Here is a 57671-nt window from a genome sequence, read left to right as displayed (position 1 = left end):
GATAACAAGCCTGATCAGGTATTTTATGCGGCTTCGCGTATGATAAAATCCATCTATCATAAGATATATGAATAATGGCCAAACAAATCGTGTGATCAGAGATATCCAACTCGGCAAAAGGGGCCAATTTAAATTATCATGTGCCGCATAACTCAAAATTGAATTAAAATGATCCAGTATCATAAAAGGTATTGCAATTAATTTTAATTTATAAGCGTCTAATCCTCTTTCCATTTTTTCTCCTTTTAGCGTTTTTGCTTATTCATTCCTCTCTTCTTTTAATATTATTTATTTAGTTCACTTATTCGCAAACTGTTCTACAAGCTGTATGATCTGTTCTTCATCAAATCCAAGTCTCTTCATATTGTTGAAAAAATCTTCTATTTCCATATCAATAAGTGCTGTTCTTAAATCTTTAATCATATTATCGTCCTCCGTAATAAAACGACCACTGGTTCTTTCTGAGTGGACAAGTCCTGTCTGTTCGAGGTCACTGAGCGCTTTCTGCATTGTGTTGGGATTAACTCCGGCTTCTGCAGCAAGGTCGCGAACACTTGGTAGCTTATCACCGCTGTTATATTTTCCTGTTACAATGTCGTTTTCTATGTGCTCAATAATCTGTACAAAGATGGGCCTGTCTAAATTAAGGTTCAATGGCATAATACTCAATTCCTTTCTACAGATTTTGTTTTTGTACTACTGTACTAATCACTTAGTACAATAATACAATAACTCCATCCTCCTAACTTTGTCAACACTTTTTTTCAAAAAAATTAACAAACACAAAAAAGAAGGCCTTTGAACTGCGTTCACAAGGCCTCCTTACATATTATTTATTATTGTGATCAAAGCTGAATTGCTGTCTTAAGCGCAATCTCCATCATATCCGTAAATCCTGTCTCTCTCTCTTTTGCTGTGAGCTCGCCCTCTTTGAAGAGGTGATCTGAAACAGTGAGGATAGTGAGAGCGTTCTTCTTGGCTTCGGCTGCATTCATGTAGAGTGCAACTGTCTCCATCTCTACAGCAAGAGCTCCCATGTTTTTGTAGAGCTCGCTCTCGTTGCATTTCTTGTAGAATGCATCTGAAGAAAGAACGTTTCCTACATGATATCTTACATTCTTTTCCTTGGCGATAGCTACGGCCTTCTCAAGAATATCGTAGCTTGCTGTAGGGCAGAATGTTCCGGGAAGTCCGTACTGGAATCCGTAGTTGGAATCAGTATGAGCACCCATTGCAAAGACGATGTCCATTACATTGACATCTTCCTTAAGTCCTCCTGCGCTTCCAACTCTGATGATGTTATCAACATCATAGAAATTGTAAAGCTCGTATGTATATATTCCGATTGAGGGAATTCCCATTCCATGTCCCATTACTGAAACTTCTTTTCCCTGATATTTTCCTGTAAATCCAAGCATTCCTCTTACTTCGTTAAAGCACTTTGTATCTGTGAGAAATGTCTCTGCGATAAATTTTGCTCTTAAAGGATCTCCCGGCATAAGGACGGTCTTTGCTATATCTCCTTTTTCAGCACTGTTATGAGGTGTTGCCATATCATTTTCTCCTTTCTGTTTTTATTTTGGGAAATTGATATATCCCTGCATCCAAATATTTCCTTTAAATCTTCTGCCAACAGCCGGTTCTCCGAGAAGATCCACATCATTTATGCATAGATCGAACTCAAGGTCGTTACAATTTATACGCAAAATGTGTACTGTTTCTCTTGTAAGCGAATTGACTGTCTTTCTGGCTTCGGTTATCTCGCCAAGTACGGAGTAATGATCGCACTCAACTCCGTATGGCATAAAGTAGGTATCGACAAGACTGTAAACGTCCTGCTTTCTTATCTTTCTGGAAAGAGTCGTGTACAAGTCCATATCATCAAGCGTCAATGACTCGATCGCTGTCTCGTCACCTTTTCTGGCATTATTGATAAGCCGATTTCTGTAATTTGTTTTTTTCTTGGCTACTTGCTTCTCTTCTTCCGTCTTGGCTATGGGCATAAGAATCTGCCCTTTGATCGAAAGTGCCGACAAGCTCAAGGTCGTTCCCCTTATCGGAAAATGATCTTCGTTTTCATATTTCATGTACGAGATCATATTGAGTAGATAAAAGACAAGTGAAACTCCTATTCTGTTCTCATTACAAATTCCGGCATATGAATGCTGAGCAGCATGTCTTTCGACTGAGATATCTTCTTCAGTGCTGACTCTGGACGGGATCAGATAAGGATAATAATATTCATAGACGAACTTATCTTCCTCATCAAACTCTCCACATACAGCAAGTCCCAGTCCTTCGGAGTAGTCTTTCATAAATTCCGCGATTATTACATTGTCTTTTGACGAGGCATAATTTCTGCTTGTCGGATGCTGAACGGAACTGACAATTAGCTGTGTCATTTCTTTTCTGTTTTGTATCTTAGAAAAGCCCACTGCTCTTAGGAATTTATGCAACTACTTCTTCACCTCTTTTCGGTTCTTATCTTTTCTATTGATTCTTATTTCTTTGTGGGAACAAGAACCTCTTTTCCGCCCATGTAAGGACGAAGAACTTCAGGAATCTTAACACTTCCGTCTGCCTGAAGGTTGTTCTCAAGGAATGCGATAAGCATTCTCGGAGGAGCAACTACTGTATTGTTAAGTGTATGTGCAAGGTAATTTCCGTCCTTGCCCTTAATTCTGATCTTAAGTCTTCTTGCCTGTGCATCTCCGAGGTTAGAGCAGCTTCCGACCTCAAAGTACTTCTGCTGTCTTGGTGACCATGCTTCTACGTCGCATGATTTGCATTTAAGATCCGCAAGATCTCCTGAGCAACACTCAAGTGTACGCACCGGTATATCCATAGATCTGAAAAGATCTACTGTGTTCTTCCAAAGTTTGTCGTACCATGTCTTAGATTCTTCGGGCTTACAGATTACAACCATTTCCTGCTTCTCAAACTGATGGATTCTGTAAACACCTCTCTCCTCGATTCCGTGTGCACCTTTTTCTTTTCTAAAGCAAGGTGAATAGCTTGTAAGAGCCTGAGGAACCTGCTCCTCGGGAATGATCTGGTCGATGAACTTACCGATCATTGAGTGCTCACTTGTTCCGATGAGATAAAGGTCTTCGCCTTCGATCTTGTACATCATGGCTTCCATCTCAGGGAAACTCATTACGCCTGCTACTACATTTCCGTGGATCATGAAAGGAGGAACGCAATATGTAAATCCTCTCTCTATCATGAAATCTCTTGCATAAGAAATAACTGCCGAATGAAGTCTTGCGATATCGCCCATCAAATAATAGAATCCGTTACCTGCAACTCTTCTTGCCGCATCAAGGTCGATTCCGTTGAAGCTCTCCATTATATCTGTATGATAAGGAATCTCAAAATCGGGAACAACGGGATCTCCGAATTTCTCGATCTCTACGTTCTCAGAATCATCTTTTCCCACAGGTACCGAATCATCGATTATCTGAGGAATGATCATCATCTTATTAGTAACTTCTTCATCAAGCTTACTCTGCTTCTCTTCAAGCTCGGCAAGTGTCTGGGCGTCTTTTGCAACCTGCTCCTTAAGAGCCATTGCCTCATCCTTCTTGCCCTGTGCCATAAGTCCGCCGATCTCTTTTGAAATCTTGTTTCTGTTTGCTCTAAGCTCATCAGCCTTCTGCTGATTGGTTCTTCTTTCTTCATCAAGCTTAATTACTTCATCAACAAGAGGAAGCTTTTCATCCTGAAATTTTTTCTTGATGTTCTCTCTTACTACGTCTGGGTTCTCACGTAAAAATTTAATGTCTATCATCCCGTTTTGTCCTCCACAGATTTTCTATGTTAAATAGATTTTTTACAATTTAATATTAAGCACTTTATCTGTCAGTACTTGATAATGCTTTCTCAAGTGCTGCTCTCTCATCCTCGCTGAGTTCTACATCTGCAACTCCGCCATTTATCTCTTTTGAATAGCAGTAATTGAGTCCGTCTGTGCTGTGAACTGAGTTGAGCAGATATCCGTTATCGTTCTCATCAAGCATGCAAAGAGCGAAGCTGAGCTTTCCGCCCATCTGATTAAATGCATCATACTTCTCAAGTCCGATCTTCTGGAATGTTTTCTGCATTCTCTTGTTGATGTCCTGAATATCTTTTCTGTTCTTTTCGTTCTCTGTTCTGATAAGTCTGTTGTCATGGAAAAGACCTACAATCTCATCTTCAAGGGATTCTGCTTCTTTTCCCTGCATGAATTTGTTGTATCTTTTCTCAAGCTTTTTAACTCTGGATGTCTGTACTATTGATACAATGATCATTATGAGCAGTGCTCCGATCAGTACAAAAAATAAAATTGCGGGGTCAAGATTTCCAAGACCCATTGAATTAAATATCTGGCTTTCCATATTAATTATCTCCGATTATCCTCTGCATAGTCTATCTGTAATTTTCTCTAAGTCGTCATTGCTGTAGAACTCGATCTCTATCTTTCCGGTTCCGTCTCCCTTGGAGATAATATCTACCTTTGTTCCTACTGCCTGTTTGCATTTCTCAGAAAGTGACGCATATATAGCATCAATGCTTTCGTTCTTAACTACAGGCTTCTTAGGTTTAGATGTTTTTCCAAGATTCTTTACAAGCTTTTCGGTCTCACGAACGCTAAGCTTTTCGTCAAAAACTTTCTGAGCAAGTGTGATCTGCTCTTCCTCGTTGTCTACCGGGATAAGTGCTCTGGCATGTCCTGTCGAAAGCAATCCCTCAACTACCATCTCTCTTACCTTATCGCAAAGCTTCAAAAGTCTGAGTGAGTTGGTGATAGTAACTCTGCTCTTTGATACCTTCTCAGCGACAACGTCCTGTGTGTAACCGAAATCATCAATGAGTTTTTTGTATGCGATAGCTTCTTCAATAGGATTGATGTCTTCTCTCTGAATATTGTCGATAAGTGCTATCTCTGCAATTTCCTGCTCATTGAGATCTTTTATAATAACCGGTACTTCTTTAAGTCCGGCTTTTTTAGCAGCGCGCCATCTTCTCTCACCGCCGACGATCTCATAGTGATCCTTCTTGTCGGTAACAATGATGGGATTTATAATTCCGAACTGCTTGATTGATTCTGAAAGTTCTATAAGACTGTCTTCATCAAATGTTTTTCTTGGCTGATTTCTGTTTGGTTCAACCTTGGTGATGTTGACCTTAACTACCTGTCCTTCAATGTGTTGTTCAACAATCTTTGTTTCTTTTGCTGAGGATGATACCTTCGCCGGTATTATGGAATCAAGTCCCTTACCTAATCCTCTTTTCACATTCTTAGCTGCCATGTTCCCCTCCGGTTTAATCAAACTTTCTATCTATTACCTCGCCCGCGAGAAGTCTGTATGCTTCTGCTCCCGCTGACTTGGGTTCATACACATTTATCGGCATTCCATAACTGGGCGCCTCAGCGAGACGTATGTTTCTTGGAATGATCGTCTTATAAACATTTTCCTGAATATGTTCTTTAACGTTCTCAACTACCTGAAGTGATAAGTTTGTACGAGAATCAAACATAGTAAATACTACACCTTCCATCTCGAGTTCAGGATTCAATCTGTCTTTTACAAGATTAACTGTATGAACGAGCTGACTTAATCCTTCAAGAGCATAGTACTCACACTGAATAGGAACAAGAACTGTGTTGGCTGTTGTCATAGCGTTGACAGTCAACATACTTAAAGAAGGTGGACAATCTATAACTATATAATCATAGTCATCTTTAACTTTTCCGATTGCTTCCCTTAAGATAAATTCCTTCTGCTCTGCATCGATAAGTTCTATCTCTACAGCAGCCAGGTTTACATTTGACGGAATGATATCTACTCCGTCTATTTCTTCAACGACATTTTTGACGATTGCATCATTGGTTTCACACTCACCTATCATGAGTTCATAGATGGTATTTTCTAATTCATTTTTATCAAGTCCGAATCCGCTGGTAGTATTTCCCTGTGGATCTGTATCAATGACTAGAACTTTCTTTCCTTTTTCTGCCAATGCTGCTGACAAATTAATAGAAGTAGTGGTCTTTCCGACCCCACCTTTTTGGTTTGCGATTGCAATTACTCTACCCATTACTCCTCCAAGCTATTTAAACACTAATCTGATTTTACCACATTATAATGCTAATGGTATTACAAATCGGTTTGATTGTCTGTGTTTATGATTGTAATTTCTATATATTGTGTTTGAAATTGTTTTGTTTCACCACACAATTATATTATCGAGTTGTATGTTTCACGGAGTTTTTTACTACATTTTGTGTTTCAATGTTTCACGTGAAACAATTTTTTGTATTATGAATTGTATCTGAGTTCAATGTTTCACGTGAAACATAATAATCAATAACACAATATCTATGATAAAGGTTTCTTAGAAGGAACTCCTGCCTTACGAGGATATTGTTTGGAAGTTTTTTCTTTCTTTTCAATAATACAAATGGTTCTACTGTACTCTGAATCGGGAAGAACAAACTCCGGACTGTCTATAAGCTTTCCTCCAAGAAGATGAATTGCTCCTTTTGCCTTGGATAATTCCTCCCCGGCCTTTTCACTTTTATAAGCGATAAATCTTCCACCTACTTTTACATACGGAAGACAATACTCGGATAAAGTTGAGAGATTGGCAACAGCTCTTGAAACAGCAATATCAAAAGTTTCTCTCAGAGAATCTTTATTGCCTATAGAAGAATAATCTTCCGCTCTTCCATGTAAGGTTACGATACTACCTTCATTATTAAGTCCAAGCTCATCGATCACTTCATTTAGAAAGTTAAGTCTCTTATTAAGAGAATCAAGAAGAGTGATCTTGAGTTTCGGAAAAACAATCTTAAGTGGAATACCGGGAAAGCCTGCTCCGGTTCCTACATCAATAAGTGAATAATCATCTTTGGAAAAATCAAAATACTTATAAGCGGAAATACTGTCAACAAAATGAAGCTTGCATACACTGTCGAACTCGGTGATGGCAGTGAGATTCATGACCTCATTCCACTTTATTAGAAGTTCATAGTATTTATCAAATTGAGCAAGCTGTTTATCACTTAGTTCTATACCTAAAGCCTTAAAGTCATTGATCATATCAGCATATTTAATTCTCATCGGCACTACCTCTTCTAAGTGAATCAAGGTAAATAATAAGTACTGAAATATCGGCAGGATTAACTCCACCGATTCTGGAAGCTTGTCCTATATTGGTCGGTCTGAATCTTTCAAGCTTCTGTCTTGCTTCCAATCTAAGACTTCCGACATCATCGTAATTTATATCAGCAGGGATTTTCTTCTTTTCAAGTTTCTTGAACTGCTCAACCTGTCTTTCCTGTCTGTTGATATAACCTTCATATCTGATTGTGATCTCAACCTGTTCTATTACATCATCAGGAAGAGGTTTTCTGTCCGGATCAATATCTTCAATAAGCTTATACGAGAGCTCCGGTCTGCAAATAAGTTCCGCAAGAGAAGTCGCTGTCTTAAGAGATGGCGTACCGACCTTCTCCATAAATTTCTGGATAGTTGCATTGGCTCCAACCACAGTATTTTTTAATCTGGTAACTTCTTTATCAATAAGATCCATCTTGGTACAAAGCTTATTATATTGCTCTTCGGAAATAAGTCCTATATCATATCCCTTTTTGCGAAGTCTGATATCTGCATTATCTTGTCTGAGTAACAATCTGTACTCTGCCCTTGAAGTCATCATTCTGTATGGCTCAAGATTTTCTTTAGTAACAAGGTCATCAACAAGAACACCTATGTATCCTTCAGATCTGTCTATGTATAAACTCTCTTTATTAAAGATCTGCATTGCGGCATTGATTCCGGCATAAAGTCCCTGAGCCGCAGCTTCTTCATAACCACTGCTTCCGTTAAACTGACCGGCACTGAACAAACCTCTTGTAGTTTTGATCTCAAGATTTGGATGAAGCTGACCGGGACATAAGCAGTCATACTCAATGGCATAAGCATTTTTTACAATTCGACAATTCTCAAGTCCGGGGACAGTTCTGTACATAGCGATCTGAACATCTTCAGGCATAGAAGAAGACATTCCGTCAATATACATTTCATTGGTAAAAGTTCCTTCGGGTTCAACAAAGACTTGATGCCTTTCATGATCGGGGAACTTAATAACTTTATCTTCAATAGAAGGACAATATCTCGGACCGACACCTTCTATAATTCCTGCGTAGATTGGCGATCTATCGATATTAGCCTTAATTATCTCATGTGTCTTCTCGTTAGTATATGTCAACCAGCATGAAACCTGTGGCCGCTGAACATCCTCAGGATCAGTATCAAAAGAAAACGGAACAACGGGAGTATCTCCAAACTGCTCGGACATTTTAGAATAGTCAATTGTATTTCCATCCATCCTTGCAGGTGTTCCAGTCTTAAATCTTCTAAGCTCTATTCCTGCATCAATAAGTGAAGCAGAAAGAAGGTTAGAAGGAAGAAGTCCGTTAGGTCCGCTATAAGTAATCGCTTCACCTGTAAGACAGCGGCTCTTTAAGTAAGTACCTGTACAAAGAATAACAGCCTTAGACTCATAAATAATTCCGGAGAAAATCTTTACTCCGACAATCTTATTGGTATAGCCTTCTTTTTTAAGATCATCGGAAACTTCCTCAAAAAGAATCTCAGAAACTTCGGCCTGTTTAATACAAAGATGTTCCTGAGCTTCAAGAACTTTTCTCATCTCTTTGGAATACTCCATCTTGTCCGCCTGACATCTGAGTGAATGAACGGCGGGACCTTTGGAAGTATTAAGCATCTTTGATTGCAAGAAAGTCTTATCTATATTTTTACCCATCTCTCCGCCAAGAGCATCAATCTCTCTGACAAGATGACCCTTGGAAGATCCTCCGATATGAGGATTACAAGGCATAAATGCAATATTGTCGGCGCTCATCGTAAAGACAATAGTTTCAAGACCGAGTCTTGCACAAGCAAGAGCAGCCTCGCAACCGGCATGTCCGGCACCTATAACAACAACATCAAATTTCTCTTTAACAATAGTCATAAATTATTTACCCATACAAAACTTGGAGAAGATTTCTTCTACAAGATCGTCGCCAATCTCTTCACCAAGTATTTCTCCGAGTGCTTCATATGCACCTGTCAGATCGACAGTGTAAAAATCCTCGGAAAGATTCTTAGAAATACTGTCAAGTACAAGCTCCAAACTGCCAGAAGCTTTATTCAAAAGATCTTTATGTCTTACATTGGTAATATATATTTCCTGCTTAGGAACAATATCCCCATTAAAGAATAATTCCGAGATAGCATCTTTCAACTCGGAAATGCCGTTTCCTTTTAACATAGAAGTTCTGATAATAGGCAAATGATCGTTTGAAGAGTCTGAAAAATGCATACGAATGATATCTTCTGTTATTTTAATGTTATCAGAAAGATCGTTTTTATTTAAAAGAACTATCGTCTTCTTGGACTTACATAGCTCTATAATATCTTTGTCTTCGCTATCGATCTCATTGGTAGAATCAAGAATATATAAAATAAGATCTGCTTCTTCAATCTTACTCTTTGCTTTATCGACACCTATCTTTTCAATGATGTCTTCTGTATCTCTGATACCGGCAGTGTCAATAACATGAAGAACAATATCACCGAGTCTGACTGTTTCCTCAATAACATCTCGGGTTGTTCCGGCAATATCGGTTACGATAGCTCTTTCATCACCGGTAAGAGCATTCAAAAGAGATGATTTTCCGGCGTTAGGTTTTCCGACAATAACGGTTTTTATACCTTCTTTTCTGATCTTACCTTCATCGGCCGTCTCAATCAAAGAAGCAATCTCTTTTTTCATCGGATCTACAATTGCTTTTAATTTATCGGGATAACCTGTAAGGTCATAGTTTTCCGGATCATCAAGAGCAGACTCGATAAAAGCCATCTCATAAAGAATCTTTTCACGAAGGCTTCTAATCTTTGAACTGAGCTTACCCTGGAGCTGACCTTTGGAACTTTCAAACGCAAAATTATTTTGAGCGCTGATGATATCCATTACTGCTTCAGCTTTGGTAAGATCAATCCTGCCGTTTAAAAAAGCTCTCTTTGTAAACTCACCGGGCTCGGCAAGTCTGCAGCCCTTATCCAATAAAAGATTGAGAATTCTGTTCATCACAAGCATTCCGCCGTGAGAGTTGATCTCAATCACATCTTCCATAGTGTAGCTGTGAGGAGCCTTCATATATGAGATCATTACTTCATCAATAATTTCATCTCCATCACAAATATAACCAAACTTTATCGTATTTGGTTCATGAGATAAAAGAGTATGTTCTTTTTTTGATGAAAGGTAAACAGTATCACAGATAGAAAGTGCCTGCGGTCCGCTAACTCTGATAATACCGATTCCGGCATCGGACATAGCTGTAGCAATGGCACAGATCGTATCGTTACTGAAGGTACTTAGTACACTTGGCATATCTATCCTCCGATAGAAATATCGTAAGAAAAAATAGAATCAATAAACTCAAATAATCCCCCTCAAAGCATTTGCTCAGAGGGGGATCTTATAATTATTTCTTTAAAGTAACCACTACTCTTCTGAATGGTTCTTCACCCTCACTATGAGTAGTAACATATCTATCACCCTGAAGAGCTGAATGAATTATTCTTCTCTCATAAGGATTCATAGGCTCTAAAGCAACTGACTGTCTTGACTTTCTAACCTTATAAGAAATGTTCTTTGCAAGATTTTCAAGTGTTGCTTTTCTTCTCTCTCTATAATTCTCGGTATCAACTTTTACATGAATGTAATCAGCGGATTCCTTATTAACTACCAAAGAAACAAGATACTGAAGAGAATCAAGAGTCTGTCCTCTCTTACCGATGAGGACTCCCATCTCTGCTCCGCTAAGCTCGATATCTAAAATATTGTCTTCTGCGTTGAACTTAGATTCAATAGCAACTTCCATTTTCATAGCGTCGAATACTTCCTTAAGGAAAGCATCTGCTTTAGATGTAAGCTTGCCTGCATCGATATCCGAAACCTTAGAAACCTTAGGCTCTTCGGAAACTTTCTTGGTTTCCTTCTTAGGCTCACTCTTAACTTCTTTCTTAGGTTCTGAAGTTTTAACTTCTACCTTTTCTTCAGGTTTATCTTCTTTAATTCTTGCTTTAATAACAGCGGGCTTAGCGTTGATTCCAAGGAATCCTGATGAACCGCTCGTTACAACTTCATAATCAAGTCTGTCACTGGTAACAAGTAAAGCTTCGCATGCCTCTGTAATGGCATCGTCAACGTTTTTTGCCGTAAACTCTCTATATTCCATCGTTCCCTCCCCTATAGGAATTATTATTTATTGTTTTTCTCGTTAAACTCTTTAACCATGTTTGCTTTAGCGAAAAGAGAATCCTTACGTATTTCCTTATTGGAGTAATTATCTCTTACTTTCTGAAGCTCTGCTTCTCTCTCCTCCATAGAAGCAGATGATTTAGATGCAACAGAAGAAATACTTCTGGTATTCATGTTGGCATATCTGTTCATGGAAGGTGTAGCCTTCATCTTTTCTTTTTTCTCGTTGTACTTCTCAATATTCTTGGCAATCTGAGCATCGATGTCTGAATTATCAATATGCTTGTTGATAAGAACCTGCTGAATAGCTCTTACTACCGCACTTGCAATCCAGTAAATACCCATACCTGCAGGAAGACTGAAGCAGAATACCGCAGACATAAGAGGCATCATAACATTCATAGTCTTCATTGACTGCTGCATCTGGGCAGTAGGATCGTTCTGATCAGCCTTACCATCTGCCTGTGCAGGCTGAGGCATGAGCTTAACGGATACCCACTGGGTAAATGCAGAAAGAACAGGAATAGCTATTGCTCCGAGAAGAAGTAAAAACTGCTTATTTGCAAAAGCTGTTTTTACCATAAATCCCGGTGAATCAGCTATATTAAGACCAAGAAATGAATTGTACTTGCTTAAAAGTGCATGAGTATTATCAATCGAAGAAGACAATCCTGCAAATTTCTCTTTAAAGTTCAACCAATCTGCGGAAGAAGCTCTGTTAAGAACATCAATAATAGTATTCTCCACATATTTGGTATCACCGTTTACAAAAAGATCATTCTTGAACTGTCCCTGAAAAGACTTGGCACTTGAAATTGATTCTTTTATATAATCAAGTGCTCCGTCAGTTGTGCGAATCTGCTCAACAAGAGGATAAAATGCATTTTTAACGATACCTACATATCCCGGAATAGCATAAATAACACGATAAAGTGAAATAAGTATAGGCATCTGAATTAACAGCTGCAAACAACTTCCGGTCTGAGATACTCCATACTTGGCATAGACCTCTTTGGTCTCCTGCTGCATAGCGAGCATTGAATCGTTATCTTTTTTTCCTTTATACTTCTCTTGAATAGCCTTAAGTTCCGGGCTCATCTTATACTGAAGTTTAGAAAACTTCTGCTGTTTATAAGTCAAAGGAAGTAAACAAAGATTAATTACAATAGTGAAAATAATAATTGCAAGTCCGATATTGGGAACGCCGATCATATTCAAAACATTAAAGATCGCATTCATTATCTGACCGAGTACCCATACTATGGGCTTAAGTATTTTTCCCTGATCTTGAGAAAAGAATAATGCTAACAACTTTAACCTCCTCCTAGCATTTACGGAACCGGATCATATCCACCGCTTGAAAAAGGATTACATCTTAATATCCTCCAAGCAGCCAGTAGTCCCCCTTTAAGGGCTCCGTACTTTTCTATTGCTTCTAGTCCGTACTCCGAACATGTGGGAATATACGGACATTTTGTTCTTTTTAACGGAGACAGATATTTCCTATATAATTTAATTAGATAGATCAATATCTTTTTCATTTAAATACCGCCATTTTTTATTATGCGGGCCTTCCCTGCCAAGCTTAATAGAGAATCCTTAATATCATAATAAGAAGCTTCTCTTGCACAGGCTCTGGCAACGACTACTATATCCAAACCACTATTGAACATATCTTCATGTAGCCGGTAACTTTCTCGAACAAGTCTTGCAAATCTGTGCCTTACAACACTGTTCCCAATCTTTTTACTGCATGAAATCCCAAGTTTATTGGTAGAACCGTTATTTTTCCACACATAAAGAACTATAAATTTATTGGCATAGCTCTTACCGTTACCATAAACATTGCGGAATTCACTTGTCTTTTTCATTGATTCTGAAAAAAGCATCTGTTTATCCTTTATTTTTTCGGAAGAAGAAAAAAGGCCACATCACTTGTGACCTTTACTATCAAGCAGATAATCTCTTTCTTCCCTTTGCTCTTCTGGCTGCGAGAACTTTTCTGCCGCCCTTAGTAGCCATTCTTGCTCTGAAGCCGTGTACTCTGGCTCTCTGAAGCTTATGAGGCTGGAATGTCATCTTCATAGTCGGAAACACCTCCTTCTTACACAAACTAAATAAAAACTAAGTATATATAATTACTCAGAAACCATCTAAATAATTACAGATTACATCCTGTGTGGAAAAAATCTTTATAATTATAATAAATAAAAACATAGCAGTCAACCCATAAAACCTCAGAAAATTAGGGTTGAGCATTTCAAAAAAAATCTAAAAAAAATATTTGACAATATATTGTGTCGATAAAAGTTATCCACATCAAAATGTTGATTTTGTGGAAAACCTGTTGATTAATTTTTTTAACCTCTTTTTATCCACATTTTTTCTCAATTTTGTGGAAAACCTAGGGCATAATTTGGACACAATTGATTTAAAACCGCATATTTAAGCCATTTATAACGGTAGATAGTTTTAGGTGGAAAAAGTATCATTTTTCCACAAGAAAAAAATAGGGTGTTTTGCAAAATTTTTTTTACCAAAGTTATCCACAAAGCGTCGTTGTTTGATATTTGACACTATTTAATATAAAATAGTAAAAGTCTATAATTTTGCTAGTTTGGGGAGTTTTTTCATGCAATCAACATCAGAAATCACAGAAAAATTAAAAGCGAATTGGGAATCAATCAAGCACACTATCAAGATTGAATCAGGTATAACGGAAATATCCTATAAAACCTGGATCGATCCTCTTACTGTGTACAGTATGGAAGATAATAATGTCAAAATACTTATTCCATCTGATAATTCAATGGCACTTCAATATATAATAGGCCATTACATGGATTTTATTAAAGTTGCCATCTCGGAATTTCTTGAAGATATGGTGGACGTTTCTTTCATTCTTAAAAAAGATGCTATTAATAATGAAGAAACACCTGAAAATGATCTCGTAAATGATCAGGAAAACCACTATTCAAGCAACATTAACTACGAACATTCCAATCTCAATCCTAAATATAGATTTGATACCTTTGTAGTAGGTAGCAACAATAAGTTTGCTCATTCAGCTTCACTTGCTGTTGCCGAGTCACCCGGAACATCTTACAATCCTCTTTTCTTATACGGAGGACCCGGACTTGGTAAGACTCACCTTATGCATTCTATCGGTCACTTCATTATGGAACACAATCATAAAGCCAAGGTTCTTTATGTAACTTCCGAGCAGTTTACCAATGAAGTTATCGAATCGATCAGAAGCGGTAAAACGGAAAGTATGTCCAAGCTTCGTGAGAAATACAGAACAGTTGATGTTCTCATGGTCGATGACGTTCAGTTTATTATAGGAAAAGAATCAACTCAGGAAGAGTTTTTCCACACATTCAACGAGCTTCATCAGGCAGGAAAGCAGATTATTCTTTCATCCGATAAGCCTCCTAAAGAAATGGAAACTCTGGAAGAAAGATTCAGATCCAGATTCGAGATGGGTCTTATTGCTGATATCCAGTCTCCCGATTATGAGACAAGGATGGCTATCCTTCGTAAAAATGCTGAGAACTACGGCAAAAACATTGATGATGAAGTAATCGATTATATCGCTACAAACATCAAGTCCAACATCAGAGAACTTGAAGGTGCATATAACAAGATCATCGCTTATTCAAGACTTAACAACGTTGATGTTACTTTGGAAAATGCAATGGAAGCTCTTAAGGATATTATTTATCCCGATAAATCCAAAGTCATCACACCTCAGCTCATCATTGATACTGTTTGTGAACAGTACGGAACCAAGAAAGACGATATTATCTCCAAAAAGAGAAATTCCGAGATAGTTCTTCCAAGACAGATCATTATGTATCTTTGCAGAGAATATACAGATGCTTCTCTCGAGGAGATAGGAAAGATTCTCGGTAAAAAAGATCACACAACAGTAATGAGCGGTATCAATAAGATCAAACAGAAAATGTCTTTTGATGATGAGCTCAATAAAAACATAGATATTATAATGAAGAAACTCAATCCTTCTTTATAATATAAACAATTATTGTGGATAACTATGTAGAAATGTGTGTAGTTAGTTTGGGATTAATTGTTATTTGAGGGTGGATAATATTTTATTGGCTTATATGCCAAAATTTGGCTTGTTTATAACTTTTATTTTTTCAACATCAAAATTTTTATTATCAACACCCAAAAATTTGTAAAAAAGCCTCACAAATTGTATAATAGAATAGGTTTTACACTTATCAACAGCTATTATTAATTCTTTTATTATTTATTTATATTATTTTTATATTTGCATGCGCGAAGGGAGTAATTACTTAAATGAAATTTGTATGCTCAAAATCTAATCTGGTGAGTGGATTACAGATTGTGTCGAAGGCAGTTCCTTCAAAAACAACAATGTCTATTCTTGAATGTATTCTTGTTGATGCAACAGAAGGAATGATAAAGTTCATTGCCAACGATATGGAATTGGGAATACAGACTGTAGTGGAAGGAAACATTGTAGAAAGAGGATTTATAGCTCTTGATGCCAAGATTTTCTTTGACATTATAAGAAAACTTCCTGATAACGACGTTACCATAGAGTCTGATAATTCTAACAAAGTTACTATCAGCTGCGAAAAAGCAAAGTTTAACCTCATCGGAAGAAAGGGTGATGATTTCACTTATCTTCCATCTATCGAAAAAATAGACGGAGTTACTGTTTCACAGTTTACTCTTAGAAATGTTATTCAGCAGACTATCTTTTCAATTTCAGAAAATGATGCAAATAAGATGATGTCCGGAGAACTTTTTGAAGTTGACGGAGAAAACTTAAAGCTTGTTTCTCTTGACGGACACAGAATATCGATCAGAAAAGTAAAACTTGGAGGAAATTATTCTTACAAGAAAGTTATAGTGCCCGGAAAAACACTCGGAGAAATCAGTAAGATTCTCGGCGACAGCACAGAGAAAATGGTAAATATCTATTTTACCGACAAGCATGTGCTCTTTGAGTTTGATAAAACTATCGTTGTTTCACGTCTCATAGAAGGTGAGTACTTCAGCATTGATCAGATGCTTTCAAGTGACTACGAGACCAAGATGAATATTAACAGAAAAGAATTCCTTGATTGTATAGACAGAGCAACTCTTCTTGTAAAAGAGGGAGATAAGAAGCCTGTCATTATTTCTGTGACTGACGGAAAGATGGAACTTAAGATAAATTCAGCTATAGGAAGCATGGATGAAGAGATAGATATTGATAAACAGGGTAAGGATCTTATGATCGGGTTTAATCCCAAGTTCCTCATTGATGCTCTTCGTGCGATTGAAGATGAGACGGTTGATATTTATCTTGTTAATCCTAAAGCACCTTGCTTTATCAGAGATAAAGATTCAACATACACTTACCTCGTACTTCCTGTTAATTTCACAACAGTAGATTAAAGATTTTAGGACAAATAAATGGATATTATAAATTTAAGAGCGCAGGATGAGTTTATAAAACTCGGACAAGCTCTGAAAAAAGCAGGTCTTGAAAGTTCCGGAGTAGATGCGAAGATGGATATTCAAGCCGGAATGGTTAAAGTAAACGGAGAAGTCGAGACAAGACGCGGTCGTAAATTGTACGACGGAGATGTTTTTGAATACGACGGCCGACAGGTTAAGATAGAAAAATGATAATAAAATCACTGGAACTTGCTGATTTCAGGAATTATGAGAATGTAAAGATTGATTTCAGCAGAGGTACAAATATTTTATACGGTGACAATGCTCAGGGAAAGACCAATATTCTCGAAGCAATTTTTGTTTCTGCAACCACTAAGTCACATAAGGGTAGCAAAGATAAAGAAATAATAAGATTTGGCAAAGAAGAAGCCCATATCAGAACGATTCTTGAAAAAGATAACGCAGAATATCGCGTAGACATGCATCTTAGAAAGAATAAGTCAAAAGGAATAGCCATTGATTCTCAAAAGATCAAGAGAGCTTCCGACCTTATAGGTATGTTAAATGTAGTATTTTTCTCGCCTGAAGATCTTAGTATTATCAAAAATGGTCCTTCAGAAAGGCGCAGATTCATGGATATGGAGTTGTGCCAGTTGGATCAGATATATCTGAACAGTCTTTCTAAGTACAACAAATTAGTAGTCGAAAGAAACAGAGTTCTAAAGGATCTTTTTGAACATCCCGAAAACAGTGTTCTTCTTGATGTTCAGGACAAGCAGTTATGCGAGTACGGATCCGTCATAATCAAAACAAGAGAAAAATTCATCAAAGATCTTAATGAAATAATAAGACCTATTCATAGTAAATTGACGGGAGAAAAAGAAATCCTGTCCGTTTATTATGAGCCGAATGTGGAAAGTGATGAATTTGAAAAAAAGCTTACTGCTTCCAGGAAAAAAGATATTTATTCCAAGCAGACTACTGTTGGACCACACAAAGACGATTTTTCTTTTATAGTCAGGAAAAATCCTGATGAAGAAGGGATAGATATCAGAAAATACGGTTCGCAGGGACAACAAAGAACAGCATCTTTATCACTAAAATTATCAGAGATAGAGATTGTAAAAAGAGCTAAAAAAGAAAATCCGGTTCTTTTGCTTGATGATGTTTTATCGGAGCTTGACAGTAACAGACAAAATTACCTGTTAAACACTATCGGTAATATACAGACAATCATCACATGTACCGGACTTGATGAATTTGTAAATAACAGATTTGAAATAGATAAGCTGTTCAAGGTAACAGAAGGAACAGTAAGTAGCGAAAACTAAGAAACGGAGCTTAAAATGGGAAACGAAGAAGTAAAGTATGGCGCTGACCAAATCCAGATTCTTGAAGGACTTGAAGCGGTTAGAAAAAGACCCGGTATGTATATCGGAACGACAGCCAGCAGAGGTCTTCACCATCTTGTTTACGAGATAGTGGATAACTCGGTTGATGAAGCCCTTGCGGGATTTTGTAATCACATCGAAGTAACCATCAATGAGGATAACACGATCATTGTAAAAGATAACGGAAGAGGTATTCCCGTTGATGTTAACCACAAGTCAGGTCTTACCGGAGTTGAGGTTGTATTTACAATCCTTCATGCTGGCGGTAAATTCGGCGGTGGTGGTTACAAAGTTTCCGGTGGTCTTCACGGCGTAGGAGCATCTGTAGTTAATGCTCTTTCAGAGTGGCTCGAAGTTCAGGTAACAAGAGACGGAAAAGTATATGAGCAAAGATACGAAAGAGGAAAAGTTTGTTATCCTCTTAAGGTCGTAGGTGATGCACCCGAAGGTGCTACAGGAACAAGAGTATACTTTAAGCCTGACGCTCTGATTTTTAAAGAGACAACAATTTACGATTATAACATTCTTAAGCAGAGACTTAGAGAGATGGCATTCCTTACCAAGGGTCTTAGGATCACACTTACAGACCTTAGAGTGGAAGAGGGCGAGGAGCCTACAAGCCAGACATTCCACTATGAAGGCGGAATCAAGGAATTCGTTGAATATCTCAACAAGAGTAAGACATCTCTTTATGATGAGATCATGTACTTTGAAGGAAACAAGAACAACGTACAGGTTGAGGTTTCTCTTCAGCACAATGATTCTTATACAGAGAGTATTTATACATTCGTAAACAACATCAATACTCCTGAAGGAGGAACTCATCTTGAAGGCTTCAAGGCTGCTCTTACCAAGACTTTCAATGACTATGCAAGAGCAAACAAGATGCTCAAAGATAATGAGGACAACCTTACAGGTGAGGATATTAGAGAAGGTCTGACAGCTATTATAAGTGTTAAGATCGAGGATCCTCAGTTTGAAGGACAGACCAAGCAGAAGCTTGGAAACTCCGAGGCAAGAGGAGCAGTTGCAGGTATCGTAGGTGAGCAGCTCACATATTTCCTTGAGCAGAATCCCAACGTAGCCAAGCAGATCCTTGAGAAAGCTATTCTTGCTCAGAGAGCAAGAGATGCCGCAAGAAAAGCAAGAGATCTCACAAGAAGAAAATCAGCGCTTGACGGACTTGGACTTCCCGGTAAACTTGCGGATTGTTCAGACAAAGACCCCAAGAACTGTGAGATATTCATAGTTGAGGGAGATTCCGCCGGCGGATCCGCAAAGACAGCAAGAAGCCGTGCGACTCAGGCTATTCTTCCTCTTAGAGGAAAAATCCTCAATGTTGAGAAGGCAAGAGTAGATAAAATCTATGCCAATAACGAGATCAAGGCTATGATCACTGCATTCGGAACCGGTATTCACGAAGACTTCGATATTTCCAAGCTTCGTTACAACAAGATCATCATCATGACCGATGCCGATGTAGACGGTGCGCATATTGCAACACTTATGCTTACTTTCCTCTATAGGTTCATGCCCGAACTTATCAAAGAGGGCCATGTATATCTTGCACAGCCGCCTCTTTATAAGCTTGAGAAGAACAAAAAAGTCTGGTATGCATACAGCGATGAAGAACTTAATAAGATTCTTCAGGATGTAGGAAGAGATCAGAATAATAAGATACAGCGTTATAAGGGTCTTGGAGAGATGGATCCCGAGCAGCTTTGGGAGACAACAATGGATCCTGAGAGAAGAGTACTCCTTAGAGTAACGATTGATGAAGAATCGGAATCAGACATTGATGTCACATTTACAACTCTTATGGGAGACAAGGTTGAACCCAGAAGAGAATTCATCGAAAAGAACGCTAAATTCGTTAAGAACCTGGATATCTAAGAAACCGGTGTAAACAGAGGAAAAAAATGGCAGAAAATAATAACAATAACAACAATAATAACCTGTCAGATGACGTTTTTGAGAAGGTTACAATAGACAAAATCAAAGAGGTTGATCTTCAGAAGACCATGGAATCAGATTATATCGATTATGCCATGAGTGTTATCGCATCTCGTGCGCTTCCCGATGTAAGAGACGGTCTTAAGCCCGTACAGAGAAGAATCCTGTATTCCATGATAGAGCTCAACAACGGTCCCGACAAGCCGCATCGTAAGTGTGCGCGTATCGTCGGAGATACAATGGGTAAATATCACCCTCACGGTGACAGCTCTATTTACGGTGCTTTGGTTAACATGGCACAGCCTTGGTCCATGAGATACTGTCTTGTAGACGGACACGGAAACTTTGGTTCCGTGGATGGTGACGGCGCTGCCGCTATGAGATATACAGAGGCAAGACTCACCAAGATTTCAATGGAGATGACGGCCGATATCAATAAAGATACCGTAGATTTCACTCCAAACTTTGATGAAACGGAGAAAGAGCCTACAGTACTCCCCAGCCGTTATCCCAACCTTTTGGTTAACGGAACAACAGGTATTGCGGTAGGAATGGCAACAAATATTCCTCCTCATAACCTTCGCGAAGTAATAAATGCGGTAGTTAAGATGATAGACAACCGCGTTCTTGAAGACAGAGAAACAGATATAGAGGAGCTTCTTCCCATCGTTAAAGCTCCCGACTTCCCTACGGGAGGAATCATCTTAGGAACAAGAGGTGCCGAGGAAGCATACAGAACAGGACGCGGCAAAGTAGTAGTAAGAGCCGTTACAAATATTGAGCCTATGTCAGGCGGTAAGAACAGAATCGTTGTTACGGAGCTTCCTTACCTTGTAAACAAGGCTAATATGATTTCCAAGATCGCTGAGCTTGTTAAACTCAAGAAGCTTGACGGAATCACAGCTCTTCGAGATGAATCTGACAGAGAAGGTATGCGTGTTGTAATCGAGCTTAGAAATGATGTTAACCCTAACATCATGCTCAACAAGCTCTATAAGCATACTCAGATGCAGGATTCCTTCGGAATCATCATGCTTGCTCTTGTAAACAATCAGCCCAAAGTTCTTGGTCTTACCGAGATGCTTAAGCACTACATCAAGCATCAGGAAGAAGTAGTTACAAGAAGAACACAGTATGATCTCAACAAGGCAGAAGAGCGAAACCATATTTTGGAAGGTTTGCTCATTGCCCTTGATAATATCGATGAAGTAATCAAGATTATCAGAGGAAGTGAAACAGTTGCCATTGCAAAAGAGCAGTTGATGGGTCGTTTCGGACTTTCAGATGCTCAGGCACAGGCTATTGTTGATATGAGACTTCGTACTCTCACAGGCTTGGAAAGAGACAAGCTTGAGCAGGAGCACACAGAACTCTTAAAGAAAATCGAAGAATTAAAGGCAATTCTTGCAGACAGAAAGCTCCTTCTTGGAGTAATAAAGACTGAGATCACGGAGATTTCCGACAAGTTCGGCGATGACAGAAAATCTCAGATAGGACATGACGATTCCGACATCGATATGGAGGATCTCATTCCCAACGTTAATACCGTTATCGCAATGACAAACTTAGGATACATCAAGAGAATGTCTATCGATAACTTCAAAGCTCAGAACCGCGGAGGCAAAGGAATTAAGGGAATCACCACGATCGACAATGACTTTGTGGAAGATATCCTTATGACAACAACACATAACTACGTTATGTTCTTTACCAACACCGGAAGAGTTTACAGACTTAAAGCTTATCAGATTCCCGAGGCATCAAGAACATCAAGAGGAATGGCAATCGTCAACCTCCTTCAGCTTGCGCCCGGAGAAAAGATAACAGCAATGATCCCTGTAAAAGACTTTGAGGATAAAGATAAGTGTCTGTTCATGGTTACCAAGAAGGGTACTGTTAAAAAGACACCTATCGTAGATTTCTCAAATGTAAGAAAGACAGGACTTGCAGCCATCAACTTAAGAGATGATGACGAACTTATAGAAGTTAAGACACTTAAGCAGGATACAGAAGTATTCCTTGTTACCAAGAACGGAATGTGTATCCACTTTGCAGAGAGCGATGTTCGTACAACCAGCAGATCGTCAATGGGTGTAAGAGGAATGATGCTCGACGATACCGATGAGATTGTAGGAATGCAGCTCAATACTCAGGGAGATTCACTTCTTATCGTTTCCGAAAAAGGTTATGGAAAGAGAACAACTCTTGATGAATTCCACAGCCAGTTCAGAGGCGGAAAAGGTGTAAAGTGTTATAAGATCACTGAAAAGACAGGTTCCGTAATCGGCGTCAAAGCAGTAAACAACGATAACGAGATCATGATGATCACAAGTGCCGGTATTATCATTCAGCTGAGAATGGATGAGATTACCGTTCACGGTAGAGTTACATCCGGTGTTAAGATGATCAACCTTGATAAGGATGTTACGGTTGCCAAGATAGCCAAAGTCAGAGAGAAAATCTCCGACGGAGATAAAGAGCTTGACGATATCGAAGATGTAAGCGAAGAAGAAGTTTAATATACTTTGACTGTGAGGGGACTCAATGAATATTGGACTGTTAGTTTCTGAACCTGAAGATGAAATAGTAAAGAAAATATGCATGGGTGCAGTAAAAGCGGCTAATGGCAAGGAAGTAACCCTTGTCATTATGCCGGGTAAAAAACTTTGCAGCAAAAAAGGTACAGCTAAAGATGATGATTTCGATTATCAGTACAATGCCCTTTTTGACTATGCCAAGCAGATTAGTTTCGATGTCATTCTTGTTGACATAGAGAGAATAGGCAAGAATGTGACCATCTTAAGGAAAGAAGCATTCCTGAACAAATTCAAAGATATTCCCTTACTTACATTGTCGGAACAAGAAGGTTATACATGCGTTAATCAGGTGGAAAATGAAAAAGAGCATTTCGAACAGCTTGGATATGAAGCTGTTTGCGATGCGATTTTCTATGTAAAGAACCAGGTACTTCCGCCTGCAGAACCCGATCAAAAATTTGAATTCAATCCTGAACCCGATTACAAGGCACTTATAAATATAGCAGAGATCGGAAGAAAGATTCTTCACAGAAAATATGAATCTGAGGCTTCTTACAAGGTAGTTACAAATATAGCCTTGGAGAACGGACTAAAAGACTGCGGAATTTTCCTTTATGATAAAAAAGTCAAAAACAACGAGAAGAATACATGGAAGATTCCGGAGAAAATAGGCGTAAAGGCTGCAATAATCAACGGAAAAGAAGCACTTTTTGATGACGGTAAGCTTGAGACCGAGACAAGTGAAATTATTTCTTTGTTTACCAGGGATAATAACAAAGTGCTTATCATGGGAAATCTTTTTGTCGGAGATTGTCAGCTTGGTGCAATGATCGTGGATTTCCATAAGAAATTCCTGATAGATAACTTTTTTGACAGTATAACAGGTATACTTACCGGCATTTCAAGATTATCATATCTTGAAAGACAGTTGCAGGAGACAAGAGAAGAACTTTATGATGTGCAGGAAGAGCTCGCAAGAGACGACTCGGTTCTCGATCATATAGGAGATCAGGATTATCTCACCGGAGGACTTAACAGAAGAGGATTCTTTGCAAAGGCATATGACCTTTTGAAAGAAAACTTCAACGAAGGAAAAACCGCGATAGTAGCATACATAAACATGGAATCTCTCAAAAACATAAATGATATATACGGTCATGAAGAGGGAGACCGCGTTGTTAAAAAGGTTGCGGATATTCTACAGAAGGTATTTGACGATTGTATTATCGGAAGGATCAGAGGCGATGAATTTGCGGTTATAGAGATAACCGATGATGAAGATCGCTCAGAGGCGCTTCGCGAGGAGATGTCGGTTCAAAATACCAAGCTCTTTAGTGAATCCAAGAGATATATCAACCACCTGCAGTATTCAATCTGCGAATTCAGCTATGAAGAGAATCTCTCACTTCGTCAGATGTTAAAAGAGACGGATGAGAGCTTACAACGAATAAAAGGAAACATTTAATAATGGGAATAAAACTTGTATCATGGAATGTTAACGGGCTAAGAGCCTGCGTATCAAAGGGCTGTTTTCAGGAATTTATGGAAAAAGAAAATCCTGATGTGATCTGCCTTCAGGAAACGAAGCTTCAGGAAGGACAGATCAAGATGGATCTTCCCGGATATGAAGAATACTGGAACTATGCTGAAAAGAAAGGCTATTCAGGAACCGCTATTTTTACAAAAGAAAAGCCGATATCGGTTACATATGGTCTGGGAATAGAAGAGCATGACCATGAAGGAAGAGTTATAACTGCAGAGTACCCTGATTATTATCTGGTAACGGTTTACGTTCCCAATGCCAAAGAAGACCTTTCAAGACTAGAGTACAGACAAGTTTGGGAAGATGATTTTCTTAAATACATCAAGAAACTCGAAGAGAAAAAACCGGTGATCTATTGCGGAGATCTCAATGTAGCACATAAAGAGATTGACCTTAAAAATCCCAAGAGCAACAGGGGACATGCCGGATTTACAGATGAAGAAAGAGCTAAGTTTGACAATGTTGTTTCTTCAGATCTGGTGGATTCATTCAGATATTTTTATCCTGACCTTGAAGGAGCATATTCCTGGTGGTCATACAGATTCCATGCAAGGGAAAAGAACGCCGGCTGGCGTATTGACTACTTTATTGTATCCAAAGATTTCATGTCAAAAGTTGAGGACGCAAAGATTTACAGCGAGGCTCTCGGATCCGATCACTGCCCCGTAGGCATAATATTAAAATAAGACCGGATCATACGAAGCGAGATTATGGATAATTTAATTTTTAGTTTAAACGTCACATTACCGATATTTCTTTTGATGGTGCTGGGTTATATATTCAATAAACTCGGCATCATTGATGAAAAAGCATCCTCATGGATGAATAAATTTGTTTTTAAAATAGCCTTGCCCGTATTGGTGTTTGAAGATCTTGCGAGTCAGGATTTTGCGGGCACATGGGATGGAAAATTTGTTCTATTCTGTTTCTTTGTAACAGCACTCAGCATAGCTGTTATATCTTTGATCTCCAAATTCATTGTAAAAGAAAAAGCTAAAAGAGGAGAATTTATCCAAGGCGCTTACAGAAGCAGCGCGGCTCTTCTCGGGATAGCATTTATTCAAAATATTTACGGCGAAATGAGTTCGGGAATGGGACCCCTTATGATACTTGGAAGCGTTCCTCTCTACAATATATTTGCCGTTATAATTCTCATGGTTACGGCAAATGACAGTGAAGGAGCTATTTCGGCAGAAGAAAAAGACGCGTCCGGAAACGCGGTTGAAAAAAACGAAAAGAGCAAGCTGATAAAAAGTACCGCTGTGGGAATAGTTAAAAATCCGATCATTATAGGAATTTTCGTTGGAATGCTATGGTCGATATTACATATTCCGCAGCCGAAAATATTTGAAACACTTGTCGGAAATGTAGCAAGACTGGCTACTCCGCTCGGACTTATGGCAATGGGAGCGGCTTTTGATATAAAGAAAGCATTAAAGGAAGTAAAGCCGGCGGTTATTGCATCAATAATTAAACTCTTTGTACTGGTGGCAATCTTTTTGCCAATAGCGGTTAAGTTAGGCTTTTCCGGAGAGCAGCTTATCGCGATACTCGTAATGCTCGGCTCTGCAACGACAGTCAGCTGCTATATTATGGCCAAGAGCATGGACCATGACGGCGTATTAAGTAGCAGCATAGTTATGCTTACGACCTTCGGATGTTCGTTTTCACTGACTTTCTGGCTCTTTATATTAAAATCATTGGGACTTGTATAAGATTTTTTGATTATTGATTTTCATAATAAAACAAAAAAAGACGCAGCTTTTTAGCTACGTCTTTTATGCTAATTGGAAATTATCTTCTTAAAACTCAGTCGATTCAAGGAAAGTACGGATCTTACCCCAGAAATTCTCAGGATCTTTTACAACAGCTTCGATATGACCCGAACCAAGAATCATACAGTATTTCTTGGGACATTTCGCAGCCTCATACAGAGTGGAGCACATATGAGGATCGATCAAAGTGTCGTCATCACCGTGAATAAAGAGTGTCGGGGTCTCGGATCTTTTAACCGCGTCAACGGGATTGACTTTGTTGATATCAAATCCCGAACGAAGCAGGATTACGATCCTTGATACAAAAAGAGCTATCGGAAGCGGAACAAATGAGCCCTTGAATAATTTGTACGAAGAAGCAAACTGCTCAACAAGTCTTGAATAAGAGCTGTCGGATATCGCCGCCTTAACGTTTGAAGGAAGTCTTTCTCCCGTGGTCATAAGTGTTGTTGCAGCACCCATGGACATTCCGTGTAAAAGAATATGTGCATCGGGATCTCTTTTAACGATCCAATAGATCCATTCCATGATATCAAGCCTGTCATCAAGGCCGTAACCAACGTATTTACCCTCGCTCTTACCAAAGCCTCTAAGGTCCGGAAGAAGACAATTGATGCCTCTTTCGAGATAATGCTTGGCATAGATACCGCAGTATTCCGAATTATTCCAGATACCGTGGATAAGGATAACATATTTATGACTCTCCGATTCAGACGGGATGTAAGAAGCGTGAAGACGGAGGCCGTCAATGCTGTCTATATACATATCCCTCTTGTCGGGGTGATTTCTGATAAACATCCTTCCGCCTGTGATCTCGGGAGAAAAGTCGGGATCACTGTCCTTGTGCTGGTGCGGAAAAGAAGAAATTTTATAAATATAATTACTGAAAGCATAAATGCCGCTGAAAAGCGCAGATGCAATTCCTAGCTTCAAAAAAATATTCTTTTTAGCCATGATGGTTCCTTCCTGTTGCGTTTTATCGTAGTTTTCCAATAAGGATACATATATATTATCATTTTTTTTGAAAATAATCGCTTTTTTCCATTTTCTTTTTGTAAAGAATAGAGTATATTGTTTTATATAACGTTGAATTATTTTAGAGGTATTTAAAATGAAAAAGCAAAAAACAGAAAACAAAGTACAGATTTGTATTGATCGTGACTTTACCATAAGTAAAGTCGACAAGCGTATCTACGGTTCCTTTATAGAACATCTCGGAAGAGCGGTATACGAAGGTATATACCAGCCCGGAAACAAGTTCGCGGACAAGGACGGATACAGAAAAGACGTAGCTAAGCTTATCAAAGAGATTGGGGTGCCTATCGTAAGATATCCCGGCGGAAACTTCGTTTCTGCATTCAATTGGGAAGACAGTGTGGGACCCAAGAAGAACAGACCCAGAAGAATCGAACTCGCATGGGGTGTTGTTGAGACCAATGAATTCGGTCTTGATGAGTTCATGAACTGGTGTAAAAAGGTTAAGACCGAGCCCATGTATGCCATTAACTTGGGAACAAGAGGCATCGAGGATGCCAAGAATGTAGTAGAGTACTGCAATATTAAGAGCGGAACTCTCTACAGTGATATGAGAATCAAGAACGGAGTTAAGGATCCTTATAACATTAAGCTCTGGTGCCTCGGAAACGAGATGGACGGACCTTGGCAGATGGGTCATATGACTGCAGAGGAGTACGGACGCAAGGCCGGAAGAGCAGGACATATCATGAAACTTGTAGATCCCACTATTGAGACGGTTGCTTGCGGTTCTTCGGGACTTGGAATGGCAACATTCGGTGAGTGGGAGAGAATCGTTCTTGAGAACAGCTATGATACTACAGATTATCTTTCACTTCACACATATTACGGAAACCAGAAGGATGATACACCGAATTTCCTTGCAAGCAGCGTAGCAATGGATAAGTTCATCAGCCAGGTTGTAAGCATCTGTGATTATGTTAAAGCTATAAAGAGATCTGACAAGACGATAAACCTTTCATTCGATGAGTGGAACGTTTGGTATCATTCCAACGAACAGGACAAGAAGCTTGAGAAATGGGTTGAGCATCCTCATCAGCTCGAGGATGTCTATAACTTTGAAGATGCCCTCCTTGTAGGCTCAATGCTTATCACACTATTAAGACACGCCGACAGAGTAAAGATCGCATGTCTTGCACAGCTCGTTAATGTAATCGCACCTATCATGACATCAGATACAGGTGCATGGAAGCAGACAATCTTCTATCCTTATATGCAGACCAGCGTATACGGAAGAGGAGAGGTCCTCAACACAGTGGTTAAGGTACCTACATACGAATCAGAGCACGGAGATGCTCCTTTCGTAGACAGCGTAGTTGTGGCAGATGAAGAGAACGAAGCACTTACTATCTTTGCTGTAAACAAGAGTCTTGAAGATGACTTTGATCTTACCTGTGATCTTCGTCAGTATGCAGGATACAAGGTAGTTGAGCACAGCGTTCTTACACATAAGGACCTCAAGGCTGTTAATACCGAGAAGAATCCTGACAACGTTAAGCCTGTAGACAACACCAAGGCAACCAAGGTTACCAAGGGTATCCTTACAAGCAAACTTCCCGCAAGAAGCTGGAATGTAATTAGACTTGCCAAATAAAACTGTGTTATACTCTTCATGAATCAGATATCATGGAGATAGCAAATGGGCTTTAATTCCTTTAAATTTATATTGCTTTTCCTGCCTGTCCTTTTGGCGGGATGGCACATGCTTAACAGAATTCATAAAAATACAGTGGCAGACGGGTTTCTGACTCTTATGTCACTGTATTTCTATTACACATTCGGCGCGTCATTCCTGATCGTGCTCGTCATCAGTATCTGTGTAAATTACCTGCTTAGTTTCATAATGACAAGGTCAAAAGAGAATACGCTTAAAGCGCTCAAAGTTATAGGAGTGCTCTTTAACTTAGGGCTCTTGTTCTATTTTAAATACCTTGGATTTTTCGTAGATAACATAAATGCAGTAATAGGATCAAATTTTTCCGTAAAAGAGATTCTTATGCCGATAGGAATCAGCTTTTTTACATTCGGACAGATTTCTTTTATTGTGGACAGAGCAAACGGCGAGGCAGAACATTATCCTTTTTTGCAATACGTTTTGTACACCGTTTATTTTCCCAAGCTCATTCAAGGTCCCATAGCCTTTCATAAAGAGATGATCGACCAGTTTAGGGACGAAGGAAAAAGAACTTTTGATTCCGATAATTTTGCTAAAGGTCTAAAATCCTTTATCATAGGTCTCTCCAAAAAGGTTATCCTTGCAGACACGCTTGCAAGAATGGCAAATTACGGATTTGAGCAGGCATATTACCTCGACACCCTGACGGTGATAGCAGTCATGCTCGCATATACATTCCAGATATACCTAGATTTTTCGGGATACTGTGATATGGCAAACGGTGTAAGCCTGATGCTTGGTATAGAGCTTCCCGTTAACTTTAACTCACCGTACAAAGCTTCAACGGCAAAAGAATTGTGGCAGCGCTGGCACATGACGCTTTCCAGATTCTTCATTAAATATGTTTATATACCGCTCGGCGGCAGCAGAAAAGGTAAACGCCGCACGATAATAAATGTGCTTATAGTATTTGTCTTAAGCGGGCTGTGGCATGGCGCAGGCTGGACATATATCTGCTGGGGACTTATGCAGGGACTTCTTGTTGTATGGGATGACCTTGGAATAGTCGGAGTAGATGACGGCCTTGGTAAAAAGAAAAAGTACTTGTTTAGAGAAAATCCCCTCATAACCGTTCCGCGTGCCGTTGGCAATGCCTTTACGTTTTTTATGTTCGTTGTATCGCTTGTGTTCTTTAGATCGGAGGATCTGGCGCATGCATTCGGAATGTTTAAAAGAGCTTTCTTCTGGACATACCCCGGCTTTCTTACCAGAACGGCAGGAAAACTTGAGATGGCGGAGAACTATGTGCTCAGGCAGGTTTTCACCAGGCTGGGGATAGGAAGTGCGGACACCGTTTTAATGATCACAATGATTATTTATATTGCACTCGGCGCTTTTGTTATGACAAGAAAGAATACACAGGAGATCATTAAAGAAGAAAAATATGGCAAGAAGGAAGTGGCCTTTTATGCAATTCTTTTCATCCTGTCATTCATTTCGCTTTCAAATGTCAGTACCTTTATATACTTTAAATTCTGATCATCGGATAGAACAAAAGAACCATGAAAAAAGAAAACAACTCTTCAAATTTCATAAATAGACTTATCGTAACGGCTATAGTACTTGCGATAGCCATCGGAGCGGTGGTTTATGCGTTTGATCCATTTTATCATTTTCACAAGCCATGGTTTGGAATGAAAGCCGTTCTTAATGATAAAGAATATCAGTGCATAGGAACACTTCGAAACTTTGACTATGACGCGCTTATTGTCGGTTCTTCCGTTATGGAGAACAACAACAATGCCTGGTACGATGAAGCCTACAATGTAAAGTCTATAAAAGCCATCAGATCATATGGCGCGACAGCAGATCTGTGCTACCTTTTGGACGAGGCCTTTAAGGATCATGACATCAAATATGTCTTTTACAATATCGATCCTTCATCGCTGTCTGCGGATGCAGAAACAACCTATGAATCAACGGGTTGCCCCATGTATCTGTATGACAACAATCCTTTTAATGATGTACAGTATCTTTTCAATAAGGATGTCCTTTTTGAAAAGATACCTTATCAACTGGCCAATGCTTTATCATCGGACTACGACGAAGGGCTTTCCTACAACTGGGCAAAGTGGAAAGAATTCGGCCCCCACATGGCGCTAGGTCTTTATTACAGACCAAGAGAAGTCAAGGACATGATGGAAGAGACCGCTTACACCGAGAATCTTGAGAAGAATATTGCTCTTTTGACAAGCGAGGTCGCTTCTCACCAGGAAACACAGTTTATTTTCTTTTATCCCGTATATTCCATGCTATGGTGGGACGGAATAGTAAGGACCGGCGAAAGAGATGCATATATTTATAATGAAAAAGAGATGACGAAGGCACTTCTGCAATACGACAACGTGCGGGTATTTTGCTTCCAGAACGACAGAGATATCGCTACGAACCTTGAATACTATATGGATTCGCTTCATTTCTCGCCTGATATCAACAAGCTCATGCTTGATAATATGGTCAGTGGAGAAGGCGAGATGACTTTGGATAATTACGAAGAAGTGCTTGACGGAGTAAAAGATTTTTCCGACAAGATCGTGAAAGAACTTATAGTCCCGTACGAAGAAAAAGACATGCTAACGTATGAAATTACCGAATAAAATGGTATACTATAAGGCACAGAGACTGAATCTTTGTGCCTTAATATTTTTTATGGAAGAAGGAACAGAAGTTGAGCGACAATGAAACCAAAAGAATCGTGCTTACAGGCGGCGGAAGCGCAGGACACGTAACACCCAATATAGCGCTTATTCCCGCTCTTAAGAAAGCAGGATATGAGATTTTCTATATAGGATCATATAACGGAATCGAGAAGAAACTTATCGAGGACTATAATATTCCGTATTTCGGAATAGCAACCGGTAAGCTCAGAAGATATTTCGATCCCAAGAATTTTACCGATCCGTTCAGAGTTCTCAAGGGATTCGGAGAAGCCAAAAAGCTCCTTAAGACCATAAAACCCGATATTGTATTTTCAAAAGGCGGTTTTGTCAGTGTTCCGGTTGTCAGAGCGGCAGGAGCACTTAAGATACCGTATATAGTTCATGAATCAGACATGACTCCCGGTCTTGCCAACAAACTCAGCATGACGGGAGCTAAGAGAATATGCTGTAATTTCCCGGAGACTATGAGGCTCCTTCCTGCAGAAAAAGCGGTTCTTACGGGCACACCGATAAGAGAAGAGCTTGGAATGGGCTCTGCGGAAGCTGGAAAGAAGCTCTGTGAGTTCACGGACGACAAGCCCGTACTTATGGTAATCGGAGGAAGCCTTGGTGCGCAGTCGGTAAATGAGACCGTTAGATACGCACTTCCCAGACTCCTTCCCAATTTCAACGTTGTACATATCTGCGGAAAAGAAAAGATGGATAATCTTAAGCTTACAGTTCCCGGATACAAGCAGTTTGAGTACGTTAAGAACGAGCTAAAAGATATCTTTGCAATGGCGGATATAGTGGTATCAAGAGCAGGCGCCAACTCAATCTGCGAGCTTCTTGCTCTTAAAAAGCCCAATATCCTTATTCCGTTGTCCACTAAATCAAGCAGAGGAGATCAAATGCTCAACGCAAAATCTTTTGAGCAGCAGGGATTCTCCCTTGTAATAGACAATGATGATCTTGATGAGGACATTCTTGTCGAGACCATCGAAGATCTCTATGAAAGAAGAGAGACCTTCATAGAAAACATGAAAAACAGCAATCTTCACAGTGCGACAAACACGATTGTCGAACTGATCGAAAGCGAAGTAGGCGGCAATATTTGATCATAATTCAACATTTTTTAAAAATTTATAGGCATTTAATACGCTTTTTTGTTAAATGAGTTATCATATAATTAGAAAGTTTTTTTCTTCTTTAATGAGGGAAATAGAATGACTATGAATGTGGAGAGTTATCTTGCATCCTATAGCCCGGTTGGCGACATACTGGTAATGGCGATAATTATGGTTATCACCGTTCTTATTCGTGTTGCATATATCAAGCAGAGCAGAGAGTTTACCATATTCAGATACATTATGATAAGCTTGGTAGCTGCGGCTATTTGTAATATACTTTTCCATCAGTTACTGACGCATGTATCGGTCATTTCACTTCCCATGGTCTATCTACTTAGATTTCTGTACCATTTCCTTCTTTATACCAACTTGGGATTATACGTTGTATATATGAAAAACCCGTTTCAGCTTGTCCAAAAAGGCGAGCAGAGATATGAGTTGCTGGCATCCTTTGCGGTAATCGGAATTACTGCTGCAGAAGTGATCCAAACAATCACAAAAACAGGGTTTTATGTTGATACAAACGGCAATCTTCAAACCGGACATAAAATGTTTGCCGCAGGATACCTGTTTATGGTATTGCTGCTGTTGTATCTGCTCATCAGATACAGAAACAGAACCTACAGACCTATTGTCACTGCTTTTATCGGGGTTATAGCAGTCGCTGCTCTTGTTATGATCATTCAGGCTAATAATAGGCAGCAATCTTTTACCACAGCGACATTCTTATTCCCGATAGTAGCTGTTCTTTATCTGCTCCATGCAAATCCGTACGACCTTGAGTGGGGTTCTCTTCACATAGATTCCTTTGAAGAGAGGATTGATACCGCTTCCAGGAAAAAGATGGGAATCCTGGTATTCAGTCTTTTCATGCATGAATTTGAAAAGAATAACCGTAAGTACCCCAAAGAGATCAGAGAAAAACTAAGAGAAGTCACAATGGATTTCTTTAGAGGAGGCACGCTTTTCCAAATATCTCCGGGAAGAATGATATTTATCGTTGATAAAGAGAGCAATCCCGACCATGAAGCCAGGACTGTTAAGATGATGGAGCTGTTCCATGAGCAGCATAAAATATATAAGAATGACTACAAGATAGTAATTACCGAGTCAAGCAACAGTATAAAAGAACCGGCTGATTACCTAAGACTTATTGAATATGTTGAAGGAAGAATGCCGGAACAAGAGATCAAGATGGTCCAGGCTGAGGATATAGAGAAATTCTACGAACATAAATACATCGTGGATCAGCTTGCGGATATAAGTGAAAAAGGCGATATGGATGATCCGAGAGTCCTTGTATATTGCCAGCCCGTCTACAATATAACTTCCGGATGCTATGACACTGCTGAAGCACTTATGAGACTTAAGCTCGCAGATCTCGGAATGGTATTTCCGGACAGATTCATACCGATAGCGGAAAATCACAATTATATAAACGCACTTACAATGATAATTCTTTCCAAGACCTGTAAAGAGATAAAGAAATTGATCCGAGACGGTTACTACATATCAAGGATTTCAGTTAACTTCTCGATACTTGATGTAAGAGATAAAGATTTCTGCAGGAAGGTAAGAAATGTGGTAAGCGGATGTGAGATACCGTTTGATAAGCTTGCTATAGAGATCACGGAAAGTCAGAATGAGAAAGACTTTATAGAGTTAAAAGATAAGATCTATGAGCTTAAGATGAGCGGAATCACCTTCTATCTTGATGATTTCGGAACAGGCTATTCCAATTTTGAGAGAATATTGGAAATCCCGTTTGATATCATAAAATTTGACAGATCGCTTGTAGTTGCAAGCAGAAACGATCCTAAATCTGAAACACTCGTATCTCACCTGGCGCACATGTTTAGCGACCTTGATTATGATGTGCTGTATGAAGGGGTTGAGGACGATGAAGATGAAGGCCGCTGCACAAACATGCATGCAAGATATCTGCAAGGTTATAAGTATTCCAAGCCAATACCTATAGAGCAGCTTAAAGATTTCCTTAAAAAGCTGACAGAATTTTAGATGGCAAAATAAAAGGCTGAACGAATCAATACAAGATTCGCTCAGCCTTATTTATATTTATCTTAGTACATAATTAGTTGAAATATCTCTTTAAGAGACCTTCAAATGCCTTTCCGTGTCTGGCCTCATCTCTTCCGATCTCATGAACGGCATCATGGATCGCATCAAGATTAAGCTCTTTTGCCTTCTTAGCAAGATCTGCACGGCCCTGTGTTGCGCCATACTCTGCATCTGCACGAAGCTCAAGATTCTTCTTGGTTGAGTTTGTAAGAACTTCACCAAGCATCTCGGCAAACTGAGCAGCGTGCTCAGCTTCTTCCCAAGCAGCCTTCTCATAGAAAGCTCCGACCTCGGGATAACCCTCTCTTATAGCCACGCGAGCCATAGCAAGATACATTCCTACTTCGGAACACTCACCGTTAAACATCTCGCGAAGACCGTTCTTTATTTCTTCAGGCGCTTCACTAGCTACACCAAGGACATGCTCACATGCCCAAACCTTATCACCTTCCTGTTTAGAGAATTTGGAAGCGGGTGCTTTACATACGGGACAAGCCTCCGGGGGCTGATCGCCTTCATGAACATAGCCACAAACCTGACATACCCATTTCATAGAAATAATCTCCTTTCGCAATTAAATAGTTCTAAATATATTCTGCCTCTTTGACTATATCATAAAGAACGCACCAAAAGTAAGCTTTATAAAACTTTAATGCCTTGTAATAAAAACTTTGAAAATTAATTTCATTCTATATAGAAAAGTGCGATATACTATTCATATATCGGTTATAGTTCAATAATATATCGCGGAGGCGCCTATGAATATTGTCAGTGAGAAAATCAAAAGTTGCTATAACTCTTTGCCTTCATCAGAAAAGATGGTTGCTGATTATGTTCTTGAAAGAAAGGGAGATCTTTTCCAATATCCCATAAAAGAACTGGCAAGACTGTCGGGCACAACACAGGCTTCATGGACTCGCTTTGCTCAGGCCATAGGCTATAACGGGTTAAAAGATCTGAAGAACGCATACTATGCGGAGATCAACACCTCGCTTATGCAGGCAGAAAAAGGCGGCCCCAGAATTTCTTTTAAAGATGTGAACGAATATACTTCGATTCAATCTATCGCAGACAATATCTGTGCGACAAGCGTTCAGGCAATTCAAACTACATACAGATTATTTGATGCCGGCACCTTCAACGAAGTTGTCACAAGACTCGTTGCGGCCAGGCAAATTCAGATATTCGGAGTGGGAACAGCCGGAATCGCAGCGTACGATCTTTATTGTAAGCTCAGAAGAATACACTACAACGTAGTGTTCGATCAAGATCAGCATATGAATATGATGACAGTCTCGCAGGCGCAGGAAAATGATGTTATACTGTTCTTTAGCGACAATGCCAACAACAAGGAAATAATGCAGCTCTTTAGAATAGCTAAAGAAACAGCGGCTACACTTATCGCCATAACCAAGCTTGGCAACAATCCGCTTACTACGGGATGCGATCTGGTTCTTTTTGCAACATCTCCCGAGATAGATAAAAAGAGCGGAATAACAAGCTCACGTTTTGCGCAGTTGTTCCTTGTGGATACAATTTATACAGCGGTGGCTAATCGCGATTATGACAATATAAAAGAATATCTCAAATATTCATATGAGGTATTTAACGAAACCAACAAGGAGTGAGACATAATGGAAAAAATCGCTAGCTTTACGGTTAACCACATCGACCTTGAGCCTGGAATTTATGTTTCCCGAAAGGACAAGGTTGGACAGGAAACCATCACAACATTTGATCTTAGAATGACAGCTCCCAACAGAGAGCCTGTAATGAACACAGCAGAGATTCATACAATGGAGCATCTCGGAGCAACATTCCTTAGAAACGACGAAGAGTACAAGGATAAGACAATCTATTTCGGACCCATGGGATGCAGAACAGGCTTTTACATTGTTCTTGCAGGAGACCTGGATTCCAAGACAATCGTTCCTCTTGTAACAAGAATGTATGAGTTTATGAGAGACTTTAAGGGAGAGGTTCCCGGAGCAAGTCCCAGAGACTGCGGAAATTATCTCGACATGAACCTTGGAATGGCTAATTTCCTTGCAAAAAGATATCTCGATAACACGCTTTACAACATTGATGAAAAGCATCTTGTATATCCCGAGTGATCACGATATCTTCTAAGAAAAATTCTCAAAAGAAAAACGGAGACAGATATGAAAATAGGTATTATCGGTGCCATGGAAGTTGAAGTTCAGGCACTTAAGAGTAACATGACGGTAAACCGCATCGTTAAAAAGGCATCTATGGAATTCTATGAAGGAATCATAGGAGGAAAAGACGTAGTTGTTGTAAGAAGCGGTATCGCTAAGGTAAATGCAGGAATCTGCGTACAGATACTCGTAGATCTCTTCGATGTTACACACGTAATCAACACAGGTGTTGCCGGATCACTTGATTCCAAGCTCAACATAGGAGACATCGTTCTTTCCGTTGATGCTTGCTATCACGACGTAGACATCACAATCTTCGGATATGCTAAAGGCGAAGTTCCTCAGATCGGAGCCGTTAACTTTGAAGCGGACAAAGAGATGAGAGAAAAAGCAAAGGCTTCAATCAAGAAGGTTGCTCCCGACATCGGAGTTTACGAAGGAAGAGTTTGCAGCGGAGATCAGTTCATCAGCAGCAAAGAAGTTAAGGATGACATTATCAAGAACCACGGCGGAATGTGCGCAGAGATGGAAGGCGCAGCAATCGCTCAGGCAAGTTATCTTAACGGAGTTCCTTTCCTTATCATCAGAGCAATCTCGGATAAGGCAGACGGAAGTGCTGAAGTTGATTATCCTACATTCGAAGCAAAAGCAGCAAAAGACTGTGCAGCCCTTGTAATGGAGCTTATCGCAGAGCTTTGATACTAAAAAATACGACGCTTGGTGCATAGCATCAAGCGTCTTTTTTATTCCTCAAATACTCATAAGATTAATTATCACAGGCCTTTATCAACCGATATTTCTGATAAGATTTACCATCTCGATAGCGCCCTGAGCACATTCAAAGCCCTTGTTACCTGCCTTTGTTCCGGCTCTTTCGATGGCCTGCTCAATGTTGTCTGTTGTAAGAACTCCAAACATTACAGGAATACCGCTGTTTAAACTAACCTGAGCAACGCCCTTTGAAACTTCCGCGCATACATAATCATAGTGAGATGTTGATCCTCTGATAACGGCGCCAAGGCAGATAACGGCGTCGTATTTGCCGCTCTTTGCCATCTTATCGGCGATAAGAGGTATCTCAAATGCGCCGGGAACCCAGGCTACTTCTATATCGTCGTCTGCAACATTTTCTCTTTTAAGAGCATCTACAGCGCCTCCGAGGAGCTTAGATGTGATAAACTCGTTGAACCTTGCAACGACGATTCCCACCTTTATTTTTTCCGATACCAGATTTCCTTCGTAAATTTTCATAACCTTCTCCTTATTGTGATTTATGTTTTTATGTTTTAATGTCTGCTTTATTCCTATGACATCAGACTTTCAAAATATGTCCCATTCTTATCTTCTTGGTCTGAAGATAGAACTTATCAAATTGATTGGCTTCGATTTCTATGGGGACTCTTTTATTTATTACGATTCCGTAATCCGCAAGCTGATAGACTTTGTCGGGGTTGTTTGTAAGTAGATTAAGTGAATGAACGCCGAGAGCGCGGAGAATCTGAGCGCCTATGTAGTACTCACGCATATCACCGGGAAAACCGAGTGCGATGTTTGCATCGAGAGTATCCATGCCTTCGTCCTGAAGCTTGTAAGCCTTAAGCTTATTAACAAGACCGATGCCGCGTCCTTCCTGACGCATATAAAGAAGAATTCCCCTTCCTTCTTCCGCGATCATTTCCATAGCTCTGTCAAATTGCTGTCCGCAATCGCAGCGAAGTGACCCGAATACATCACCGGTTAGACATTCCGAATGAACTCTGCATAAAATGTCCTCCCCGTCTGAGATATCTCCCATAACAAGTGCAACATGATGCTCTCCGCTAAGTTTATTTATATAGCAGTGAGCGGTGAATTTACCAAACTTAGTTGGCATCTTGGCGATGGATGCACACTCTACAAGATCGTCATAGACCTTTCTGTATTCTTTGATATCGGCAACGGATATCATGGTTATTCCGAATTTTTCGGCAAGCTCTTCCAGAGCTTTTCCTGTGAGCATCTTGCCGTCATCGCCCATGATCTCGCAGCAAAGACCGATCTCTTTAAGGCCCGCAAGGCGCATAAGATCTACTGTGGCTTCCGTATGACCGTCTCTTACAAGAACTCCGCCCTCTTTTGCAACAAGAGGAAACATGTGGCCGGGACGTCTGAAATCTTCGGGCTTTGCATCGTCTTCCGAAGCTTTTACAGCGGTGAGAGCTCTTTCTAAAGCGGAGATGCCCGTTGTTGTGTCGACATGATCAATAGATACGGTAAAAGCAGTCTCGTGATTGTCGGTGTTATGGCTTACCATCGGAGCAAGTGCGAGCTTACGTGCAAATTCTTCGCTCATCGGCATGCAAATAAGACCTTTACCGTGAGTTGCCATGAAGTTGATGCTCTCTGTTGTAGCCAGCTGCGCTGAGCAGATAAAATCGCCCTCGTTTTCTCTTTTCTCATCATCCGTCACAAGGATGAGCTTTCCCTCTTTAAGGTCATCCAGTGCTTTGATAATTTTTTCTTTTTCCATTTTTACCCCTCTTAATTAAAAGCCGTTAGATAAAAGAAATTCTCTTGTTATCTGCGGACTGTTTTCTTTTTCGGAATCTCTGTTTAGGAAGTTCATAACGTACTTTCCGATCATGTCGGTCTCAAGATTAACTTCATCGGAGATTTTCTTTTCCCCGAGCGTCGTCTCAACAAGTGTGTGCGGGATTACCGAAACCCAGAAAGAGTTAAGCCCAAGCTTTGCTACGGTAAGACTTATTCCGTCTATAGCTATCGAACCCTTTTGCGTTATACCCTCCATGATGTTTGAAGGAGCGGAGATCTCAAGCCAGACTGCGTTACCGTCTCTTTTTATGGATACTATCTTGCCGGTTCCGTCTATGTGTCCCGAGACAAGGTGACCACCGAAGCGTCCGTCTGCGCGCATGGCTCTTTCAAGATTTACTCTCGATCCCTTTTTTAAAAGAGACAGTATGGAGCGGTTAAAAGTCTCATTCATGACGTCGGCAAAAAAATTGTCTTTGGCAAACCTTGTTACGGTAAGACATACTCCGCACACGCTTATGCTGTCTCCGATATGTACATCCTCAAGTACCTTTTTACAGGAGATGTTTATTGTTCCTGTCTCGGAGCTTTTGATTACATTTTTTACAAATCCGATTTCTTCAATTATTCCGGTGAACATAGATATTCAACCTCACTTTGTATTAGTATGTCGGGTCCAATGCTCGTGACTTTCATGGTATTTAGTTTGATAGCATCGCTTGGTTTTTCTATTCCGATTCCCTCGACGGGAGATTTTGCGCTTCCTCCGAATATCTTGGGAGCCATGTAGACATAGACTTCGTCGACAAGATGTTCAGATAGAGCGCTGAAATTAAGTGTTCCGCCGCCTTCAAGAAGGATGCTGTTTATTCCGCGAGATCCAAGCTCCTTAAAAAGAATGTGAAGATCAAGGTGATCGCCTTTCTTGGGAATCTGCATGATCTTACAGCCGTGCTTTTCATATTCGGAGGTCTTGGAAGGGGCTGCGGAAGTAGCGATTATCGTTTCAATTTCATTAGCGGTCCTTACAACCTGAGATGTAAGAGGCGTTCTAAGGTTTGTATCGCAGATTATTCTGACGGGATCAATATGAGGCTCACTTAATCGGCAGTTGAGCAGCGGATCATCCGCGATCACGGTTGAGACACCGACCATAATTCCGCTGAGTGCTTTGCGAAGCTTGTGTACAGACTCTCTTGCACCTGCGCTTGTGATCCATTTCGATTCTCCCGTTCTTGTAGCGATCTTTCCGTCGGCAGTCATCGCGTATTTCATGATGACATAAGGAAATCCTGTTGTTATGTGTTTATTGAAGATCTTATTGAGTGCCTTGCATTCATCTTCAAGAACACCAACTATAACTTCAATCCCGTGCTTTTGCAGGATCTCAATACCTTTTCCCGCAACAATGGGATTGACATCCGTTGTTCCGACAACGACTCTTGCGATCTCTTTTTCTATGATTATGTCTGTGCATGGAGGAGTCTTGCCGTGATGGCAGCAGGGCTCCAGAGTAACGTAGAGGGTTGCACCCTTTGGATCTTCGCTGCAGTTTTTAAGAGCATTTCTTTCTGCGTGGAGATCTCCGTATTTTTGGTGATAGCCTTTTCCTATAACTACGCCGCGTTTAACAACAACGGCGCCCACCATAGGATTTGGGCTTACGAAGCCTTCACCTTTTTTGGCAAGTCGTATCGCTTTATTCATGTAATATTCGTCGGTCATGCGATGCTCCTTTCATTACATTGGGCAATATAAAAGCCCTGAACATTTTGTTCAGGGCTAAGAATAAACATATATAAACAATGAACTTACGCTCGACGTAAGACGTTCGAACTAGCTTCGATAAAACCTCAGCAAGTTCTCACAGCTCTTCTTTCATCCAGACTATACTGTCGGCATCGGAGTTTCACCGATTCATGCCTTTCGGCTCGTGGGCTATACCACCGGTAGGGACTTGCACCCTGCCCTGAAGATTATTGTTATTAAGTTATTGCTATTGTATGTTAGTGCACTAAATGTGTCAATATCAGATGTTCAAAAGCTTAGAGTACTCTGCAAGAGCTCCGTCTGTCTCGTGAGCAAGAACCTTCTTAGCAAGGACCTTACCGAGCTGAACACCTTCCTGATCGAAGCTGTTGATGTTCCATACAAATCCCTGGAACATAACCTTGTTCTCGAAGTGAGCAAGGAGTGCGCCGAGAGCCTTAGGATCAAGCTCCTCACCGATGATGATGCTTGAAGGTCTGCCACCCTTGAAGTTCTTGTTGAGGTTGTCATCCTTCTTGCCGCAAGCAAATGCAACGATCTGAGCTGCAACGTTAGCGCAAAGCTTCTGCTGGCTTGTGCTGTCCTGGATGTTTACATCATTTCTGAGCTGGCTGTTCTTAAAGCCGATGAACTGAAGAGGAATGATGTCTGTTCCCTGGTGGAGAAGCTGGTAGAATGAATGCTGGCCGTTTGTACCGGGCTCACCAAAGATGATGGGGCCTGTTACGTAATCGATAGGCTCGCCGAAGCGGTTAACACTCTTACCGTTTGACTCCATGTCAAGCTGCTGTAAGTGAGCAGGGAAACGTGAAAGTGCCTGTGAGTAAGGAAGCACTGCTGTGCTGTCATAACCAAGAACGTTACGCTCGTAAACACCGATCATGGCATCGAGCATTGCAGGGTTCTTAAGCATATCGGGATTAGCTGAGAGCTTGTCTTCTTCTGCTGCACCGTCAAGGAATGCAGCGAATACTTCGGGACCGAAAGCGAGTGAAAGAACTGCTCCGCCAACGCCTGAAGTAGAAGAATAACGTCCACCGATGAAATCATCCATGAAGAATGCCTCAAGGTAGTTATCGCTCTTTGCAAGAGGAGATGTCTCTGATGTAACTGCGATCATATGCTTGGAAGCATCAAGACCTGCCTTCTTAAGAGCGTCTGTAACGAATGATTCGTTTGTAAGTGTTTCAAGTGTTGTACCTGACTTAGATACAAGAATAAAGATAGAGTGAGCAACATCAATTCCGTTAAGAACTGCGGAAGCGTCATCGGGATCCACGTTAGAGATGAACTTAGCTTCCATCTTGAAGTTGCCTGTTCTGTGTGCCCAGTTTTCAAGAGCAAGGTACATAGCGCGGGGACCAAGGTCACTTCCGCCGATACCGATCTGAACAACTGTTGTGAATTTTTCACCCTTTGCGTTAGCGATCTCGCCTGAGTGAACTTTATTTGCAAAATCAGCAATTCTCTTCTGCTCTTTTACATAGAAATCTCTTTTGTCAACGCCGTCGGCAACAACATTTCCACCGAGCTGACCTCTTGTGAGCTGGTGAAGAACCATTCTCTTCTCACCTGTGTTGATAACTTCGCCGTTGTAGAGAGCCTCGAACTTCTCAGAGAGCTGTGCCTCTTTGGCAAGAGCATTAAGAGCGTTTAAAACATTGTCATCAACTTCTTTTGCAGCGTAGTTAAAGTTAAGTCCCGCAGCCATAGGTACGGAATAATTTTTAACTCTGCTTGCGCCGTTATCGCCTGACATCACCTCAGCCAGGTTCACACGGGAAACCTTCTTGAGCTCGCCATAGGATGCGAGTGTATCCAGATTTTTCCAATTAACCATTATAAATCCTCCTGTCGGCTGGAAAACGTATTCCGCCATTCGCTTAAAAGTGTATCAAAGATATTTTGTCATATCAAGAAGATAAGGGTAAAAGTTACGAAAAATATGGTATACTTGTAGTATGTAGGGGGAAGTTATGCGATTCCGTACTAAGCTTATTATCACATCACTTGCAATAGTAGTAGTACCACTTATACTTGCTGTGGGTACATTCCTTGTAGTCGGCAGGTATATACTCTATGACCAAAAGATTCAGGAATATACCAGTGTTGTGGACTACGGAATGGTGTCTGATCCGGGCGGAACGTTCGCCAGAATGACCGACAACATTGTTGTCGAGATCAATCTCATGAGAAGCATTTACCCCTATACATTGGAAAGCGGTCAGTTTTTACAGGAATTGGATGAGAAGATAGCATCCAGATATTCCTATATAATAGTAAAAAAAGACGACAATATTTATTACGTCAAAAGCAGGGCGCGGGCCAAAGAAGTTGTGGATGAGCTTCCCGGTTACGGCTCGGGAATTGAAGGCGTTTACTACACCAGCTCCAAGCACCTTGTAAGACAATATGATTTTGAGTTTTCAGACGGAGCTCACGGAAGTTTATACATAGTATCAGGAATCCGGACGGCATTTACGACATCGCTTCTTATCTACATGTTCGTGGCGATCATACTGATACTTCTTTTGACAAGTATTCTTTTGACGACATGGATCGGACGTAGCTTCTTTAGACCTATAGATGAACTGAACGTTGCGATGCAGCATATCAAGGACGGTAATTTTGATTATATGCTGCCTACGGATGTAAAAGAAAAAGGTGAGATCGGAGCAATCTATCGTAACTATGAGGACATGAGACTAAGGCTCAAGGAATCCGCTGAGGAAAAGATAGAACGAGAGCGGCAGAACAGAGAGCTTATAAGTAATATCTCTCATGACCTTAAGACGCCCATCACGGCGATCAAGGGATATTCGCAGGGACTTTTGGAAGGCGTTGCGGCCAATCCCGAGAAACAGAAAAAATATGTCAAGATCATTTATAACAAGGCCAACGACATGAACAACCTTATAAATGAGCTGACATTGTATTCAAGCATAGACAACAACAGAATTCCGTATAACTTCGTCAAGTTAAATGTTGCGGAATACTTTGGTGATTGTATCGAGGAGATCGGAGCGGATCTTGAGAGTAAGTCGATCAAGCTTAACTACTCGAACCTCACGGGTCCCGATACACAGATAGTTGCAGACCCCGAGCAGATAAAGAGGGTAGTCAACAACATTGTAAGCAACAGCGTCAAGTATCTCGACAGAGACGATGACAGCGGTCAGATCGATATCAGGATCCTTGATGAGGTTGATTCCATTCGAGTAGAGCTTGAGGATAACGGTAAGGGAATCGCGCAGAAAGACATACCGAACATCTTCGATAGATTCTACAGAACGGACGCTTCCAGAAACTCAAGACAGGGCGGAAGCGGAATAGGATTATCAATAGTTAAAAAGATAATAGAGGATCATGGCGGATACATTTGGGCGACCAGCCATGAGGGAGAAGGAACGTGTATGCATTTCGTTTTGAGGAAATACATCGAATATGCAAACAGTTCGGAAACAGTCACAGTAGACCACGAATCATAACGCAAAGAAAGGCAGAAAAGGATGAGCAGAATACTTATTGTTGAAGACGAAGAGGCTATCGCTGATCTTGAGAAGGACTACCTTGAACTTAGCGATTTTGAAGTCTCTATCGAGAACACAGGAGATGCCGGACTTAAGACGGCACTTGCCGAGGAATTTGATCTTGTTATCTTGGATCTCATGCTTCCCGGAATGGATGGATTTGAGGTATGTAAGAGAATAAGAGAGAAGAAAGATGTGCCGATCCTTATGGTATCAGCCAAGAAGGATGACATCGACAAGATAAGAGGACTGGGCCTAGGAGCAGACGATTATATCACCAAGCCTTTCAGCCCTTCGGAGCTTGTTGCCCGTGTTAAGGCACACATGGCAAGATACTCAAGACTCGTTGGATCGGGTCATGAGGAAAATGATTTTGTCGAGATAAGAGGTCTTAAGATCGACAAGACAGCCAGAAGAGTATACGTTGATGATGAGGAGAAGAGCTTTACGACCAAGGAGTTTGATCTTCTTACTTTCCTTGCGGAAAATCCCAATCACGTATTTACCAAGGAAGAGCTCTTTAGAAAGATCTGGAACATGGATTCCATCGGTGATATCGCAACCGTAACGGTTCATATCAAGAAGATCCGTGAGAAGATCGAATACGATACCTCCAATCCTCAGTATATCGAGACAATCTGGGGCGTAGGATACCGCTTCAAAGTTTGACCTAATATGAGAACATATAAGAAAATAACCTTATTATATTTATTATTAATAATCACCGTCCTTCCGCTTTTTACGAAGGACGGTTTTTATAAACTCGGCGAGGCAAAAGGAATGCTGTTCTTGATGCTCGGCGGAGTATTCTTTGCGGCATGCGTTATTACAATGCTGCGTTTTAAATTACGCCTAAACATCGGTGTTTTTGGAGCGCTGTTATTTTCAGGCGTTACCACATTTATTTTTTCTGTTGATAAAAAGACTGCATTCCTCGGCCTCGACGGATGGAGAATGGGGTTTCTGTCGTTCCTTTTTATTATCTTTTTTGCATGTGTTCTTTCAGACGGCATTGAGGTCAAAAGAGCTTATGCGACAGTTCTTTTGATTCCTTTTGCGATAAGCATCTTGGCGATACTCGGAAGATTCGGGATATATCCGCTTGGAGTTTCCGCTTCTGACGGAAGTTTTCTTTCAACTATTGGAAATATAAATTGGTTCACGGCTTATCTATCAATCTTTGTGCCTTTCGGAGTCGGGATCGCTGCGACGAAAAAGAGGTTTTCTTTAGAGTTTTTCATATGCGAAACATATGTGATTGCAGGTACTGTGGCACTTCTTGTTCAGGGAAGCGAAAGCGGTCTTTTGATAATCGCGGGAACTTATTTGCTTCTTTTGTTCATGGGATTAAGTGACAGAGAGCTCTTCAAGGCTTTTTTGATCCAGCTCTTTACACTTGGAATCGCAATGGCGAGCGTGTATCTATTAATATTTTTCTTTGGAAAAAGATATACCTATGAAGACAATTTACTGATCCGGCTTTGCATGCATCACATCGGAATAGTACTGATGGCGCTGGCTCTTTTTGTCTACAGACTTACAAGATTTATGGAAGAGGTCAGCTATCAGTGGAAAAAGAATTTATACAAAAAGTTCTTTTTCGTACTGACCATAATAGGTGCGGTGGCAGCAGCAATATTTATATTTGGAATTTACGGCGATGATTTCGGAAACGGAAGAGGTATTATCTGGAGAATGTCTTTGGATATGTACGCCGGTCTCGATCCGTTCAGAAAGATAGTCGGAGTGGGACAGGACTGCTTTTATTCATATGCCTATGGAAATCCCTTTTGGAGCGAATCTTTTATAAATGTCTTTGACGGAAACAGGCTTACCAATGCGCACAACATGTATCTGACTCTTTTGATAGAAAACGGTGCAATAGGTCTTTTGAGCTATCTTTTTGTTTTCGGTCATGTACTTTTTAAACTCATAAAAGCAGAAGATAAAAAGAAGCACGCAGCGGTAATCTGCGCGCTTCCGATATTTGCATATTTAATAAACGGTCTTGTATCTTTTTCTACCGTTGTTTCAACGCCTTATGCGTTCTTACTTCTTGGTTATTCTCTCTACATCACAAAAGAAGAATCAAGTGATATCACACAAGATCAGGCACGGGAATAGAATCATCAAGCTCATGGAAGAACGTTCTTGTCTTTACGATTCCATAAAGCGCATCCTTGTACTCATACAGGAAATGAGAGTTGATGTTTTCCTTTCCGTACATCATTACTCTGCCTGTGTACGCATTCAGAATAGAAACATATCTCTTGTCCTGTTCAAACATCTGAAGGATCTCGTCTTTTCTGCGACGAGGATGTTTGGAAGCAAACTTTCTTATATCAAGCTGCAGATCGACAGGGAGTTCTTTTTCCCTTTCTTTTACAGCATTAAGAATCTTCTCATATTTATCTTCGCTGATTTTGGAAAGATGCTCTGTGAACTCAAGACAGCAGCCGTTGTCCGGCATAAGGAGCCTGACGCGATCCTCTTTGATCACATCCTCAACAACTGCAACAACATTAGGAACAATGGGCTTCTGATTGTAATCCAGAATGATGACTTTATCGCCTTTCTTATACATAGCAGATACCTCCCGGAAAAGACAAAGACGGCGGGTTCCATTAGATGTATATATTATACCATAGAATCAGATATTAAAGGCGGTCGGAGTTATTTGAAAAGACATTTTTTTGTGAGTTTTCGGATGCTTAAAACCAAACTTGTAACAGGCAAGATTAACGGTTTTGATTCCGTTCTCTTTAGAGTAGGCAATTGACGCATCGGAGCCGTATTTGTCATCGCCAAGAAGAGGAAACCCGAGCGCAGAGAACTGCACTCTTATCTGATGAAAGCGCCCTGTTAAAAGCTTTATCTCAACGAGAGTTGTTTCGGGATTTCTTTTTACGACATTATAATCAAGGACGGCTTTCTTTACATCGCCGCCGATTATCCTTATTTTTTCCCCTGATAAAAGAGTGATCGAATTATCTTTAAGTGTATCGGCTTCATCCTTGGAGACGGTCATGGAAAGGCCGTTGTCTTCTCTTCTTACAAGGTAGTTTTCAAGGCGATCCGAAGTCTCCGGTAAGCTTCCGTAGCAGATAGCGTAATAGTATTTTTCCGTAGAGTGATTCTTGATCTGCTTTGCGATATCTGAAGCAGCGGTTTTGTTTTTGGCAACCACAACGACACCCTCTACGGGCTTATCAAGTCTGTAGAGAGTTCCTATATAAGGAGCTTTTGTGCTGCCGGATCCGCGGTTTTTTCTCGCAAGATAGTTTCTTAAAAGGCTTACAAGATCCGCTTCACGAACACCGGCACCTTCCGTTGCGATCCCGGCCGGCTTACGGCACACCAATATGTCTTCATCTTCATAAATGTATTCGATATCTCTTTTCATAATAACAATTATATAGGGGTGAACATTGTCGTTCAACGAGCTGTATAAAATATGTCCAAAATATGAACGAAGAAGCGCCTGTTTGGTCATTTTGCGTCCATATTTGTATTGTAGAATTTTTATACAATAATGATGAGGGCGGGAATATATGAGTAAGGGAAAAAGAGCTTATTTCACGACAATAGCTTCGCTTATTTTGTTCTCAGTTTTTTTGAACTTGGCTGCATGGAGAAGTGCGGCTTTTTCTGACTTCTATGTCACCAATGTCTTTCCGGTCATTACGGGATTCTACGGAAGGCTTACAAGCCTTTTTGGATTCTCGATAGGAGAAGTGATGTTGGTGATCCTTGTTGCGTTTATCGCATTCGTGGTCATATTTATCATGCTTCACACGTTCGTGCTTATTTATGAGAAGGGTGCGAGAAATCTTGGATTCGATTTTTTCAAGTTAAAAAGAGTGTTTGATTTTATTTCGGGAAAGCTCTATCGAATAACACCTTTTCTGATGGCTGTGGTATGTGCGGTAATGTCGCTTAACTGTTTTGTTCTTTATCACACTTCCAAGCTGAGAGTATATGATGCTCCGATGGAAAGAAGATATGATCTTCAGCAGCTTGCGGATCTGCGTGATTTTGTCGTGATGCAGTGCAATGATCTGTCGAAAAAGGTTCCTCATGATGAGTACGGAAATGTCATTTACGAAGGAAATATGGAGGAGACTGCGATAAGAGCAATGCAGAATCTTTCCTTGGAATATCCCAGACTTGGCGGTTACTATGTGACACCCAAACCGCTTCATTACTCTGATTTTATGTGCCAGCAGTATATGCAAGGTTATTATTTTCCGTTCTCAATGGAAGCTAATTACAACACCTCGATGTCTATCATGAACAAGCCTTTTACGATGTGTCACGAGCTTGCACACACCCACGGCTATATATATGAAGACGAGGCTAATTTCTTTGGCTTCCTTGCCTGCATCAGATCCGACGATGTGGTATTTAGATACAGCGGTTATCTGGGCGTTCTCAATTACATAAACAACGATTTCTACAGAGCGGTCAGTAAAGAGGAGTATGAATCACATGTAAAGATATCCGCCAGGGTTAAGTATGACAATCAGTTCGTTACCCAAGAGGCTTGGAAACGTGTTGAGAAGCACGCTGTTATCAAGACTGAAACAGTTAAAAAGGCAGCAGATACATTTATAGATACCAATCTCAAAGTAAACGGTGTGCTTACGGGAAAAGTAAGTTATACACATGTTGTTGCACTAATTCTTGATTACTATTACAATGAACCCGAATACGCATTAAATATTTCGGGGGATAGATTATGAAAAAAAGAATTATGATAGGCGCTTTGACAGTTCTTTTGACAGGAACAATGCTCGTAGCCTGCAAGCCGTCTGAGGAAAAGCTACATGAAGCTGAGACTACAAGGCAGGTTCTTATTGAAGCAAAAAAAGCAGCGGAGGAAACCTTTCTTGATATAACGGATTCTTCCAAGAAGAGTGAACTTGAAGCACTTGCTGAGAGGGAGGCCGAGATCGAAAGCATCGATTTTACCAAGATGAGTGATAAAAAAATTGATGCGGTTCTTCCGGATATAACAGGACTTACGCAGGAGTATCAGAGTTTGCAGAGTACGCTGAACGAAACTCTTTCTTCTGAAAAGAATGCTAAAGACGAAGAGGCCAAGCACATGGACTTGGGTTCATACATAATCAATAAGACGGGGCTTAATATTATTGAAGTTAAGATTCATGATATTACAGCTGATACATATTCAGACAATCTTTTGGGCGAAGGAGTTGTCCTTGAGCAGGGCTACACCCTCATGGGCGCGGTTCTTGACGTAAATGTTACGAGCTCGGAGTGGGAGGTCGTTATAAAAGACGAAAACAATACTTCACACACGCTTGAGTGCGGAGATCTCAAATCCGCAGACAAAGAAGGAATTGCCCTTGTAATTAGCCTGGATTCCGCTACAGGAGCGGGAAAGGCCGAGATCGGCAGCTATAACGATTTGTGAAAATTACACAAAATCTTAAGGAAATCTTAAGAATTTATGCACGGATATGTCAGTGACATTACACGTCATACAGTTTATAATCTCTACTTGTACTGAAGCAATTGTCTTGCAATCATTATAATTGCAAAGTATACAGAAAAGAGGAGATTATAATTATGAAGAAGAATATCGTAACTTTACTTGCAATCGCAACACTTTCAGCAGCTATCCTTGCAGGATGTGGTGAGGCAGCAGCTGATACATCTGTAGAGGAGACATCTGTTGAGGCTACAGTAGAGGCTACTGTTGAGGAGGCAGCTACAGAGGCTACTTCTGAGGACGCAGCAGCAGAGGCTTCATCTGAGGACGCAGCTACAGACGCTTCATCTGAGGACGCAGCAGCAGAGGCTTCATCTGAGGATGCAGCAGCAGACGCTTCATCTGCAAAATAATAACTAATTCAATTAGATTTAATTAACACCAAGTAGTACTAGTTTAATCAATTGCTTTTAGTCAGTACATAGAGCCCCGGTGCATTCGTGCATCGGGGTTTTTCTGTGCTCTTTTTTGGGCATAATAAAACCGGCAAGCGAAATACTTGCCGGTAATTTCTTTTATGATCATTAATTATGGGCATGACAAAAGCGGGTGATGGGAATCGAACCCACGTATCTAGCTTGGAAGGCTAGTGTTCTACCATTGAACTACACCCGCTTGGTACTGACAAGATTGTATTTTAAAGACTTTTCGGTAGTATGTCAATAGCTTTTGTGATAAACTTTACATTGTTTGTCAATTGACAACGAAATGGCAAGGTGTTATCATGATTCCTACCAAGTTAGTAGGAAAAGGGAGAAAGGACTTATTTTTATGGCAGAGCAGTCGTTATTACAGGTTAAAGATTTATCGGTGGCAATTGATAATGAATTGCCCATTCTTCATAAGATCAATTTAGATATTAAACCGGGAGAGACACATGTGCTCATGGGACCAAACGGAGCAGGTAAGTCTACTCTCGGTTATACATTAATGGGAAATCCCCACTACTGTGTTACAGAAGGCAAAATTCTTTTTGAAGGACAGGATATCACAGAGCTTTCTGCCGATAAGAGAGCGAAAGCCGGAATGTTCTTATCTTTCCAGAATCCTTACGAAGTTCCCGGAATTTCACTTTCAAGCTTCATAAGAAATGCAAGCCATGCACAGACAGGTGAACCTATCAAGCTTCTTGCATATAAGAAAGCACTCAAGTCTTCAATGGAAGTTCTTTCTATGGATGAAGAGTATGCGGACAGAGATCTTAACGTAGGTTTTTCCGGAGGAGAAAAGAAAAAGTCTGAGATCCTTCAGCTTCTTATGCTTAATCCCAAGCTCGCAATTCTTGACGAGACCGATTCGGGACTTGATGTCGACGCAGTTAGAACAGTTTCCAAGGGAATCATGGAATATCAGAAAAAGAAGGACGGAGCTCTTCTTATAATTACACACAGCACAAAGATATTGGAATCTCTTCATGTTGATTACACACACGTTCTCGTAAAGGGTAAGCTTATCCACACAGGAGATGCTTCACTTGTGGAAGAGATCAATAAGAATGGTTTCGAACGTTTCGTTTCAGATGCAGAGTGAGTAGGGGTTAACTATGAGTGATAATAAACAGACTGTGGTTGATATAGACCGCAGTGCGTATGACTTTAAAGATATAGAAAATGAAAAAGACTTCTATAGATTAAAAGAGGGACTTACCGAAGAAACTGTATTAAAGGTTTCTGAGGAAAAGAACGATCCCGAATGGATGAGAGAGTTCAGATTAAAGTGCCTCAAATTATATAACGAGATGGAAATGCCCGATTGGGGCCCGAGCGTTGAAGGCCTTGATATGGATAAGATATCTTCTTATGTAAGACATAAAGAAGATATGAAGGGCAGCTGGGAAGACGTTCCCGAGGATATCAAGAATACATTTGAAAGACTGGGAATCCCTCAGGCAGAGAGAGAATCTCTTGCAGGCGTAGGAGCACAGTACGATTCAGAGCTTGTTTATCATAACATCAAAGACGAAGTAGCTGCGCAGGGCGTTATCTACACAGATATTGAGAGCGCACTCAGAACAGAGTATGCGGATATGATAAAGAGCCACTTTATGAAGCTCCTTACTCCCACAGACCACAAGATGATGGCACTTCACGGAGCTGTTTGGTCAGGCGGATCTTTTGTATATGTTCCCAAGGGAGTAAAAGTTGATATTCCGTTACAGTCATACTTTAGATTAAATGCTGCAGGAGCGGGACAGTTTGAGCATACACTTATCATCGTTGATGAGGGTGCGGACCTTCACTTTATAGAAGGCTGTTCGGCGCCCAAATACAATGTGGCTAACCTTCATTCAGGAGCCGTAGAGCTTTTTGTCGGCAAAAATGCAAGGCTTAGATATTCAACTATCGAGAACTGGTCCAAAAATATGTACAACCTCAATTCCAAGAGAGCCATCGTTGAAGAGAACGGTGTAATGGAATGGGTTTCAGGTTCTTTTGGTTCACATACTTCATATCTTTATCCTATGACCATCTTAAAGGGTGATCATTCCAAGATGGAATTTACGGGAATAACCTTTGCAGGTAAGGGACAGAATCTCGATACCGGAGCAAAGGTTGTTCACCAGGGAGTCGGAACGACTTCGGTTATCAACAGTAAGTCAATTTCCAAGGACGGTGGAATCGGAACATACAGAAGTAGTGTAGTGATCCAGAGCACGGCCAAGAAAGCCAAAGCTTCCGTTTCATGTGATTCCCTTATGCTTGACAGTATATCAAGAGCGGATACTATTCCCGGAATGGATATCAGAACCGACGATGCCGATGTGGGACACGAAGCTAAGATCGGTAGGATCAGCGACGAGGCTGTATTCTATCTTATGTCCAGAGGTCTTAGCGAAGAGGATGCCAAGGCGATGATCGTCAGCGGTTTTGCCAATCCCGTTTCCAAGGAGCTTCCTTTGGAGTATGCCGTAGAAATGAATAACCTCATCAAGCTTGAGATGAGCGGACATTAAGGGAGGGGATTCGATGAACAAGAATTTGGATATGCGGGTCAATGTACTTCCCGCTTTGACTTATAATTTTTTACACGTTAACGACAGTAAGATCAAGGAAGACGGCATCGGGATCGAGCTTTTAAACACTCCCGACGCAGAGAATGTTCCGAGTGGAGTTACGGTTACTCGCGGAGTTTCTTACAAAGAAGCCGGAAAGCTTTTTGAAGGCTTCAAAGAGAGAATACTTGTGGACGCAGGTGTTCCCGGAATCCCCAACGGTGATACATCGGCAAGAGATGATGCACAGGCTGTCAGAACGGGAATGGGAATCGACATTGAGAATCTCATGCTCGAAAACGGTATCACATCAGATGTGTTCACTGCAGAGGAAGGCGTTAAGACTAAGGAGCCGATCATCATAAGATACAACCTTAATGACGGCGAGGGCAGTCTTACAAGCCAGGTGATCCATGCAAAGAAAGATTCCGAGATCACTGTTATCATGGATTATACTTCCGAAAGAAGCGCCGGTGGATTTCACGGAATAAGCACAAGACTTCTTGCAGAAGAAGGAGCCAAGATCAATCTTATTAAGACACAGACTCTCGGAGACGGATTCATTCATTTTGATGATATCGGCGGAGCTTGTTTTAAAAAGGGTGCGATCAATGTAGTGTCTCTTGAGCTTGGAGCAAAGAAATCATGGACAGGCTGTTACATTAATCTCTGTGAAGATGAGACAGAGTTTATCAGCAATCAGGGGTATCTTGTAAAGGATACGCATTCCCTTGATATCAATTATGTTGCTGATCAGCGCGGCAAGAAGACCAACGTTCTTATGAATGTTAAGGGCGTACTTATGGATAAGGCGCAAAAGACCTACAGAGGAACGCTTGATTTTAAAAGCGGAAGCTCTGCATCAGTAGGTGACGAGCAGGAAGATACACTTCTTCTCAGCCCGGACGTTATAAACAGAAGCATGCCTGTTATCCTTTGTCAGGAAGAAGACGTAGAAGGAAGACACGGAGCTACAATAGGACAGTTGGGTGAAGACCTTTTGTTCTATATCAATTCAAGAGGTATCGATGAACAGGAAGCCAAGCGCCTTATGGTAAAGGCTAAGCTTGACAGTGTTGCCAGACTTATTCCCGATCCGGAGATTGCGGAGAAGGTTCAGTATTACATCAGTACCATTGTCTAATAAGTGAGGATATATAATGAGCACCCTGGGAGATTTTCGCAAGGATTTTGATATCCTTGTAAACGGCGACTATGTATATTTTGATAATGCGGCTACATCTCAGAGACCCAGGCAGGTCTTAGACGCAGTATCAAACTTTTATAAAGAGAGAAACGCCAATCCTTTGAGAGGATTGTATGATTGGAGCATGCAGGCTACAGAGAGCTATGAAGATGCAAGAGCTCTCGTTGCAGATTTTGTCGGAGGGGTAAGCACAGAAGAGATCATCTTTACAAGAAATACCACAGAGTCTCTTAATCTTGTGGCTTACACTTACGGGCTTGATACAGTAAAAGAGGGCGATGAGATCGTCATCTCTGTGATGGAGCACCATAGTAACATCCTTCCTTGGCAGATGGTTGCAAGGAAGCGTGGAGCTAAGCTTGTTTATATGGAGCCCGACGAAGAGGGAACTATTTCCAAAGAAGAGTACGAGAGCAAGATCACAGACAAGACCAAGATCGTTGCGATCGGTCATGTTTCCAACGTTATGGGCGTGACCAATCCGGTAAAAGAGATCGCGGCTTATGCACACGCTAAGGGAGCTACGGTCGTTGTGGACGGAGCACAGTCAGCTCCTCACATGAAGATAGATGTTAAGGATCTCGGAGCAGACTTTTTTGCCTTCTCGGGACATAAGATGATGGCACCTATGGGTATCGGAGTTCTTTACGGAAGAAAAGATCTTCTTCTCAACATGAGCCCATTCCTTACAGGCGGCGAGATGATCGAGTACGTTACAAGAGAAGATGCGACCTATGCAGAGCTTCCTCACAAGTTTGAGGCAGGAACGGTCAACGCAGGAGATGCGGTAGGTCTTGCGGAAGCAATTAAGTATCTTAGAAACGTCGGATATGATAATATAGAAGAACAGGAAGAGAAGCTTACAAGAAGACTTATGGAAGGACTTAGTAAGCTCCCTTACGTCAAGATATACGGATCAAAGGATCCCAAGAAGCACTGCGGAATCGTTACTTTTACGATCGATGGAGTTCATCCTCACGATATCTCATCGGTACTTAATGACGATCACGTGTGCATCAGAGCGGGACATCACTGTGCACAGCCTTTGATGCAGTTTATCGGCGCCGGCTCAACGGCAAGAGCCAGCCTGTATTTCTACAACACCGAAGAGGAAGTTGATATCTTCCTTGATAAGATCGCAAAGGTAAGAGAGGTTATGGGCTATGGAGCTTAAGCAGTTATATCGCGAAATAGTTAATGAGCACAATCTTCACCCTATGTACAAGGGAAAGCTTGAGAACCCGGATCTCGTGCTCAGAGGCGTTAATCCAAGCTGCGGCGATGATATCACATTGCAGCTTAAGATAAAGGACGGCATCATTACAGAAGGTATGTACGAAGGCAGCGGATGTGCCATTTCACAGGCTTCTGTCGATATGATGGTCGATCAGATCATCGGAAAGAGCAAGGAAGATGCACTTAAACTTGCTGCAACATTCATGGGAATGGTAAAGGGAGAGATCACAGATGAAGAGACTCTCGAGATCCTTGATGAGGCAGCGGCGCTTCAGGATGTAAGTCATATGCCCGCAAGAGTTAAATGTGCGGTTCTTGGATGGCATACAATGCAGGAGATGCTTGAACACCCCGAAAAGGCAAACGACAGCATCTGAGAATGATATTGCAAGAGGTATACTTTCAGAAGATGAGAGTATATCTCTTTTACTATATTTAGAAGAAATAAACAGAGAAATAGGACAGACAATGGATATTGAGCTTATAAGAAGCAAAAGAAGGACTATAGTAATAGAGATAACTACTGACTGCCGCGTCGTTGTAAAGGCGCCGTATGGGGCTTCTAAGGCTGTTATCGGCCGTTTCATAGGTGAAAAGGCGGATTGGATAAGCAGACACCTTAAAAAGATGGAAGAAAGGCAGAAGGAAGAGTCTGAGTCAAAACCCATCAGCGATCAGGAGATGAGACTCCTTGTGACGAGGGCCAAGAGGGTCATACCTGTAAAGGTAAGGAAGTTTGCGGAGCTTATTGGGGTGACATACGGAAGGATCACGATAAGGAATCAAAAGACGAGATGGGGAAGCTGCAGTGCGGAAGGGAATCTTAACTTTAACTGCGTCCTAATGAGAGCGCCGGAAGAGATAGTGGATTATGTGGTGGTGCATGAGCTGTGCCATAGGATACATATGAATCATTCGAAGGCGTTTTGGGGAGAAGTGGAAAAGGTGATTCCGGATTATAAGGAGAGAAGGAAGTGGCTTCGCGATAACGAGAAGGAACTGATGAGAGGATGAAAGGGGAATAGCCATGCCGACAGACTCGAAACCGCTTCGCTTGTTTTGTTGTCGTGGCTGGGGCGAAAAAGCCATGCCGACAGACTCGAAACCGCTTCGCTTGTTTCTCGTTGTCGCGGCTGCGCCGTATGCGTGACAGCGAGAAAAAACTCTTATGTAAGCAAGCTTCCAACGAGTTTTTCTGCTGTCGCGCGCATGGCTTTATTTACGCGCAAAAAAAGTACCATCCCCATAGGATATACCTACGAAAACAGTACTCGGCGTGCGCTGCCAGGGTCTCGAACCCTGGACAACCTGATTAAGAGTCAGGTGCTCTACCAACTGAGCTAGCAGCGCATTCAGTATTCGGCTTTGTTGCCGTGTCTCAACGACAAGTGATATCTTACTACGCCCAAAAGAGAAATGCAAGTACTTTTTTCAAATTTTTTGAAAAAACTTCCAAAATTTTGATTTTGTCTGTGTTTGCGCGGTTTTCAGAGATGTCCATTTGTGGTAAATTATATGATATATTCGAATTTTTTACAGAGGAAAAGAAATGATTTTTGATACACATGCCCATTATGACGATCCTGCTTTTGACGAGGACAGAGAGCAGCTTTTGGATTCTCTTAAGAATGCAGGCATCGCAAATGTGGTCGATATAGGAGCGAGCATAGATACAACAAGGAAAGCCCTTGAGCTTGCGCACAAATATGATTTTGTTTATGCGGCAGTCGGAGTGCACCCAAGTGAAGTGGAGGAGCTTACAGAGGATAGCTTCGAGCTTCTACGTGAATGGAGCGAGGATGGCAGGTGCGTTGCAATCGGTGAGATAGGTCTTGATTACCATTGGCCGGAACCCGGAAGAGAGCTTCAGAAGAAGTGGTTTAGGAGACAGCTTGATCTTGCAAGGCAGAAACTGCTTCCCGTTGTTATTCATTCCCGTGATGCGGCCAAGGATACCGTAGATATCATGAAGGAAGAGCACGCCGAGGAAATAGGCGGCGTTGTGCACTGCTTTTCATACACCAAAGAGATCGCAAAAGAGTGCCTTGATATGGGCTTTTACATAGGAGTCGGAGGTGTTGTGACCTTTAAGAACGGCAAGAAGCTTAGGGAAGTCGTTGAAATCACACCGATAGAGAAGATTCTTTTGGAAACTGATTGTCCATACCTTGCACCTGAGCCGTACAGGGGTAAAAGAAATTCTTCCCTTTAT

Annotated in this window: 55 protein-coding genes, 2 tRNA genes and 1 riboswitch (2 of these 58 cut by a window edge); of the genes, 30 read left to right on the top strand and 27 right to left on the bottom strand. The window is 40.8% G+C overall.

Annotation, left to right across the window (positions count from 1 at the left end):
- The 16 genes from D6856_RS05295 to rpmH form a co-directional block, all read right to left on the bottom strand.
- A protein-coding gene (locus D6856_RS05295) for a TraX family protein (RefSeq protein ID WP_120686063.1) crosses the window boundary here: on the bottom strand, nucleotides 1-234 show its start. It extends 561 nt beyond the left edge of the window; only the first 234 of its 795 coding nucleotides appear in the window; it begins with the start codon at nucleotides 232-234; the stop codon falls past the left edge of the window.
- 63 nt (nucleotides 235-297) lie between these two features.
- Complete coding sequence (locus D6856_RS05290; protein ID WP_120686062.1) at nucleotides 298-660, bottom strand: GntR family transcriptional regulator; 363 nt, start codon at nucleotides 658-660, stop codon at nucleotides 298-300.
- A 185-nt stretch (nucleotides 661-845) separates the two neighbouring features.
- Nucleotides 846-1553, bottom strand: a complete 708-nt coding sequence (deoD, locus tag D6856_RS05285; protein WP_120686061.1) for a purine-nucleoside phosphorylase — start codon at nucleotides 1551-1553, stop codon at nucleotides 846-848.
- Between the two features lie 21 nt (nucleotides 1554-1574).
- Nucleotides 1575-2456: a DUF3881 family protein gene (locus D6856_RS05280; RefSeq protein ID WP_120686060.1), complete on the bottom strand. Its 882-nt coding sequence runs from the start codon at nucleotides 2454-2456 to the stop codon at nucleotides 1575-1577.
- A 44-nt stretch (nucleotides 2457-2500) separates the two neighbouring features.
- Nucleotides 2501-3790: a serine--tRNA ligase gene (gene serS / locus D6856_RS05275; RefSeq protein ID WP_092245143.1), complete on the bottom strand. Its 1290-nt coding sequence runs from the start codon at nucleotides 3788-3790 to the stop codon at nucleotides 2501-2503.
- A gap of 64 nt (nucleotides 3791-3854) precedes the next feature.
- On the bottom strand, nucleotides 3855-4376 hold the full coding sequence (locus D6856_RS05270; RefSeq protein ID WP_120686059.1) for a DUF4446 family protein: 522 nt from the start codon (nucleotides 4374-4376) through the stop codon (nucleotides 3855-3857).
- A 15-nt stretch (nucleotides 4377-4391) separates the two neighbouring features.
- Nucleotides 4392-5291 carry a ParB/RepB/Spo0J family partition protein gene (locus D6856_RS05265; protein ID WP_120686058.1) on the bottom strand — a complete coding sequence of 300 codons (900 nt, stop codon included), beginning with the start codon at nucleotides 5289-5291 and terminating at the stop codon, nucleotides 4392-4394.
- Nucleotides 5292-5304: 13 nt separating this feature from the next.
- Nucleotides 5305-6081 (bottom strand): ParA family protein, encoded by a 777-nt coding sequence (locus tag D6856_RS05260; RefSeq protein WP_092245134.1) that lies wholly within the window; start codon nucleotides 6079-6081, stop codon nucleotides 5305-5307.
- A 281-nt stretch (nucleotides 6082-6362) separates the two neighbouring features.
- A complete protein-coding gene (rsmG, locus tag D6856_RS05255; RefSeq protein WP_120686057.1) occupies nucleotides 6363-7106 on the bottom strand; it encodes a 16S rRNA (guanine(527)-N(7))-methyltransferase RsmG in 744 nt (247 codons plus the stop codon).
- Nucleotides 7096-9024, bottom strand: coding sequence for a tRNA uridine-5-carboxymethylaminomethyl(34) synthesis enzyme MnmG (mnmG, locus tag D6856_RS05250; protein ID WP_120686056.1), 1929 nt, complete (start codon nucleotides 9022-9024; stop codon nucleotides 7096-7098). The genes rsmG and mnmG overlap by 11 nt, the downstream gene beginning before the upstream one ends.
- 3 nt (nucleotides 9025-9027) lie before the next feature.
- Entirely contained in the window at nucleotides 9028-10449 is a 1422-nt protein-coding gene (mnmE, locus tag D6856_RS05245) for a tRNA uridine-5-carboxymethylaminomethyl(34) synthesis GTPase MnmE (RefSeq protein ID WP_120686055.1), read from the bottom strand.
- A 94-nt stretch (nucleotides 10450-10543) separates the two neighbouring features.
- Nucleotides 10544-11299 carry an RNA-binding cell elongation regulator Jag/EloR gene (gene jag / locus D6856_RS05240; RefSeq protein ID WP_092245122.1) on the bottom strand — a complete coding sequence of 252 codons (756 nt, stop codon included), beginning with the start codon at nucleotides 11297-11299 and terminating at the stop codon, nucleotides 10544-10546.
- A 23-nt stretch (nucleotides 11300-11322) separates the two neighbouring features.
- Complete coding sequence (locus D6856_RS05235) at nucleotides 11323-12633, bottom strand: YidC/Oxa1 family membrane protein insertase (protein WP_120686054.1); 1311 nt, start codon at nucleotides 12631-12633, stop codon at nucleotides 11323-11325.
- A gap of 20 nt (nucleotides 12634-12653) precedes the next feature.
- Nucleotides 12654-12863, bottom strand: coding sequence for a membrane protein insertion efficiency factor YidD (gene yidD / locus D6856_RS05230; protein ID WP_120658227.1), 210 nt, complete (start codon nucleotides 12861-12863; stop codon nucleotides 12654-12656).
- Nucleotides 12864-13211: a ribonuclease P protein component gene (gene rnpA / locus D6856_RS05225; RefSeq protein WP_120686053.1), complete on the bottom strand. Its 348-nt coding sequence runs from the start codon at nucleotides 13209-13211 to the stop codon at nucleotides 12864-12866. It lies immediately after the preceding gene.
- A gap of 61 nt (nucleotides 13212-13272) precedes the next feature.
- The gene (gene rpmH / locus D6856_RS05220; RefSeq protein ID WP_013282343.1) at nucleotides 13273-13407 is read right to left on the bottom strand and encodes a 50S ribosomal protein L34; all 135 of its coding nucleotides are present in this window, start codon (nucleotides 13405-13407) and stop codon (nucleotides 13273-13275) included.
- Nucleotides 13408-13954: 547 nt separating this feature from the next.
- Between rpmH and dnaA the strand changes: the two genes are divergently transcribed.
- The 9 genes from dnaA (at nucleotide 13955) to D6856_RS05175 (ending at nucleotide 25900) form a co-directional block, all read left to right on the top strand.
- Entirely contained in the window at nucleotides 13955-15355 is a 1401-nt protein-coding gene (gene dnaA, locus D6856_RS05215; RefSeq protein WP_120686052.1) for a chromosomal replication initiator protein DnaA, read from the top strand.
- 293 nt (nucleotides 15356-15648) lie between these two features.
- Entirely contained in the window at nucleotides 15649-16758 is a 1110-nt protein-coding gene (dnaN, locus tag D6856_RS05210; RefSeq protein ID WP_092245108.1) for a DNA polymerase III subunit beta, read from the top strand.
- Between the two features lie 18 nt (nucleotides 16759-16776).
- Complete coding sequence (locus D6856_RS05205) at nucleotides 16777-16992, top strand: RNA-binding S4 domain-containing protein (protein ID WP_092245106.1); 216 nt, start codon at nucleotides 16777-16779, stop codon at nucleotides 16990-16992.
- Nucleotides 16989-18092, top strand: coding sequence for a DNA replication/repair protein RecF (gene recF, locus D6856_RS05200; RefSeq protein WP_120686051.1), 1104 nt, complete (start codon nucleotides 16989-16991; stop codon nucleotides 18090-18092). The genes D6856_RS05205 and recF overlap by 4 nt, the downstream gene beginning before the upstream one ends.
- Before the next feature lie 15 nt (nucleotides 18093-18107).
- Entirely contained in the window at nucleotides 18108-20045 is a 1938-nt protein-coding gene (gene gyrB, locus D6856_RS05195; RefSeq protein WP_092245100.1) for a DNA topoisomerase (ATP-hydrolyzing) subunit B, read from the top strand.
- A gap of 26 nt (nucleotides 20046-20071) precedes the next feature.
- A complete protein-coding gene (gyrA, locus tag D6856_RS05190) occupies nucleotides 20072-22624 on the top strand; it encodes a DNA gyrase subunit A (RefSeq protein WP_120686050.1) in 2553 nt (850 codons plus the stop codon).
- A gap of 25 nt (nucleotides 22625-22649) precedes the next feature.
- On the top strand, nucleotides 22650-24107 hold the full coding sequence (locus D6856_RS05185; RefSeq protein ID WP_120686049.1) for a GGDEF domain-containing protein: 1458 nt from the start codon (nucleotides 22650-22652) through the stop codon (nucleotides 24105-24107).
- A 2-nt stretch (nucleotides 24108-24109) separates the two neighbouring features.
- Nucleotides 24110-24871, top strand: a complete 762-nt coding sequence (locus D6856_RS05180) for an exodeoxyribonuclease III (protein ID WP_177223812.1) — start codon at nucleotides 24110-24112, stop codon at nucleotides 24869-24871.
- Nucleotides 24872-24895: 24 nt separating this feature from the next.
- Entirely contained in the window at nucleotides 24896-25900 is a 1005-nt protein-coding gene (locus D6856_RS05175; RefSeq protein ID WP_120686048.1) for an AEC family transporter, read from the top strand.
- Between the two features lie 87 nt (nucleotides 25901-25987).
- Here the strand turns inward: D6856_RS05175 and D6856_RS15095 are convergent, their stop codons facing one another.
- The gene (locus tag D6856_RS15095) at nucleotides 25988-26914 is read right to left on the bottom strand and encodes an alpha/beta hydrolase (RefSeq protein ID WP_158588839.1); all 927 of its coding nucleotides are present in this window, start codon (nucleotides 26912-26914) and stop codon (nucleotides 25988-25990) included.
- 157 nt (nucleotides 26915-27071) lie between these two features.
- Between D6856_RS15095 and arfA the strand changes: the two genes are divergently transcribed.
- From arfA to D6856_RS05140, 5 genes are all read left to right on the top strand, one after another.
- Nucleotides 27072-28589 (top strand): arabinosylfuranosidase ArfA, encoded by a 1518-nt coding sequence (gene arfA, locus D6856_RS05160; protein ID WP_092245088.1) that lies wholly within the window; start codon nucleotides 27072-27074, stop codon nucleotides 28587-28589.
- Nucleotides 28590-28697: 108 nt separating this feature from the next.
- Nucleotides 28698-30149, top strand: a complete 1452-nt coding sequence (locus D6856_RS05155) for an MBOAT family O-acyltransferase (protein WP_243114037.1) — start codon at nucleotides 28698-28700, stop codon at nucleotides 30147-30149.
- Between the two features lie 23 nt (nucleotides 30150-30172).
- The gene (locus D6856_RS05150; RefSeq protein WP_120686045.1) at nucleotides 30173-31267 is read left to right on the top strand and encodes an SGNH/GDSL hydrolase family protein; all 1095 of its coding nucleotides are present in this window, start codon (nucleotides 30173-30175) and stop codon (nucleotides 31265-31267) included.
- A gap of 71 nt (nucleotides 31268-31338) precedes the next feature.
- Nucleotides 31339-32427, top strand: coding sequence for an undecaprenyldiphospho-muramoylpentapeptide beta-N-acetylglucosaminyltransferase (locus D6856_RS05145; protein WP_120686044.1), 1089 nt, complete (start codon nucleotides 31339-31341; stop codon nucleotides 32425-32427).
- Nucleotides 32428-32535: 108 nt separating this feature from the next.
- Nucleotides 32536-34458 (top strand): EAL domain-containing protein, encoded by a 1923-nt coding sequence (locus D6856_RS05140; protein ID WP_120686043.1) that lies wholly within the window; start codon nucleotides 32536-32538, stop codon nucleotides 34456-34458.
- A gap of 73 nt (nucleotides 34459-34531) precedes the next feature.
- On the opposite strand, the gene D6856_RS05135 is transcribed toward D6856_RS05140, so the two are convergent.
- The gene (locus D6856_RS05135; RefSeq protein ID WP_120686042.1) at nucleotides 34532-35071 is read right to left on the bottom strand and encodes an NADH peroxidase; all 540 of its coding nucleotides are present in this window, start codon (nucleotides 35069-35071) and stop codon (nucleotides 34532-34534) included.
- A 205-nt stretch (nucleotides 35072-35276) separates the two neighbouring features.
- Here D6856_RS05135 and D6856_RS05130 point away from each other — a divergent pair, with 205 nt between their 5' ends.
- The 3 genes from D6856_RS05130 to D6856_RS05120 are packed head-to-tail and all read left to right on the top strand — an operon-like array spanning nucleotide 35277 to nucleotide 37376.
- Nucleotides 35277-36146 carry a MurR/RpiR family transcriptional regulator gene (locus D6856_RS05130; RefSeq protein WP_120686041.1) on the top strand — a complete coding sequence of 290 codons (870 nt, stop codon included), beginning with the start codon at nucleotides 35277-35279 and terminating at the stop codon, nucleotides 36144-36146.
- A 6-nt stretch (nucleotides 36147-36152) separates the two neighbouring features.
- Nucleotides 36153-36632, top strand: coding sequence for an S-ribosylhomocysteine lyase (locus D6856_RS05125; protein ID WP_120686040.1), 480 nt, complete (start codon nucleotides 36153-36155; stop codon nucleotides 36630-36632).
- Between the two features lie 48 nt (nucleotides 36633-36680).
- Nucleotides 36681-37376, top strand: coding sequence for a 5'-methylthioadenosine/adenosylhomocysteine nucleosidase (locus tag D6856_RS05120; RefSeq protein WP_120686039.1), 696 nt, complete (start codon nucleotides 36681-36683; stop codon nucleotides 37374-37376).
- Nucleotides 37377-37463: 87 nt separating this feature from the next.
- On the opposite strand, the gene ribH is transcribed toward D6856_RS05120, so the two are convergent.
- From ribH to D6856_RS05095, 5 genes are all read right to left on the bottom strand, one after another.
- Nucleotides 37464-37928, bottom strand: a complete 465-nt coding sequence (ribH, locus tag D6856_RS05115; RefSeq protein WP_092245061.1) for a 6,7-dimethyl-8-ribityllumazine synthase — start codon at nucleotides 37926-37928, stop codon at nucleotides 37464-37466.
- 61 nt (nucleotides 37929-37989) lie between these two features.
- Complete coding sequence (locus D6856_RS05110; protein ID WP_120686038.1) at nucleotides 37990-39186, bottom strand: bifunctional 3,4-dihydroxy-2-butanone-4-phosphate synthase/GTP cyclohydrolase II; 1197 nt, start codon at nucleotides 39184-39186, stop codon at nucleotides 37990-37992.
- 15 nt (nucleotides 39187-39201) lie between these two features.
- The gene (gene ribE / locus D6856_RS05105; protein ID WP_120686037.1) at nucleotides 39202-39849 is read right to left on the bottom strand and encodes a riboflavin synthase; all 648 of its coding nucleotides are present in this window, start codon (nucleotides 39847-39849) and stop codon (nucleotides 39202-39204) included.
- The gene (gene ribD, locus D6856_RS05100) at nucleotides 39834-40934 is read right to left on the bottom strand and encodes a bifunctional diaminohydroxyphosphoribosylaminopyrimidine deaminase/5-amino-6-(5-phosphoribosylamino)uracil reductase RibD (RefSeq protein ID WP_120686036.1); all 1101 of its coding nucleotides are present in this window, start codon (nucleotides 40932-40934) and stop codon (nucleotides 39834-39836) included. The genes ribE and ribD overlap by 16 nt, the downstream gene beginning before the upstream one ends.
- 141 nt (nucleotides 40935-41075) lie before the next feature.
- Nucleotides 41076-41190, bottom strand: a riboswitch (FMN riboswitch).
- 48 nt (nucleotides 41191-41238) lie between these two features.
- Entirely contained in the window at nucleotides 41239-42819 is a 1581-nt protein-coding gene (locus tag D6856_RS05095; protein WP_092245049.1) for a glucose-6-phosphate isomerase, read from the bottom strand.
- Between the two features lie 136 nt (nucleotides 42820-42955).
- Here D6856_RS05095 and D6856_RS05090 point away from each other — a divergent pair, with 136 nt between their 5' ends.
- The 3 genes from D6856_RS05090 to D6856_RS05080 all read left to right on the top strand — a co-directional run bounded on the left by D6856_RS05090 (nucleotide 42956) and on the right by D6856_RS05080 (nucleotide 46633).
- The gene (locus D6856_RS05090; RefSeq protein WP_092245046.1) at nucleotides 42956-44467 is read left to right on the top strand and encodes a sensor histidine kinase; all 1512 of its coding nucleotides are present in this window, start codon (nucleotides 42956-42958) and stop codon (nucleotides 44465-44467) included.
- Nucleotides 44468-44488: 21 nt separating this feature from the next.
- Complete coding sequence (locus D6856_RS05085; RefSeq protein ID WP_120686035.1) at nucleotides 44489-45178, top strand: response regulator transcription factor; 690 nt, start codon at nucleotides 44489-44491, stop codon at nucleotides 45176-45178.
- A gap of 111 nt (nucleotides 45179-45289) precedes the next feature.
- Nucleotides 45290-46633 carry an O-antigen ligase family protein gene (locus tag D6856_RS05080; protein WP_158588838.1) on the top strand — a complete coding sequence of 448 codons (1344 nt, stop codon included), beginning with the start codon at nucleotides 45290-45292 and terminating at the stop codon, nucleotides 46631-46633.
- Here D6856_RS05080 and D6856_RS05075 read toward each other — a convergent pair.
- Together D6856_RS05075 and D6856_RS05070 are read right to left on the bottom strand one after the other, a co-directional pair.
- Nucleotides 46608-47093, bottom strand: coding sequence for a hypothetical protein (locus D6856_RS05075; RefSeq protein WP_092245037.1), 486 nt, complete (start codon nucleotides 47091-47093; stop codon nucleotides 46608-46610). The two genes, D6856_RS05080 and D6856_RS05075, sit on opposite strands and share 26 nt — an antisense overlap.
- Nucleotides 47094-47159: 66 nt before the next feature.
- Complete coding sequence (locus D6856_RS05070; protein WP_120686033.1) at nucleotides 47160-48002, bottom strand: RluA family pseudouridine synthase; 843 nt, start codon at nucleotides 48000-48002, stop codon at nucleotides 47160-47162.
- Between the two features lie 58 nt (nucleotides 48003-48060).
- On the opposite strand from D6856_RS05070, the gene D6856_RS05065 reads away from it, so the two are divergent.
- From D6856_RS05065 to D6856_RS05055, 3 genes are all read left to right on the top strand, one after another.
- Nucleotides 48061-49251, top strand: a complete 1191-nt coding sequence (locus tag D6856_RS05065) for a DUF3810 domain-containing protein (protein ID WP_120686032.1) — start codon at nucleotides 48061-48063, stop codon at nucleotides 49249-49251.
- Nucleotides 49248-49946: a hypothetical protein gene (locus D6856_RS05060; protein ID WP_120686031.1), complete on the top strand. Its 699-nt coding sequence runs from the start codon at nucleotides 49248-49250 to the stop codon at nucleotides 49944-49946. The genes D6856_RS05065 and D6856_RS05060 overlap by 4 nt, the downstream gene beginning before the upstream one ends.
- A gap of 155 nt (nucleotides 49947-50101) precedes the next feature.
- Nucleotides 50102-50377 carry a hypothetical protein gene (locus D6856_RS05055; protein ID WP_092245027.1) on the top strand — a complete coding sequence of 92 codons (276 nt, stop codon included), beginning with the start codon at nucleotides 50102-50104 and terminating at the stop codon, nucleotides 50375-50377.
- A gap of 191 nt (nucleotides 50378-50568) precedes the next feature.
- Here D6856_RS05055 and D6856_RS05050 read toward each other — a convergent pair.
- Nucleotides 50569-50639: transfer RNA gene (locus D6856_RS05050), tRNA-Gly, on the bottom strand.
- A gap of 156 nt (nucleotides 50640-50795) precedes the next feature.
- On the opposite strand from D6856_RS05050, the gene sufC reads away from it, so the two are divergent.
- The 6 genes from sufC to D6856_RS05020 are packed head-to-tail and all read left to right on the top strand — an operon-like array spanning nucleotide 50796 to nucleotide 56473.
- On the top strand, nucleotides 50796-51554 hold the full coding sequence (sufC, locus tag D6856_RS05045; protein WP_120686030.1) for a Fe-S cluster assembly ATPase SufC: 759 nt from the start codon (nucleotides 50796-50798) through the stop codon (nucleotides 51552-51554).
- Nucleotides 51555-51567: 13 nt separating this feature from the next.
- Nucleotides 51568-52977, top strand: coding sequence for a Fe-S cluster assembly protein SufB (gene sufB / locus D6856_RS05040; protein WP_120686029.1), 1410 nt, complete (start codon nucleotides 51568-51570; stop codon nucleotides 52975-52977).
- A 13-nt stretch (nucleotides 52978-52990) separates the two neighbouring features.
- Nucleotides 52991-54160: a SufB/SufD family protein gene (locus tag D6856_RS05035; RefSeq protein ID WP_120686028.1), complete on the top strand. Its 1170-nt coding sequence runs from the start codon at nucleotides 52991-52993 to the stop codon at nucleotides 54158-54160.
- A 16-nt stretch (nucleotides 54161-54176) separates the two neighbouring features.
- Nucleotides 54177-55397, top strand: coding sequence for an aminotransferase class V-fold PLP-dependent enzyme (locus D6856_RS05030; protein WP_120686027.1), 1221 nt, complete (start codon nucleotides 54177-54179; stop codon nucleotides 55395-55397).
- Nucleotides 55387-55836: a Fe-S cluster assembly sulfur transfer protein SufU gene (gene sufU / locus D6856_RS05025; protein WP_120658264.1), complete on the top strand. Its 450-nt coding sequence runs from the start codon at nucleotides 55387-55389 to the stop codon at nucleotides 55834-55836. The genes D6856_RS05030 and sufU overlap by 11 nt, the downstream gene beginning before the upstream one ends.
- Complete coding sequence (locus tag D6856_RS05020) at nucleotides 55802-56473, top strand: M48 family metallopeptidase (RefSeq protein WP_243114036.1); 672 nt, start codon at nucleotides 55802-55804, stop codon at nucleotides 56471-56473. The genes sufU and D6856_RS05020 overlap by 35 nt, the downstream gene beginning before the upstream one ends.
- Nucleotides 56474-56736: 263 nt before the next feature.
- Here D6856_RS05020 and D6856_RS05015 read toward each other — a convergent pair.
- A tRNA-Lys gene (locus tag D6856_RS05015) sits at nucleotides 56737-56809 on the bottom strand.
- A 199-nt stretch (nucleotides 56810-57008) separates the two neighbouring features.
- Between D6856_RS05015 and D6856_RS05010 the strand changes: the two genes are divergently transcribed.
- A protein-coding gene (locus D6856_RS05010) for a TatD family hydrolase (protein WP_120686026.1) crosses the window boundary here: on the top strand, nucleotides 57009-57671 show its 5' portion. 108 nt of this gene lie beyond the right edge of the window; only the first 663 of its 771 coding nucleotides appear in the window; it begins with the start codon at nucleotides 57009-57011; its stop codon lies beyond the right edge, outside the window.

Source organism: Butyrivibrio sp. XB500-5, from assembly GCF_003625505.1.
In the GTDB taxonomy this organism is placed as follows: Bacteria; Bacillota; Clostridia; order Lachnospirales; family Lachnospiraceae; genus Butyrivibrio.
Note: the sequence above shows the minus strand (reverse complement) of the source record. Positions and strands in the feature narration are given on the sequence as shown.

Excerpts from the sequence above, each read along its gene's own strand:
- D6856_RS05140 (WP_120686043.1), top strand. The coding sequence starts at position 32,536 with ATGACTATGAATGTGGAGAGTTATCTTGCATCCTATAGCCCGGTTGGC.
- yidD (WP_120658227.1), bottom strand. The coding sequence starts at position 12,863 with ATGAAAAAGATATTGATCTATCTAATTAAATTATATAGGAAATATCTG.
- arfA (WP_092245088.1), top strand. The coding sequence starts at position 27,072 with ATGAAAAAGCAAAAAACAGAAAACAAAGTACAGATTTGTATTGATCGT.
- D6856_RS05155 (WP_243114037.1), top strand. The coding sequence starts at position 28,698 with ATGCTTAACAGAATTCATAAAAATACAGTGGCAGACGGGTTTCTGACT.
- D6856_RS05070 (WP_120686033.1), bottom strand. The coding sequence starts at position 48,002 with ATGACCAAACAGGCGCTTCTTCGTTCATATTTTGGACATATTTTATAC.
- mnmG (WP_120686056.1), bottom strand. The coding sequence starts at position 9,024 with ATGACTATTGTTAAAGAGAAATTTGATGTTGTTGTTATAGGTGCCGGA.
- ribD (WP_120686036.1), bottom strand. The coding sequence starts at position 40,934 with ATGACCGACGAATATTACATGAATAAAGCGATACGACTTGCCAAAAAA.
- D6856_RS05290 (WP_120686062.1), bottom strand. The coding sequence starts at position 660 with ATGCCATTGAACCTTAATTTAGACAGGCCCATCTTTGTACAGATTATT.
- D6856_RS05180 (WP_177223812.1), top strand. The coding sequence starts at position 24,110 with ATGGGAATAAAACTTGTATCATGGAATGTTAACGGGCTAAGAGCCTGC.
- gyrB (WP_092245100.1), top strand. The coding sequence starts at position 18,108 with ATGGGAAACGAAGAAGTAAAGTATGGCGCTGACCAAATCCAGATTCTT.
- recF (WP_120686051.1), top strand. The coding sequence starts at position 16,989 with ATGATAATAAAATCACTGGAACTTGCTGATTTCAGGAATTATGAGAAT.
- D6856_RS05265 (WP_120686058.1), bottom strand. The coding sequence starts at position 5,291 with ATGGCAGCTAAGAATGTGAAAAGAGGATTAGGTAAGGGACTTGATTCC.
- sufC (WP_120686030.1), top strand. The coding sequence starts at position 50,796 with ATGGCAGAGCAGTCGTTATTACAGGTTAAAGATTTATCGGTGGCAATT.
- D6856_RS05095 (WP_092245049.1), bottom strand. The coding sequence starts at position 42,819 with ATGGTTAATTGGAAAAATCTGGATACACTCGCATCCTATGGCGAGCTC.
- ribE (WP_120686037.1), bottom strand. The coding sequence starts at position 39,849 with ATGTTCACCGGAATAATTGAAGAAATCGGATTTGTAAAAAATGTAATC.
- dnaA (WP_120686052.1), top strand. The coding sequence starts at position 13,955 with ATGCAATCAACATCAGAAATCACAGAAAAATTAAAAGCGAATTGGGAA.
- dnaN (WP_092245108.1), top strand. The coding sequence starts at position 15,649 with ATGAAATTTGTATGCTCAAAATCTAATCTGGTGAGTGGATTACAGATT.
- D6856_RS05065 (WP_120686032.1), top strand. The coding sequence starts at position 48,061 with ATGAGTAAGGGAAAAAGAGCTTATTTCACGACAATAGCTTCGCTTATT.
- D6856_RS05125 (WP_120686040.1), top strand. The coding sequence starts at position 36,153 with ATGGAAAAAATCGCTAGCTTTACGGTTAACCACATCGACCTTGAGCCT.
- D6856_RS05110 (WP_120686038.1), bottom strand. The coding sequence starts at position 39,186 with ATGGAAAAAGAAAAAATTATCAAAGCACTGGATGACCTTAAAGAGGGA.
- D6856_RS05055 (WP_092245027.1), top strand. The coding sequence starts at position 50,102 with ATGAAGAAGAATATCGTAACTTTACTTGCAATCGCAACACTTTCAGCA.
- gyrA (WP_120686050.1), top strand. The coding sequence starts at position 20,072 with ATGGCAGAAAATAATAACAATAACAACAATAATAACCTGTCAGATGAC.
- D6856_RS05260 (WP_092245134.1), bottom strand. The coding sequence starts at position 6,081 with ATGGGTAGAGTAATTGCAATCGCAAACCAAAAAGGTGGGGTCGGAAAG.
- rnpA (WP_120686053.1), bottom strand. The coding sequence starts at position 13,211 with ATGCTTTTTTCAGAATCAATGAAAAAGACAAGTGAATTCCGCAATGTT.
- D6856_RS05130 (WP_120686041.1), top strand. The coding sequence starts at position 35,277 with ATGAATATTGTCAGTGAGAAAATCAAAAGTTGCTATAACTCTTTGCCT.
- D6856_RS05205 (WP_092245106.1), top strand. The coding sequence starts at position 16,777 with ATGGATATTATAAATTTAAGAGCGCAGGATGAGTTTATAAAACTCGGA.
- D6856_RS05060 (WP_120686031.1), top strand. The coding sequence starts at position 49,248 with ATGAAAAAAAGAATTATGATAGGCGCTTTGACAGTTCTTTTGACAGGA.
- rpmH (WP_013282343.1), bottom strand. The coding sequence starts at position 13,407 with ATGAAGATGACATTCCAGCCTCATAAGCTTCAGAGAGCCAGAGTACAC.
- D6856_RS05175 (WP_120686048.1), top strand. The coding sequence starts at position 24,896 with ATGGATAATTTAATTTTTAGTTTAAACGTCACATTACCGATATTTCTT.
- serS (WP_092245143.1), bottom strand. The coding sequence starts at position 3,790 with ATGATAGACATTAAATTTTTACGTGAGAACCCAGACGTAGTAAGAGAG.
- D6856_RS05135 (WP_120686042.1), bottom strand. The coding sequence starts at position 35,071 with ATGAAATGGGTATGTCAGGTTTGTGGCTATGTTCATGAAGGCGATCAG.
- D6856_RS05085 (WP_120686035.1), top strand. The coding sequence starts at position 44,489 with ATGAGCAGAATACTTATTGTTGAAGACGAAGAGGCTATCGCTGATCTT.
- jag (WP_092245122.1), bottom strand. The coding sequence starts at position 11,299 with ATGGAATATAGAGAGTTTACGGCAAAAAACGTTGACGATGCCATTACA.
- rsmG (WP_120686057.1), bottom strand. The coding sequence starts at position 7,106 with ATGAGAATTAAATATGCTGATATGATCAATGACTTTAAGGCTTTAGGT.
- D6856_RS05270 (WP_120686059.1), bottom strand. The coding sequence starts at position 4,376 with ATGGAAAGCCAGATATTTAATTCAATGGGTCTTGGAAATCTTGACCCC.
- mnmE (WP_120686055.1), bottom strand. The coding sequence starts at position 10,449 with ATGCCAAGTGTACTAAGTACCTTCAGTAACGATACGATCTGTGCCATT.
- sufU (WP_120658264.1), top strand. The coding sequence starts at position 55,387 with ATGGAGCTTAAGCAGTTATATCGCGAAATAGTTAATGAGCACAATCTT.
- ribH (WP_092245061.1), bottom strand. The coding sequence starts at position 37,928 with ATGAAAATTTACGAAGGAAATCTGGTATCGGAAAAAATAAAGGTGGGA.
- sufB (WP_120686029.1), top strand. The coding sequence starts at position 51,568 with ATGAGTGATAATAAACAGACTGTGGTTGATATAGACCGCAGTGCGTAT.
- D6856_RS05120 (WP_120686039.1), top strand. The coding sequence starts at position 36,681 with ATGAAAATAGGTATTATCGGTGCCATGGAAGTTGAAGTTCAGGCACTT.
- D6856_RS05150 (WP_120686045.1), top strand. The coding sequence starts at position 30,173 with ATGAAAAAAGAAAACAACTCTTCAAATTTCATAAATAGACTTATCGTA.
- D6856_RS05035 (WP_120686028.1), top strand. The coding sequence starts at position 52,991 with ATGAACAAGAATTTGGATATGCGGGTCAATGTACTTCCCGCTTTGACT.
- D6856_RS05090 (WP_092245046.1), top strand. The coding sequence starts at position 42,956 with ATGCGATTCCGTACTAAGCTTATTATCACATCACTTGCAATAGTAGTA.
- D6856_RS05030 (WP_120686027.1), top strand. The coding sequence starts at position 54,177 with ATGAGCACCCTGGGAGATTTTCGCAAGGATTTTGATATCCTTGTAAAC.
- D6856_RS05185 (WP_120686049.1), top strand. The coding sequence starts at position 22,650 with ATGAATATTGGACTGTTAGTTTCTGAACCTGAAGATGAAATAGTAAAG.
- D6856_RS05080 (WP_158588838.1), top strand. The coding sequence starts at position 45,290 with ATGCTGTTCTTGATGCTCGGCGGAGTATTCTTTGCGGCATGCGTTATT.
- D6856_RS05075 (WP_092245037.1), bottom strand. The coding sequence starts at position 47,093 with ATGTATAAGAAAGGCGATAAAGTCATCATTCTGGATTACAATCAGAAG.
- deoD (WP_120686061.1), bottom strand. The coding sequence starts at position 1,553 with ATGGCAACACCTCATAACAGTGCTGAAAAAGGAGATATAGCAAAGACC.
- D6856_RS15095 (WP_158588839.1), bottom strand. The coding sequence starts at position 26,914 with ATGGCTAAAAAGAATATTTTTTTGAAGCTAGGAATTGCATCTGCGCTT.